This window comes from Streptomyces sp. NPDC003016 (genome assembly GCF_053591455.1).
Genome location: NZ_JBSFTV010000022.1, coordinates 52,612 through 109,622, shown reverse-complemented (window position 1 = coordinate 109,622; position 57,011 = coordinate 52,612). Strand labels below are relative to the sequence as shown.

The following is a 57,011-nucleotide window of genomic DNA, read 5'->3' as shown; positions in this document are numbered from 1 at the left end:
CTGGCTGCTCGACCTTCCGGCATCGCTGAGCAAGCTCGTCGTGTCGGCCCTCATCCCGTTCCAGGAAGACGACGAGATCGTGCCGCCCGTTCTGGTGACGAGCAAAGAGCAGACGGACCTCAAGGCCACGTTCGAGGAACTGGCAGAGCTGCGAAAGCAGCAGAACAAACGCTCGCGGGGCCGCCGGTCGCTGCCTACGGTCAAGCACATCGTCATGTGCGGCACTCCGACGGCGAGCTACGACGACCCCGAAGGCCACATCACGGTCGCCGCCATCGAGCGGATCTACGGCGAGCACTTCCAGCTGCACAAGGTCCGTTGGAACAAGCCTGTCCGGCAACAGCACCGCCGCCAATCACCGGTCTACGCCTTCGGCCCGAAGAACGCCGCGGCGATCGAGGACTACAACAAGGTGGCCACAGCTCTCGGCTTCGTGGACTTGAATCCCACATAGCGCCCACTGTTCCCCTGGGGAACACACAGGCCCGTACCGATCGCGGAAGACGGCAGCTCCCGCGCCCGGTACGGGCCTTTGCCGTGCGACCACAGATTACGCGGCCGGGCCGAACGCCGGGTCGTTGGTCATCAGGTACCAGGCATCCGTCTCGTCACCACCCTGGACGGCCAGGCGCAGCGGCAGAACGGATGGCTGCGCCTTCTGGAGATCCGTCTGCACGCCCTCCATCTGCATCGCCCGCGGGATGACGTAACGGTACGCCTTGCCGCCGTCGAGGACTTCGACGCAGGCGGCGACCTCGGAGCGGCCGCCGATCCTCGGCGGGCTGAACTTGTAGTGCTTGGGCGCCGTGGGGTCGGTGCCAGCCGGGGTGATTTCAGAGATGGTGCCGCCGCCGAACACGGCCTTGAAGTTCTGGCCGTTCCACTGCTGAAGGTCCACCTCCACGGTGGCGCTGTCGCTCGTCTGGAACGTCCGGCTGGGGAAGTCCGCCTGAGCGCTTTTCACTTGCTCGAACTGCGGTTCTTCACTGAACTTCAACGAATCCTCGCTGGTGAGGCCCACCGAGTACCAGCCGGTGGGCATCGTAACCGTGGCGTCGGCCGGCGCTTCGGTACCGACCCGAGCAAGCCAGACTCGGGTTCGTGCCGGGATGACAATCTGTGTTGCGTTGGTGATCTCGCCAGCCATGGCGGTCTCTCCTCGTGAACAGGGGTTAGGGCCGGGTCACGATGGAGAGAGCGCGGTGTTAACGTCCCGGGCTCAGAACTGCGCGGGCACGGAATACACGACGGGGCGGGCGCGAGCCTCGGCGAGCAGCCGGCTGATCCGTTCGCGCTTCAGGTGCTCCTCGATCGCGTGCCGCGTATCCAGACACGCGAGAGGCGGGTGGCGGATCATCCGCACGGGCATGCCGAAGCTGAACCGCGCGATGGGAATCGCCGTCACGGCCGCACTCCACTCCTCGGAGATCGAGTCGTTCGGCTCCTCGTCGAACACCACGGAATCAGTGGTGCCGACAGCGGTCCACACGCCCACGCCGTTGAGATCTGCGTCAACGAGGGCGATGGCCACAGCGCCGGGTTCGGTGAGGTTCACGGGGCCTCCGTATTGGGGTGAAGGGTGATGAGCAGGCCCATGAGCCAGCGAGGTTGCCCGGTGACGAGCGGCGAGTCGATGAGCACCCCGGAGGGGCGTACGTGGTTGATGACGGGCTGGCCCGGCTTGAAGGGGGCGTCGGGGAGTTCGGTTGCGGCGAGCGCGCACACCAGCAGAGTTCGGCGCATGGCTGCGGGTCCCGGCCAGCCGCCTGGGTCTCCGTACAGCTCCAGTGAGACTTCCGGCTCGGTGGCCCACCGCAGGTTTCGCAGATCACCGCCGGGCCCGGGGGCGACGCGCAGGTGAGGCCACGGGGCTTCTCTGGTGCCGGAGACCCGTCCGGGCCCGCCGAGGGCTTCCTGAACCTTGGGGTGCTCGGCAAGCCAGGCGAGGACGACAGAGACCGGATCGGTGTCGGCGACGGCGTACGTGTCGCTCATAGGTCAGTCGCGCCCGCGAGCGAGGTATCCGCTGTTGCGGAGCTGGCGGGCGTAGTCGGGGGAGACGTGCGCGCTGTCACCGGGCCGCAGGTCCCGCCCGTCAATGCGGAGGTGGTGGGCGAAGGTCACCTTTTCGGGTTCCTGGCCGGTACGGAGCGGGAGGCCGATGACGGTCACGGGGGCCTCGGCGGTCGCGGTGTCCGGCTCGGTGGCGGGGGTGCTGGTCTTCCTGGTGTTCGTCATGACGCGGAAGAGTGCAGCAAGCGCGGCCTTGTGTCGCCCGCTCGATCCGCGGACTGTTCCCCTGGGGAACAGCTATCGGCGTGCGGCGACCACCGCGGCGGCACGCGCCATGTAGAAGGCGCCCTTCGCCTCCAGGTTCCCCGGGTACACGGTGCCGATTTCGGCAGCGACAACCCAGCGGCCCTGGGCGACGACCTTCACGGTGACGGTGCTGCCCGTCACCACAGGCGGTAGCGTGCTGATGTTGCGCGAGATGCCGTCGGGGATGCTCCGAGCGTGACACCGGCAGTTCTTGATGTTGGCGACCGCCCGGGACGTCTCGTCACGCGGCGCCTTCATGTACGTGATGGGCCCGACACCGCGGTGCTTACGATCCCAGCTCATCGAGTTGACCTCGAAGCGAAGGTTGTCGGGGACCTCCTGGCCCTGAGCGCCGACGTGCGTGGGGCGCACCTTGTTGTCGCCGACAGTCACCCACTGCTTGGTGGGCGGGGCGAACACCTTCGCTTGGCGCTCGACCTGGCGGGCGATCTCGTGGACCTTCGGAGCGATCATCGCTGCCAGCTTTTCTTCCAGGCCCGGCTCGACATGGAACTTGGCCATCAGGGCACTTCCGGAGGATTCAGCGTTGCCGTCACAGCGATGTAGTCAACGGCCCCGTGGCCCGGCACCTTCTTCAACGAGGCCGTGGCCACGGCCCAGATGCGGGCGCCGTCGCTGAGGACGTCGCCGGGTTCGAGAGGCCAGGCGGCCGGATCGACCCGAAGAGTCCACGAACCGTCGGTCTGCTCGTTCGCCGCGCCGGGCCACGTGCCGCGCGGCGACGGGCGGGCGTCCGGGGGCGGCGGGACGGGCACGCCATGCGCGTCCCGGGCCCAGGGGTGCGCCAGGACGTAGGCGGTGAGTTCCCGGTCAGGGAGAAGGACGGCCAAGGCTATCCCTGCCCAGCGGCGACGAGGGCCTTGGTGATGCCGGCGTTGACGGCACTCACGTAGGAGGTGAACGTGGCGGTGATGTTCTTCCGGTTGGCCCGGGTCATGTCGCCGTTGAGGAAGAACAGAGAGCGCTGCGCGGTGGTGAGTTCAAGCTGTACGCCCATGCCGCGGGTGTTGCGGTTGCAGATGTTCGTGGGGTCGTTGCCGTTCAGTTCCTCGCTGGCGAGCTGCACGGTGAAGCCGGCGTCCGCGAGGGACTGCCCGATCTGGTCCCGCAGGTTGTAGTCCAGGCCGCCGAGATAGGTGAGGGGCGTGGCGCCAGCTGCACCGTGCCAAGAGATGACGTGGGAAGCGGACCGGGTCATGAGGAGGGCCTGCGGCTCGTCGTAGCGGGTGGAGGTGATGTGCAGGTCGCTGTTGGTCCCGGCTGCTTTGAAGGCGTCCAGGGTGTAGAAGTCGTGCATGTCGCCGGCGGCTGCGGCGGCAAGTTCCGTGGTGCCGGTTTCGATGCCGCCGCCGTGTATGGCCAGGTGCAGCAGCGTGGAGAACTGCGAGATGCGCCAGGAGCGCTGATAGTCGATGCCTTCGATCTGCCCGCCCGCCAGCTCTGCGTACGAGTTGTAGAGGTCTCCCATGGGTGTCCTGTCTGCTCAGTTCGGGTGGCTTACCAGCGGCGGTAACGGCGCCCGTGTCCGTACGGCCAGGGCACGGTAGGTGTGACGCCGATGGGACGGTAGAGCCGTTTGCGGTACCCCGAGAGCGAGTCCAGGGCGGGGAGCGCGCCGGCCTGCCCTTGGGCGGGGGGTGTGTCGTAGCTGACCGACTGGCCCTCGGCGGACAGGGAGGTGACACGGCGCTGTCCGCCGTCGGCCTCCGGGTCGTTGCGAATGCTCTCCGCGGCGTGTGCGACGACGTACCGGGTGATGGGTTCCTCGGCCGCACCGTCCAGCCCGACGAGAAGCCGTACATCATACGTGCCATCCAGGTTGTCGCTGTAGCTGACGACGGTGGCCACGTCGTCGAAATCCTGGACCGGCCAGGCCCGCGGATCGGTGAAGGCGTAGCCGTACAGAGGGGTGACCGAGTTCAGGGACTGGGGGCGCGGAACCAGGGGGCGGCCCAGGTATCCCACGATGTCCTTCTGGGCTTCGGCGATAGCGTCCCGGTACTTCTCACGCTGCGCGGCAGTGATCGGCAGGGACACACCGACCTTGGAGGCGATCTCCTCGGCGGACGCGAGGAGCCCGGTGCCCAGGGGGAGGTCTACGCGGACGGTGCGGTCCGTGGCAGGTTGCTGGTCCTTGGCCGGGGTGAAGGTGACGGTGCACCAGTACCGCCCATCCGGCAGGTTGTCAGGAATCGTGAACCGGTACACGGTCGCGCGTAGGCGCGCGGCCGGCCCGGCAGTCGCCACGACAGTGCCGTTGCGGCCGGGGGCCTCGTACAGGTCGATCCTGCTGACCTGCCCGCCGTCCACGTCGGGGTCGCACAGCGCCCCGGCCCAGACGGGTCGGTAGTCGTACACCGCCACCTGATTTCTCCTTTACTCGCCGGCGTGCGCCGTGTTGGTCTGCGCGTGGAGCTGAGCGACGATGCGTTCGGCCTGGGCGCGCTTCAGTTCAGCGCCGACCGGGACGAGCAGACGGGTGGTCGGGGTGCGGTAGGTGCCAAGTCCGACGTGCTCGACCAGGCGGACGGTGCAGCGCATGGTGCTGCCGTACGGCATGACGGGGATGAAGATGGTGTCGGGATCTGTCGGTGGCCGGCCCGTCGCGTCGTCCACGATGCGGTCGCCAAGCTGCGCGGGGAGGAGCTGCTGGGCGGTGGTCAGGGGCTCGTGGACGGGCTCGGGTGCGGGCTCGGCCGGGGGTTCCAGCGGGGCCACATCGGGGATCTTGGTATCGGTGTCGTCCGCGACGGCCTTGTCCTCTGGGGCCTCGGTGATCTCGGTGTCGTCCGGGGCGGGCTTGCGGGTGCGGGGCGTGGGCACGGGTCCTCCTGCTGGTGGGCGGGTGTTGAGCGAGAACCCTGGACCTTGCGGGAGGCTTACGTCGCGCCGTGGCGTTCCTGGGCGAGCGGCCACGGCGCGACGGGCCTCGCGGCCGTCAGGAGTAGGTGTAGCCGCCGGTCTTCGTGACCGCGCCCGCCTCGTCACCCACGACTACGTTCACCGCTCCTGCTGCTCCTGCGGGAGCGGTGACCTGGATTCGGCCGGAGGACAGCACCTTGAGAGCCGTGCCGGCCGTGTTGCCGAACTTCACGTCGGCGACCCCGTCGAGGTTGGTGCCGGTGATGGTGACGACGGTCCCGCCGGCGGCCGGGCCTCCGGCAGGGTTGATGGTGGCGATCGTTGCAGCGGGGAACAGCTTGTCGATCTGCGACTGCCGCAAGATGGTCCCCGCCTTGAAGAGCAGGGTGCGGATCGACCCCTCGGGAACGCTGTCGCGGGTGTCGTTCGGGCGGGTCCCGAGGTCGTGCACCCGCGTCGAGTACACGTCTGCGGTGACCCGCTTCTCCGGATCGCTGGCCGCGGTGGCGGGGAAGGCCGCCTTCGTGATTCGGGCGCCGGCTGCGTTGTACAGGCCCATGGTGGTGTCCCTTCTCGGTTTCGTACGGAAGGGCGCAGGATGCAGGAGGGGGCGAGCTTGAGTCGCGCACTGTCGGGTCACAGGATGCGCAGGTCGTCCCAGCCGTCTGCGGTGACGGAGAAGACGAGCAGGCCGGGCTGGGAGACCTCGCCGGACCGTACGGCGTACCAGTCGCTGCCGTTGTCGAGGGTGGGGGCCTGCACCCACAATCTGCCGTTGCCGAGCTGCTGTGCGCGGAAATGATGGAAATGTCCCGAGACCAGAATGCGGGCGTCGGCGATGGGCTGGCGGCCGAAGCTCTGGCCCTTCCACCAGTCGGCGGCCTTTTCCGGGCGGGCGTACTGGTGACCGTGATTGAGGCCGACGATCGTCCCGGCCATGTCCAGGGACAGGGTGTCGCGCCAGGGCTCGGGCATGGCAAAGGAGACGTGGCCGTACGCGTCGGGGTTACGCCCGTAGGCATCCGCTATCTGGGACATGACCTCGATGCCCCAGTCGTCTTCGGGCGGGCCGACGGCGTCCTTGCCTCTGCGGACTCTGGCGTGGTTGGAGCCGACGGTCGCGGCGACGACGCGGGGGAAGGCGGTAGCGAGCCGGTCCAAGCCCTCGAAGGTCAGCCGGCGGTGCAGCCTCACCATCTGAGTAAGCGTCAAATCATTGGTATATGCCTGACTTGTTACATTTTCGAATCCTTCGATGCAGTCGCCAGCGTCCAGCCAGTACGCGGAGTCCGGGGAGCGGCCGATCTTGCCGAGATCACGAAGATGATCCTGAAGCCGGTCGAAGCGGTCAGCGACCCGGGCGACGAGCTCCTTCGTACCGCCGTCGCGGCCGACCTTCCCGGCCTGCGGGTCGGCGTACACCACGGCGAGCGCCCGCGCGGTCGTCTCGGCAGCTGCGCGGGGCTTGCGGCGCCGGCGCATGGCGTCACGGATGAGGGCGCTCAGGTCTTCGGCGGACGCCCAGCCGGGCACAGACGGCTCGATCAGGTAACGGCAGCGCCACACCGGCCGGGTGACGGCGTCCTCGCCCTGGGCGTCGCGGTGCCAGGCCGCCGGATCGTGGCGGGCCTCCACCAGCCGTACGCGGTAACCCTGCGGGACGACCAGGCCCAGCTCCTCGACGCGGGAGCGCCACCCGGTCTCGTTCTGCGCCGGGGCGTCGGCGGCGGGAGCGGTGACGAGCATGGAACCACCGGGTTCGTACCGGACTCCGGGCTCCCAGCCCTTGGGGGCGCTCACGGGCGGCCGGGTGGTCTCGGGCACGGTGGTCTGCTGAGGGGAAGCCGGGGCGAGCAGCCGGTCGAGTTGGTCGTCCAGGCTCATCGTGCGCACCTGCATCCGTTGGACGAACCGCGGCGCCGGTGCCGGGCGACGGCCGGCGACTGAACGGTGTGGCCGCTCGCGGTGAGGGTGTCTGCGATCTGCGTCGACGTGATGGTGGGAGTGTCCAACACCTCCCGGACCTTCCGTGCGGTGGCGTCGTCCAGCGCTTCGAGGATGTTGCCGACGGTGCACCGGGGGCCGCGTACGGCCGGGGGCGCGTCGGCCAGCTTGTCGAGGGCCGCGAGCAGCCCGTTGGTGTCTGCCACGGCAGTCCTCACTCTCCTGATAGGGGACGGGGCCCGGACCGTTCAGTCCGGGCCCCGTAGTGGTGTGCTCCGCCGGTTAGTTCGGAGTGGTCCAGGAGCCGAGGACGAAGCTCTCAGGTCGGGAAATTTCGAACCCGAGTCTTTCGTCGGCGCGGAACGTGAGGACACCGCGCTCGAAGTTGTCGCTGTTCTCGCTGGAGACGGTGACGGAAACGTTCTCCCGGTCGTAGATCTGGGCACCCATCCCGAAGGCGCCCAGAAGGTACTGCCCATCGGGCATGGCCGTGGTCTCCACGACGTTGACCCTCCACACCTTCTTCTGCGCGCCGACGGCGACCTGGAGCGCGACGCGGAACGCGCCGGTGTCGTCGGTTTCGACCTCGACGTGCTCCCACATGGTCGGGGAGAGCACGACACCGGTCGGCTCGTACTCGGCCAGGAGCGACTTCGTCATGGCGCGGCGCATCTGGATTGAGAACTTGTCCTTCGGGTCCCCGGTGTACTGCTGGACGCCCGGCGTGTTGAACAGGCCGGTGAGGGATGTGCCGTCGGTACCGACGGAGTGCAGGAGGTCGAAGTCCTCGGCGAACTTGATGCCCTCGATGAGCCGCGAGTTGATGAACTGCTTCAGCCGCGGCTCATCCGAAAGGATGTTCTTGTGTCCGTCCAACATGTGGGAAATTTCTGCGATCGGGAAGGCCACGGGCTCCAGCTTCAGCTTTGAGCGGGGGGCCCGGCCGAACACGTCGGTGTCGAGGCCGGTCGGTGCGCTGACGCCGTCGGCGGCCCGGCGCTCGGCGACCTGTGCGGCGTTGTTGACCCACCCGGTCTCACGGATGCCGAGCAGCACCGCGTTCTTCGTCTTGGCGGCCGGGAACAGGTCGCGGATGTGCCACTTGCGGCGCTGGGCCTCGGTGATGCCGAGATCCTGAACACCGCCGAGGGCCTGGTGGGTGTGGGTTCCGGCGGAGAGGCTGAAGATGGACTTGCCCTCCATCTCGGCACGGATGAAGGGGCGGTCCTTGAAGTCGGCGCGGGCCGCGGCCTTGTACGCGTCGGACTCCACGAACATGTCGCCGAGGCTCTTGGCCTCGTAGCTGTTGCCCGGGTTGCCGCCGTAGAACTGGCCGGCTGCGGAGGAGCCGTCGGGGGCGTCGAGGTAGTCGTTGAGGGATGCGGCGCCGGTCGCGGCGTCGATCAGCCCCTTGATCTCCTGGGCGTTCTTGACGGCTGTGACGTACGCGTTGCGCTGTTCGGTGCTGACAACGAACGCGCCGTTTTCCTCCTTGAAGGTGCCGGCGATGCGCTCGGCCTCTGCGGTCTCCGTGGCGAGCTGCTTCTTGAGGCCGGGGAGGAGGCTCTTGTCGGTGGTGGCGGTTGCCATGGCTGATTGCACTCTCCTGTGCTGGATGGGCGATTGCGTGCGTCGCTCGCCCGGCCAGCACCGGGACGCCTCAACGCGAGGCGCATGAAAGAGGAGTGCGGCAGTTAACGTCTCGGGCTCCCGGGCGCGAAAGTTCGCGATGCCGGGAGCCCGGTGTTTGCGCAGCTCAGAGGGCTAGCGATGCGAGTGCTGCCTTCACCTCGTCAGCGTTCAGGTGGACTGTCTCCTCGTCCTGGTTGTCGTCGCTGGGTTCCTCCTCGCCGGTGTTCCCCGGGGGAACAGTGCTGTCCGTGTCCGTGGAGGGGGTGCCGCTGGTGCCGTCGTCCGTTTCGTCGTCCCAGCCGTCCGTGATCTCGTATTCGCTGTCCCACAGGTCCAGGGAAGAGCCGGCCGGGGCAGAACGGGTGGTGTCGTTCATGGGGAGTCCCTTCTTCGCGAGCGTGGTGAGCAGCTTGGTGATGGTGGGCTTGAGGTGGCTCAGGTGGGCGGGCTCGGCATCGGATATCTCGATGAGGGCTGTGGCGTCTTCCAGGGCCATGGCGGTGGGCTGGACGAAGCGCGCCTCGATCGCTTCGTCTCCCGCGACGGCGTGGGTGCTGCCAGCCACCGGAACTGCCACGGTGGTGAGTTCGACGGGGGCAGGGGTGCCGAGGTCGATGTCCCGGCCGGCCGCGGTGTACGGGATCTCGTAGGTGGTGTTCTCGTTGCGCAGGTGGAGCGAGGCGATGAACCGGTCCGGGTACGTCGCCTCGATCGCGACGAAGCATTCGTCGTCGCTTTCGGACGCCAGGAGAGTGCGGGCCGCGTCCCTCAACTTGTCCCGAAGCTGCTCGTAGGAGAAGGGCAGGGGTGGATGCATGGCTCCTCCAGGGAGCGTCAGGGGCGGAGCGGACTTGGCTTCGAGTACGACCTGGGCGGCGGACTTGTGCTCCACGGCGCGGTGGCGGCTGTGGTTGGCCCCGTCGGCGGACTTGGCCTCCAGGACGATCTGTGCGGCCGACTTCACCTCGACCGGGGCGGGCTCGGGCTCGGCGGCAGGCGCTTCATCCAGGTCACCGCCCAGTGGCACGAACAGGGTGTCCGGGCCGCGTACGACGGCCACTTGGTCGAAGGTGACTGGGGTGGCCGGGACCGCTGGGGTGTCCGGCAGGTCGTATCCGAGAGTGACGTGCGGGGTGAACCCATGGTTGGTGCGGACCTTTTCGGAGTACACCGAGGTGCTGAGCGTGTCCATGATGCGCTGGCGCAGCTCGGCGAGACCGGGCACGTCCAGGGGCACCCAGGTGGGCTCTCCGTCACCGGTATCGGGGAAGCGGCCGATGCCGCCGATGGTGCCCTTGAGGGTGTCGCGGCCGGTAACGGCCGGGGTGATGATGTCGCGCAGGTCGTCGGGGTGACCGCCGAGCTCGCCGGCATCGCCGAGATAGGCGAGCGTGACGTGCAGGTGGTCGGCCGGTGTGCCCCCGGGGTGCGCGATGCTGGCGGCCACGTCCGCGGGCAGACGCAGCGCAATCATCACGCCGCGCCCGGTCTGGGATTCAGCGGCCTTCAGTTCCACTGCGGACCACGTTGCCTTGCGCTCCAGGTCCCCTCCGGAAGCCGGGGAGGCGGCTTTGACTTCCAATGTGCGCGTCATCGGGTGGGCGCCGTGCAGGACCGGGCTGATCTCGTAGAGGTCCAGGTCGTGGATGATGCGTACGCCGTCGTGGCGCTTGGACGCCCCGCCCGTGACGACCTTGTAGCCGATGCTGAACTGCGCTTCGCCGTTCTCGTGCCACTGCTTGACCTGCTCGTAGGTGTCGCGGCCCCGGGTAGTGCGCAGGTTGTACTGGACCGTTGCGACCAGGCCGCCGGCCCCCGTCGGCCACACCGCGCCCCCGGGTATCGAGGCGAACCGGGGGTCTCCGGGCTTCCACTCCTCGATGTCGAGGACGATGCCGACAGGGTCCTTCCACTCATGGTGCCAGGCCGCTTTCACTCGCCGGGTGGCCAGAGTGCGGGCGAAGGCGCCGGGGACGATGAGGTCTTGCACCTCGTCCACGACGCCGGTGACGGCGTAGATGGCGCGCACCATGCCCTTGCCGTTGGCGGTGCGGCGGTACGTTGCGTTCGCGGGCGGTGTTCTCGGCACGGCGGGTTCCTCCTGGGCGGGCTGGGTGCGCACCGTGCCCTCACAGGGGGGTTAGCGTCCCGTGGTGCCCGTCTGGCGGCTCAGCTCCACGGCTTGCCGTCCTCCTCGTCCTCCTCGTCCTCCTCCTCGTCGGGGGCCTTCTCGGCGCCTTCGGGCTTTTCCGGCTCGGTGTCGTCTTCCAGCACCACCTCGTCCGCAGTGCCGAAGTCGAGCGGCAGACCCTCGCCCGGCGGTGTAACCGAAGGGTCAGAGCCCTCGTCCGGCGCCGTGGCCGAGGGGTCCGGGACCTCGTCGGCGGGCTGCTGCTCCGCGTCTATCTCGCCTCCGGTGCTTCCACCGGTCTGCGCCATGCCGGAGTCGTCCACGTCGATCGCCCAGGCATCCGGGTCCGAGTACCGCCACACCTGGCCGGTCTCGTCCCTCACCCAGCCCGTGAGCGTCCCGTCCTCGGCCTTGTCCAGCCAGGCTTGCTCCCCGGACTGACCAGAGAACGCGGCGTAGGCATGCGCGGGGTCGCTTTCGTCACCCTCGTCGTAGACGTCTCCGGCCCAGGGCCGGGCATCGTCCTCCTGCGGGGGCTGAGGTTCGGGCTCCTCGGGGACAGCGCCCCGGGCCGCGGCGGCGGGGTCTTCGGTCTGGGGGAGAGCCTTCACGGCATATGCGTAGTCCACGCGGCGCAGAGTGACGGGAGGTCCCGGCTTACGTCTTGCCCCGGCCCCCTGTCGGCCCGCGTAGCGAATCGCTAGGATTCTGCTATGGCTACCACTCAGTTGAATGCGCGAGTCCCCGAGGAGCTGGCCGCTGCGGTGCGCGCCTCCGCGACTCGCGCCGGCATGAACATCGGTGACTACGTCGCCTCAGTGCTGGAAGCGGATCAAGCCGCGGCATCGAGTCCGGAGCTCCGCGAGGCTCGCGCGCAGATGCACGCCGCCGCGGCGTACAAGAAGTGGGTGTCCAATGGCCGGTCCGAGGACGGCACGATGAGCATGGGCGAGGTCTTCGGCGCGTGACGGCCATCCCCGCGCGGTTCGCCGCGAACGTTGGCGAGACCATCAAGAACCTGCCGGTCCCCGCCAAGGAGGAGCTGCACAACGTGGTACTGCGCGCGTGCTCCGACCCCTGGTCGTGGCCGCAGGCCGACAAGTACGAAATGGACGAGACGGTGCGCGTCATCACGACGAGCGCCGCCATCGTCCACTACGTGATCCTGCCGGGCCCAGATCCTCACCTCTGGGTCTTCGCGATCACCGTGTGAAGCTCACCGCTGCAAACTCGCAGTACGCCGTGCGAAAAGGACGAACCCGGCGGCCGTGAGGAGGTAGGCAACGGCTCCGGCCGCGAAGCGCGTCGCGCTGAGGCCGTCACCGGGAAGCACCACGGCCGCGAAGACGAGCAGGGCACCGCAGGCCAGCACGACTGTGTCCCGTACGAAGTGCTGTCTTCCCTGCACGGATCACCCCTCCCTCGCCGCCTGGCGCTCGAATCAGCTTAGGACACCTCCACGACCCGCGTGTGGGCCCTCAACACTGCGAGCACCGCGGTGATGTCCGTGGGCTCCAGTGTGCGCTGGGGCCCGAGCGGGCCGAGCAGGACCGGTTGCCCGGCGTACTGCTCGACCAGGGCCCGCACGCGGCGGGAGCCGGTCACCGGCCGGTCTTCCCGGCCGGTGACCTCCACCTGATAGGCCGCCCCGTCGTCCAGCGTTCCCGTCACCAACATGCTTGTCTCCTTCTTCTACCGGGTGGCGAGCAGTCCGAGAAGGAATGCCCGTAGGTCGTCGTCCTCGTACCAGTCGCCGGAGAACAGCGTCGCCAGGCCGAGCGGCACCATGTCGTCCGCAGAACCCTGGTGCAGCCGGTTGCGGAACAGGCGGCCAAGCAGCACGTCCAGAGAAGTGCGGCGCCGCGCCCCGACCCGTCCCGCATGGGTCCGAGTGAAGTGGAACGCTTCCTGGGCGGCCAGCAGGTCCGGGTAGTTCCGCTGGAGATGCGCCAGCAGAGCGTGCGCGGCCGTACGCCGGCCCCCGTCGCCGAGGTCCGCGACCGTGGCGGTCCTGCTGGCACCGTCGTACATACCCCTGTCACCGCTGCGCGCAGCAAGGAAACGGGATTCCGTCGGGGCCAGCCAGTCGCGGGGCACGAACTGGGAGATGTCCGCGAGCGCGCGAGATGCGCCCGGGTCGCTGTCCGGGGTCAGGACCAAAGTGGCCGTCGTGCCGGGGCCCATCTCCCTGACCTGCGCCAGGGATTCGCGGACGGCGTCCGGCAGGGCCGCCGAGTATGCCCGCTGAAGGCGCTGCGCTTCCTGCCGCGCAGCCTGCGCTTCGACGCGTGCCGCAGCGATCTCCAGGTCCGCGTCCGGCGCACCCCCGGCCGCCGCCGCTTCCAGGTCCCGAAGACGCCGCCCGGCGTTGTCGGCGTAGTCAGCGGCGTGCCGGACGGTGCCGTGCGGGTCATCCCCCAGTTCCGGCGCCGCCGCGGTGAGCCGCGCGGCCACGTCGGTGTCCAAGTCCTGGCCGGCGGCCCGGACGACAGCCAGATGCCGCAGGGCCTGCGGGCCGGGCCCGCCGTCGACCGCGCGGTCCATGGTCCACCGCACCCCGTCCTGGACAGACGGAAGCTGGCCGGCGGCCAGCGTTGATCGGCTGGAAGGCCGGTACCAGCGAGCACGGCGGGAAACCTGCCCGAAGCGGCCCGGAGCTGGTAGGAGCCGCGCCCAGTGCGCAACGCGGTCACCGAGCGGCAGGCCGTCGCTTCGCTGCGGCAGGTCCGCCGCAGCGGCCAGGCGGCGCAGGCGGCGAGTCTCCGGCCACGCCTTGATGCGCTGCATCAGGCCACGGCGGAAACGTGTGATGCGCTCGCGCAGGTTCCGTACGCCTTCACGGCCGCGCCGCCACGCCTTCGCCAGGGCCTTGAGGAACGCAGCGACCAGGGCGACGACCTTCCGCGCGATGGCGACCAGTGCGGCCACGATGTGCGCGAAGACCCCGGGGCGGCGTCCGGCGGGCACATTCGCAGCGATGCGCTGGGCTGCGGCATCGCGGCTGGCGGCCATACGTGCGGCGAGCTGCGCAACGATCGCGGCCCGACGCTCCTCGGTCAGCTCACCACCGGATGCGGCAGCCTGGAGGGCTTCACCCAATGCCTCGCCGACGTGCTGGGCCACAGCGTCACCGGCGCGGAAGTCGCCGTCGGTGCTGTCGCCGGTGCGGGGCCGGTTACGCAGGGCCTCGGGTATGAGGCGCAGGAGGTCGGCCGCCCGGCGGGCGGTGTCCTGCTGCGACTCCCCATCCAGCGGCTCGAGGTCATCCAGCGTGCGCACCGCGGCGCGGATGGCGTCGTTGCGCGCGCGGGCTGCCTCCGCACGGAGCGAGCGCACCAGTTCATCGCGCTCGGCGCCGTCGATCCCCACGTCGGTGATCGCGGTAAGCGCCCCGTCGCGGGCCCGGCGCATGGCCGCGCGCAGAGCTTTGGGAGTGAGCTGTTCGGCGATCTGCTGGCGGAGTTGGTGAATGCTGCCCGGGGTCGTGGTGCCCTGGATGGCGTTGTCGATGACGGCGCGCACCACGGAGTCCCCGTAGTCCGCCCGGATCTGATTCTGGTCCGCCGCCGGGTTCGGGTCGCGCGGCTCACCGTCGCCGTCGGCCGCCGGCGCTTGCGGGTCGGGAAGCTGGTAGAGCGGATCGGAGCCAGCGAGGGACCGCTTGAAGCGCATCCCGTCCTGATCCTCGATCGTGAGGAGCAGCACGCCACCAGGAGCCTCCTGGATGGCCACGACGCGGTAGGCCGTCATGGTGTCCGGGTCGAACTCGTTCGCCAGTGTGATGGTGTCACCGACGCCCACGGAGGCCACGGTGCCCGGCTCCGGCCGTCCCGCATTGTCCGGCTCGTTGCCCGCTGCCGCGTCCAGGTGATCGGCGGCCCGCTGGGCGGCCCGGCCCTCTGCCGTGGACGGGTCGGCGCCCTCGCGCAGCTCGTCGGCGAGCGCGGACGCCTGACCGGGAGTGACCGGCAGGTCGTTGGCGACGCGTGCCGCAGCTTGCTGCGCCTCGGGTTCATCGGTCGGCGCCTCCCCACGGTCCTCGATGGCGTCGCGTTCCTCGGGCGAGAGCTGCGGGTCAACGGTGGGGCCGGTCACCGGGTCCACGGCCGGCGCCGGTTCGTAGCTGGTGATCTCGCCGTCGCTGCTCGGGGCGTCTTCCGGACCCAGCTCCGGCGCCTGGCCGTCCGTGTCGAGGGCCCGTGTGTAGACGGAGCTGCCAGAGCCGTTGAGGATGTGCTCCTCGCCAGTGGCTACATCCACCGCCGTGATACGCGTGTGCCCGGCGTTGAGTTCTTCCTTGCCAGTCACACGGGCGGCGCTCAGCCCAGTCGTGCCGTTGTCTACCAGGACCACGTCGCCTTCGCGGAGATCGCTCGCCGGAACCCGTTCCAACCGCTGCACCTTGGCATCGCTGGGCGTGTAGTCAGCCGTGCCACCGAGGACACGAAGGTCTGCGATCGGAATGCCGGCCATTCCCTGGGGGGTGGCGACGGTGGCGGTGTCGCCGTCCACGTCCTCAACGGTGCCGAGCCTGTTGCCGTCGCGGTCGCCCACGACATCCCCGGGCCGCACGAGGCGCCCGTCGGCGGTCCAGCCGGTGGGCCGGGCCGCGCCGCCGTCGGTGACGTTGAGGGAGGAGGGTGCGTGGGCGTCGTCCGTACGGTCGTCACCGAACTGCACCCGGGCGTTGCTGGCGTTCGACCCGGTGACGACACCTTCGCGGCCGTTGTCATCGGTGACGACAGAGCCGGGGAAGAGGCCGTTGCCGGACCGGTCTGTGGGCACCCGCCCGGCGATGCCATCGGTGAGGACATCCGATTCCGCGCCAGTCAGCGGGCCACCATCGACCTGGTCGGAGTCGTCGCGGGTGGCGCGCGCCGCGGTGGCGTCGGTGGGCACCCATACGGACTCACGCTTGCCGCGGCCGTCGGGGGCGTCCGAGATCAAGACGCGGTACATGCCCTGAACGCGGCGGGCCTTGACGGTCGGAACCTCCTTGGGGCCGTCTGCGACGTACCCCGCCAGAGTGCGCGGCTTACCACCCCTGGTGATGCCGTCAAGCCGAACGAGGTCACCGAGTTCGAGGTCGCTGACCTTGACCCACTCAGCAGGCCGGCCCCCAACATGCTCGGGCGCGGTAGGCGCACCTTCGGCAGGGCGGCCGCCACCAGGCTGGTCCTGGCGCTCGCGGCGGGAGCTGGGCTCTGGCTGCCTGCCAGGGAGTTCCCCGGCCGATGCTGCGGCCTGCCCGGATGCGCTGGTGGTGTTGCTGTCGCCGCCCGCTGTCTGTGACGTGACGGGGGCAGACGTGCCCTGAGCCGATCGGCTGTCGTCCCCCCGGGGCGCGCCGTCGGCGGCCTGTTCCGCGCTATGCCCGTCGGAGCCCAGCCCGGATTCACGGGCGCCAGAAGCACCAGGGGTATTGCCGTCCTGCGCTGCGCTGCTGTTCTGGTCCGAGCCGTCGCGAGACTCCTCTCCGCCGGGGAGTTCGTAGCGATGCTCGTCGACCGGAATGTTCACGTCTTCGGCTCGCACGAGCAGGAGACCTTCCCTGTCCGCAGGGATGATAAAGGTCTCGGTGTCGACGGGGTGCCGTGAGCTTTCCCACGGATCGGGGCTGAGGGTGATACGCCAAGCCTTGTGACGCTTGCCGTCGTAGGTGAGCGTGGCCTTTTTCGGCTCGTCAACCACATACCCGGTCTTGGTACCCGTAGCACCGCCGTACGTGGTGACACGCCCGCTGAGCTTGACGATGTCGCCCTTGCGGATATCGGCCACGGCTACGGAAGTTGCTCGTTCCTCACCGCCGCTCTCCATCAGCTCGTTGAAAAACTGCTGAGCAGCGCGGTTGAGGCGGGCCTCGTGGTGAGCAGCCCGCGGGTCCTCGGGCCGCAGAAGGTCGAGGTACTTCTCAATCGAGCGTGCGACGTACTTCGGGCCGCCCATCTTCCGCTTGTTGCCAGTGGGCTCGGGCGGTGTGTAACGCGTGGCCATCCACAGCAGCTCATCGTGCGCCTGCACGAGATCATCGGCGGTGTTCCCGCTCGGCGTGATCCCGTTGCCGAGCGCCACGAGGAGGCTGCGCAGCGCGTCGTAGCGTGCCACCTCTTCGTCGTTGAACTCCGGCCCCCCCAAGGTCTCGGGCAGATCAATCTGGACTGCCAGATCCAGCTTGTTCGCCAGGCCCGGGTCTACATGGCTCGGATCAGCATTCCGTGCCCGCTCCCGCAGAACCAGGTGAGCCAATGCTGCTTCCCGGCTGGCGAAATTCGGCGATTCGGCGCTGAAGGGAGACCAGCTATGCCAGCTCTCTACCGCGTCGTCCTGGTAATGGGCATGGAGGTGCGGCCCGTGCAGTTCACCGATCCGCCGGCCATTGCGCCACACCTGCCCCTCACTGTCTGAGCGCACCACGGGAGTCAGCACGACAGCTTCCGCAGCCAACGCCTGCCTTTGTTCGGGGGTGAAGAACAGCCGCTCGCCTTCCGCATTGAGTACGTGGCCCGGCCCTTCCTCCAACCCCCTCCACGCCTCCTTGGGAGGGATCTTCCAGCCATCACCGCTTGGTGCACCGCTCGCTGCCGACTCCCCGCTACCGCTCTCCGCCGGGTCGGTGGAAGTCTCATCAGTCCGTGCGCTCTCCGACTGGCCAGGCCCTGCACCAGCAGCGTTGCCCCTTTCAGCTGTTCCGTCCGCGGCACCCGCAAAGGACTGCGCAGCGCCCTCACCGCCGGCTACGGGCTCGGCGTCAGGAGCGCTGGACTGCTGCCCGCTACCACCCGGCTCGTCCTCACCCTGGGGTGCCTCTTTACCGCGCAGATCAGCGAACACGTTCCGAGTCCGGCTGACTGCTCCGGCCAGGGACGTACCGTCCGGGCTCTGCCACCGGCCCAGCTGCTCCTCGCCGAGGGTAGGGCTGGCCCAGTCGATCAATTCACCGTCGGCATCCCGCAGCTGCTCGTACGCGCCCGCAAGGCGGCGTGCGCCTTCCCGGCCGCCGATTGCTTCGCCGTCCGCCTCCCAGCCTTCCAGGTGCAGGCCACTTGCCGCGATCCCGAAACGCCAGGTTCTGCCAGTGTTGGTCCAGGTGACCAGGCCGCCGCCGGGCGACAACGTGAGGCTGTCGTTACTGGCGAGCTGACGCAGGTACTCGGCGTGCTGCTCGGGGTCAGTCCCGCTCGGGACTGGAGCCTCGCCGGAACGGTAGCGGGCCAGCAGCGCCTTCAGCCGACGTGGTTCGTCCAGGTCCGCCGACGTGCTGCGGTCGTCGTCGTTATCCCTGTCCCGGTCGCGGTTGTCAGGGATGTGCGGGATGAACGGGCGGCCGCCCGCAGCGCCGGGCTTGTCCGCCCCGTTCTCCGGGCGGTTGCGGTCGCGGTCGCGGCGGCGCTGGCGACGCTGCCCGTCTCCCCGCTCCTCCTCTTCCTTCTGGCCTGCGGCGCCCTCTGGCGCGCTGTTGTCGTCGCCTGGCGTGTCCGAAACACCGCTGTCCGGGGACTGCTGACCGCCCCTGCCTGCACCCCGGCTACGGCTTTCACCGCCGGAGTTCTCCCCGCGGCGGCTGCCCGCTGTGTTCTCGTCCTCGCTGTCTCCACTGGCGGTGGACTCGCCACCTTCCTCGGCGCGGCGCTCGTCATACGCGGCTACGAGGGCCGCAACCGCATGGTCACGGTCGTGCCACTCACCAGTACCCCCCAGGTGGTTATCGTCCTCGGTGTTCCACTGCGCACCGAACTGAAGGACACGGCCGGCCTCTTCGCCGCCGACCTTCACACGCCATCCCTCCTTGTCGCCAACGGTGGACGACATGTCGAGCGCCTCCAACTCGGCGCGGTCCACGAAGGCCCGAATCCGCTCCTCGCCGCCCAGCTTCTCTGCATCCCTGACGCGGACGTTCTTACGCTCCTCGCGGTGCCTCTTCAGCTTCTCCAGGTTCCGGCGCGCCCAGTGAGGCGTTTGGTCATCGGCCGGAAGCTTCGGGGCCTCGTCGCGAAGCCACAGCTCCAACTCCTTGATCCAGTCGTCCAGCTGCTCGTCGGTCTTTTCCTGCCACGGCCACTGGGGGAAGCTGATGCGCGGGCTGGGCACGCTGTCGAACGTTTCTGATTCCGTGCCGGAAGCAGAAACGCGCTCCGCCTCTCCCTGCGGCGCTCCCGGGCCACCGAAACGCTGGGCGTCCTCAGATTCCGGTGCGCTCAGGCGCTCGACCTTCTCGTCCAGGAGGATCGTTACCGCGTTTCGGGGTGACGGCTTCTCGCCCTGTCGGCCGATGTAGAGCCTCCACGCCTTGATCCGCTCTTTGTTGCGGGTAGCGGTGACCTGCTCCGGATCGGCAAGGACGTATCCCTCACGGATTACGGAGTTGCCAGCGGTGTTCTGCGTCTCAGCTCGAACGTAGTCGTCGACCGACACCTGGTCCGGGTCGAGGACTTCGGTCTCGTCGTCCGCGGTGTCCGCTGCGGACGACGCGCCTGGCGCCTGCTCGACGCGATCAGACGTCTGGACCTCCGCCAGGGCCAGCTTCGCCTTCGCCAGCAGACTGGAATAGGTGTCATCAGGGTCGTTACCCGCGTTGGCCAGCCACTCCTCGTACATCCGGATGACTTCAGAGATTTCCTGAGCACTGTCGGCGGAGCTCATTTCCCTCGGCGGTGGAGCGAACCGGGGAGCTGACTCATCCATAGCGCCGAGGCGCTGCCTCTTCAGGAGCCTCTGGGCGTACCAGTTGTCCGACGCGACGTACGGAGCGACGTGACCGCTCCCGGGCGTTCCGGACTGGTATGCCGCAACGAGATCCGCGACGGCTAGGCCAGGAGCGTCCACGGTGCGGAATTCGCCCTCCACCCAGTTGGGCCTGTCCCGGCGGTGGGAGACAAAGCCGCTGTCATCGAGGTAACCGCGCCAGTCGCGTATGCCCGAAGCATGGAGCGCAATCGGGTCTTGCAGGATGAGACCGATGCGCTTGCCACCGACGTAGACCGCGCGGCCCACCTCAGTACCGTGCACATGCAGCTCACCGTGTTCCACGTCAGGTGCGCCTGCTCGGCTCGCGTCCAGGGACTCGCGGGTGTCGCCGGCGCCCTTCCATCCGAAGTCGTTCGATTCGGTTCGACCGACCATGGCCGGGTTGTTCGCCCGTGTGACGGCTTGTCCATCCGGGACGAAGACAGGGTGGTGTTGAGGGTGGACGCCATCGTGCCGACCGAGGAACAGTTTGTACCCGGCGCGTTCCTCACCGTCCACAGTTACGGTGGCTGGCTCCGGCTTAGCACGGAGGTACCCCTCACGGACTACGGAGTTGCCAGCGCTGTTCTGTGTCTCAGCTCGAACGTAGTCGTCGACCGAGAGGTCTTGAGGCGCGACGGTTTCCGCCTCATCGCTGTTGTCGGCAGAACGGCTCTCTGCGGGCTCCTTGGCGGCGTTCTGTGACGGCGTGGCGTCGGCGTGCCGCTCCACATGCTCATCCCTGGCGATGGTGACCAGGTTGCGGAGATTCGCCTCGTCGCCCTCCTCACCGACGTACAGGCGCCACGACAGCGTCTTCACGCCGTTGCGGATCGCGGTGACCTTCTGCGGCTCGGCAAGAAGCCGCCCCGAGACGGTGGTGGCCTGCCCCCGGTTGTCACGCCCGCGCACCGTGATCCGGTCACCGACGGTAAGGCCGTCGGGTGCAACCAGGTCGCCCTCCGCTCCGGCTTCTTCGGCCTGCCGTTCCTCAGCCTGCCTGGCTGCTCGTCTGGCTTCCCTCTCTCGCCGTTCAGCCTCCTTCTCGACCGCTCGCTGCTCCTCTGTGGCAATGAACCTTTGAACGGGATCACTGTCCCTCTCGCCCTGCACGACGAGGAAGTCGGCCGGCTGGAAGCCGAAGGCGCCGCCATCGCGGCCGAGGTCGGAGCCGTCTACCCACACCTCGTGGTCATTTACGCGGGCACTGGCGTCTTGCTTGATGACCATGTACCGGTTGGGGCCGAAGGCCTCACGGACGATGTCGCCTTCCTTGAGGTCGCGGTACGACGTCAGCCGCTCGCCTTCCTCAAGCGGCTTGTGCCGCAGCGCAGTGTGCTGCGCCTCGACAGCAAAGGCCCGCAGGTTGGCAGCCAGTTCGTCCGGGAGCGGGCGGACCGTGCTGGTGCCCATATGCCATGCACTGCGGCTTGCGATGTAGAGATTCAGCGCGCCCCGGTCCGTGTCGCCGCCGGCGAAGGCAGCTTCCGCCTCACGCCAGTCCTTACGCAGGGACCCGTCAACGCCTGCCTCCTCCAAGGCACGGAACCTCTCGGCCACCACCCCAGACATCTCCGGCACAGTGCCTTCGCCGGTGCCGCTCGGCTGCTCCTCTTGCCCCGTGACGGCGGTCGGGCCTCCGCCCTCGGAACCAGCCTGCTCCCGCCCGGTCTGAGTGCGCCACGGCGCATTCTCCGTGGCAGCGCGTGCTTGGCTCTCGATACTGCGGTGCTGCTCGTCCTGCGCCTCCCACTTGGCGCGGGTCGCCCGGTGGCGGGGGAGGTAGGCGTCGATCGCATCCAGGAAGTTACGCAGCGGCTCTTCCATCGTGCCGCGCTCGCTGTCCTCAAGGGTGCTCAGCAGGCCCACGGCGCGCTCGCGTGCGTCGATGAGACCGAGTTCGGCCCCCTCGTAGTCGTCGTCTTCGTGCGCGTTGAGCGCCGCAAACAGGGCGCGGCGGAGCAGCGGTACAGCGCCAGGCATGCCCTCGCGGTCCCAGGTGGCGTCGGCGGCCCGAGTGACTGCGCCTTCCGCAGCATCGACGTACGTCAGGCCGCGACGCCAGGCCACGCTATTGGCATACGGCGCGGCGGCCGACGTACCGGCGGAATTCTCCGGCGCAGCCTGAGTGGTCTCTTCCACCGCTTCGGTTAGCGGCTGATACGGCTTGTCGTACGGGTTCTTCTTTGCTCTGCGCTGCTGCTCGCGCTCCAGCCCCGCGTGGCGCAGCACATCCTCCTCGCTCGCTTCGTCGGAGGCGATCAGCCCGGCCAGGCGTTCGGCTTCCGTGCCCAGCTCGTCGTTGTTCATGGCGAGCGCGTCCACCACCGGCGGGGCGACCCGGTCCCGCTCCTTCTGTCGCGCTGCTGCTGCATCCCTCTTGGCGGCGCGCCCCTTCTCACGTGCTGCTTCCCGGGCTTCGGCGTCCGGCCAAACAAACCGTGTCCGGCCCTCCTCGTCCGTCGTCACGGCCGGCGGAGCAGGTGTCTTCGGGCTCAGGTTCACGTCGCGGGCCGACACCTGCGCGAGGATGTCTTCCTCATCACCGATCAGCTCGCGAAGCTCCCGGTCGAGAGCCTTGATCGCGTCTTCCCGTTCCTTCGGATCACCGCCGGACCTCGCCTTGAGGCGCATGATCTCGTCCAGGATGGCGAGCTGCTGGGTGGACTTGTCCAACTGGTCGGCCATGTCGAAGGCTTTGCCGACACGGCTCTGTGCCTGCTCGGCTGCACGCTTCTTGTCGGCGAGCATGTCCTGCGCGCGGCGGATCTGCGTCTCGATGCCAGCTATCGCGTCTTCCAGTCGCATCAAGGGGAGCGGCGCCGGCTTGCCGTCGGTATCGACGAGCTCGTGGTCTTGGTAAAGGCGGTGGCTGCCGGGAAGGGCGGGGATGTTGAGGGTGACACCGCGGACGTATGCGCTGCGGTTGAAGTCCCACCTCTGCTCGTAGACAGCAGTGATGTCCAGGTTGCCGAGCTGGCCGATGACCTCCGGGGTCCTGTCTTCGGACCAACGCCCCTGCCGGCCTTCGGCAAGGACTGCGCGCAGGGCCGTGTTCAGAGCGACGCGGGCCTTCGTACGTCCTTCCGTGCCCGTGAACTCGACCTTGCCGATGCGGGCATTGAAGTCCGCGCCACGGGTCTTCTTCCGCCCCTCAAGGGCGTCTTCCAGCTCACCGACGAGGGTGGCGGTGGTCTCCTCGGCGATCTCGGCGTCGCGGATCGACTTCTTGAAGCCCTCCTGGGAGCGCTGGTGAGCGTTGGAGCGGGACCGCAGCCGCTTGACGATGGGACGCACGCTCGCCTGGGCGATCAGGTGCGGGTCGCCGGCGATCAGTGCGGCGGACTCGTCCGCGTCGAACTTGATCTCGCCGATGTCCTCGACGACGCGCTCGGTCAGTGATCCGCGCATGAGCTGACGGATGAAGCGGGCCTTGCGGGCGATGGCTTCCCAGAACTTGGCGTCTGTGGACTGCTCGGTGGCGTACTGGAAGATCGCCACCTCGCTGTTGGCGTTGCCCTGTCGGATGACACGGCCGTTGCGCTGTTCTACGTCAGCGGGGCGCCAGGGTGCGTCGACGTGGTGCAGGGCGGTGGCCCGCAGTTGCACGTTGGTGCCGGTGCCCATCTTCTGCGTGGAGCCGAGGAGCACGGCGATCCTGCCGGTGCGTGCCTCGTGGAACAGGCGGGCCTTGGCTGTGTCGTCCTTCGCCTCGTGGATGAAGCGGATTTTTTCCGAGGGAACACCGCGCGCGATCAGCAGGCTCTTCAGCTCGTCGTACGTCGAGAAGTTGGTAACGGCCTCTTCCGCGCCGTCATCGGCCGGAGCTTCCGCCTCGCCCTCGACCTTCTTACGCTTCTTTGTCTTGCCCGGGTCCTTGGGCGTTCCCAGGTCGAGGAAGACGATCTGAAGGCCGCCGGGCGTCTCGTGGGGTGTCGGGTCGCTCTTGGACGACGGGTAGACGGTGTCTTTGGTCTGCTCGTAGATGCGGGTGATGTTGTCCGCGACCGTGGGGAGCTTGTTGCCGGCGCCGAGATCCGGGTCAAGCAGCCGCGGGTCGAGAGCTGCGGCCCGCCCGTCCGACATCAGCTTGAGGTAGTTGTCCTCCCGCGGGTCGACGTTTCCCCCTGCAAGAGCTGCGGCGCGCCGCTTGATCTGCTCTTCGTATTCGACCTGCGCTTCGGACTGCGGCATGGTGATCGTCACGGCCTTGCCGCCGGCCACGTCGGGGACAGGCAGGTCGAGGTCTTCGGAGTTCTTCACGTCGGCGAAGGCGCGCCACAGCCGCATCAGCTCGGGCACGTTCTGGAACGCGGCCAGGCGGGTCTTCTCCGAGTACGAGCCGTCTGCGGAGCGCTCGATCGCGCTCACCATCTGCCCGAATGCGGACGCGAAGTCGTCGAAGTCCTCGATGCCGAGCTGTTGGAGCAGGTCGGGGCGCAGGTAGCGCATCATCGTGTGGACTTCGGTGATGGAGTTCGCTACCGGGGTAGCCGTCGCGAACGTCACGACTCGGCCGGAGCCGGTGTGCTCGCGCAGGTACTCCAGCTTCATTTCCAGGTCGGAGGCCCGGTTCGATCCTTCGATCGCTGCTGAGTCGATGGAGGACGGTGTGTACAGGTTCTTGTACATGTGGGCTTCGTCTACGACCAGGTAGTCGATGCCCATGTCCTCGAAGTGCAGGCCAGCAGCGTCTTTGAGGCCGTTCAGCTTCTTCGTCAGCTTTTCGCGGCGGTTGGAGAGCTGGGTCTCCATCCGCTTGACCAGGCGGGTGTCGTTGTCCTCCCCGTCGATCTCCTTCTGCCTGCGGATCTTCTCTTCGAGGGCTTCGAGCTGCCGCAGGATGTAACGTTCCTGCACTTCGGGGCGCATCTGGATCGACTCGAACGCGGTCTGCGTCATGATGATGGCGTCGTAGTCACCGGACGCTGCGCGAGCGATGAACTCGCGTCGCCCATTGCCAGCCAGGTCGTCGCTGCCAGCGGTCAGGATGCGGTTGTTCGCGACGGACTCGGGGTAGAGCTCGGCGAACTCTGTGCGGAACTGGTCCAGCATGTGGCCGGGGACCACCATCGCGGCCTTGTTGACCAGGCCGAGGCGCCGCAGCTCCATCACGCCCATGGTCATTTCGGCTGTCTTGCCAGCACCGACCTCGTGGGCGAGTAGCACGGCCGGCTCATTGACCATCCGGGAGACGGCCGCGTGCTGGTGGGCGTGGGGCTTGAACCACTCCACCAGGCCCGGCATGGTGCGTCGCTGCCCGTCGTAGGAGCGGGGCGCCATGCTGTTGAACGTGTCGTTGTAGCGGCGCTTGTGGATCTCGGCCCGGTCGGGGTCAGTCCACAGCCAGTCTGTGAAGGCCTCCTTGAGCTGCTCGGCCCTGGCGTTGGCGTCATCAGTGCCCTTCTGGTCGAAGACCGTCCCTTCCCGGGTCTGGATCGTGACGCGGATCTTCTTGTTGGTGAGGATCGCTTCGGCCAGCTTCAGCGCGTCGTAGCCGGGCACGCTCCACGTGTCGCGCGTGCGGTAGGCGATCTGGTTCTTGATGCCGGCGGGGGCGTCTACGGCCCACAGTGCTCCGCCCTGCCAGGACACGGTGATGTCCTTAGAGCCGAGCGTTTCGCGCAGGAATTGCTGTACGGCCTCCTGGCCGATCCAGGACGCGCCCATGGGAGCCGCGATCTCACCGGTGGACAGGTCCGGCGGGATGACCCGCTCCAGGTGCTCGACGTTCACCTCGAAGCGCGGGTCGTCCACCGCGGCCCGCCGAGCCTCCTCCAGCTTCTCCCGCACGTTGCCGGACAGGTAGTCGGCCGTGGGCACCAGTGCCCCGCTGGGGTCCTCGAACGCCAGCGGGTACGAGACACCGGTATCGGGGTCGATGGAGCGGGCGGCCAGAAGCCGCGCGGTCGCGTGCTCCGTGTCCGTGTCCATGACCCGGGCCAGGCCGTCAGGGGTCAGTTCGCCCTGCTGTTCCAGCACGACCGCGAGCGCGTCCTGGGGAGCCTCCGCACGCTCGGCGATCTCCCGGTAGGTGCCCTGCCGCTTCCCGAAGATCGCCGCCCGGGTGGTCGTTTTCGTGATGTCGTCGTAGTCGTCCAAGCCCGCGATGTTTCGCATGGTCGGGTCTTTGGAGAACAGCCCGCCGCGCGGCGCCTTCTTCCGGTACGCCTTCTTGACGCGTTCTCCGGTCGTGGGGTCAGTGACGGTGGTGTGCGCCCACTCGAACCGGTTGATGGCCCCGTACTTCTCCGCGTACGCCTCGTACTGCTCGTTCAGCGCGGTACGCATCCGATCGATCAGCGACTCGTCGGCGTCCTTGCGGGACTCCTCGGCAAGCAGCGACTGGAAGGTGTCACGCAGCGAGAGGAGGCGGCGGGCCTCGTCCGCCTGCTTCTGCGACACCGGGAACGGGTGCACCATGCCGTCGCGGACCTGGGTGAAGGTGCCATCGGGCTCGGCCTGCACGTGCCCGTCCACGCGAGGGGAGCCGGGCGGCAGCAGCTTGACGCGCTTTCGGTCCTTCGGCGGGGCCTGGTAGGCAAGGCCGGCGTCGTTCGCCTCGGCAACCGTGCGCTTCAGGGCGTTGTGCAGGTTCGCGATGGGGTCGCCGTCGCCGTCCACCCGCAGCTCATTCGCGCGGTTCATGCCGTGGCCGACCGACAACTCACCAAGGATCTGCTCGGGCCGGTCATGGAAGTACGAGTTGTAGTGGACCGGGACAGCCTGCTCGTCCTCCGCCGGGTCCAGTTGGCCGGGCAGCCCAAACCGGGGCAGGGAGTGAACCCACATCGGGGGGTCACCCGGACCCCGCTCGGACAGATCCTTGATCTCCTTCTTCCGGGTGCGACCCGAGGTGAACGCCTTGTCGCGCTCGCGCCGGCGGAAGATCAGCAGGTCGGTGACGACGCCAGTGCCGGCGGTGCGCTGGTGCGCTCCCGACGGCAGACGTATCGCGCCGACCAGCTCGCCCTTGGACGCCATCTCCATACGGGCGGACTCGGCATGCTGCCCGTGACCGTCCATCGTCAAGGAGGAGGTGACCACCGCGACCAGGCCGCCGGGCCGGGTCAGCTCCAGCGACTTCAGGATGAAGTGGTTGTGGACGCTGTGGTTGCCCTTGTTGTGGATCAGGTCGGGCACCTTGTACCGGCCGAACGGCACGTTGCCGATGGTCAGGTCGAAGGTGCCGTTGGGGGCCCGGGTGTCGCCGAAGCTCTCGTGGCGGACATCGGCGTGCGGGTAGAGGGCCTTGGAGATGCGGGCCGTGATCGGGTCGAGCTCGACGCCCATCATGCGCGCCGCCTCGGGCGCGTAGCCGATGAAGTTACCGGAGCCGGAACCCGGCTCCAGCACGTCGCCGCCGTCGAACCCGAGGTTGCCGACGGCATCCCAAATCTGCTGGACGATCCGCGGGTCGGTGTAGTGCGCGTTCTTGGTGTTGGCGCGTGCCTCGCGCCACTCGTCCTCGCTCAGCAGCTCTTGCAGCTTCTTCTGGAGAGGCGCGAACTGCTCGTCGGGCTTCGGCTTGAAGACCTGCGGGGTGGCACCCCAGCCCGACCAGCGGGCCAGCTCTTTCTGCTCCTCCGCAGTCGCGGGGCGCTGCTCGGCCTCCAGCCGGTGCAGGATCTCGATCGCGGCGATATTCGCCTTCACCCTGTTGAGCGGGGTGGAGGGGGTGAGCGGTTCGCCGTTGGCCGGAGGCTCGAAGGCGGGGGCGGCCGCTTCCTGTTCGGGGCTGCCGAACGCTACCCGTCCAGCGGCGGCAGGTACACGCGAGGCATGTCCTTCTCCTCCGTCCCCGGCTCCTTCTCCATCCCGTACACCAGGTCCTGAAGAATCGACGCCCTGGCGTTGAACCGGGCGGTCTTCAGCTCCCCGGCGCGCTCCCGAACGTCCGTTCCCTCCTTCATCGGCGGTGCCAGCTCGTCCGCCAGTTCGCTGATTCCCTCCTCGATCTCCTGTGCCCGCTGCTGCACGAACTCCTCCAGCGCGGTGTTGCCCATCCGCTCCACCTCGCCCGGCCGGTACGTCCGCCAGAACGTTCGCACCAGATCCTCGTACGCCACTGTCTGTGTCCTTCTTCCTCTGATCGGCCAGCGCTGCCCGCGCTACGCCCACATTTTCACGGGCGGTGCGCAGCAGGCTCTGGATGTAGATGTTGTCCCGGCCTTGGAGGCCGCGGGTAGCGCGTTGGACGTCGTCCAGTACGGCCTGGAACTCGGAGATTGCATCCAACGACGACAGTTCGCCCTGCTCGTGCTGTTTCACGACGGTGCCAGCCCGCTGTGCGAGCTCCACGACAGCGTCCCCACTGTGCAGGGTCCGCAGGCTGTTGAATGCCGGTATGAGTTGCTGAGATGCAAGATCCAGTGCCGCCGCGACCGCCATATCCGCGTCCTGGCCAGTCGGCTCCTCGGCCAGGTCGGGGACAGGCTCGGGTGCAGGGGCGTGCTCTTCGTCGCGTTCCCGCACCAGGTCGGCCAGAGCCGCTTCCCGGGTCAGGAACGTCTTCTCGGAGCTGTAACGCGTGCCACGTCCCAGCCGGTTCCACTTCCAATGGCCGGTCGAACCCTGAAGGGTCGCCATGCCCTCCTTGTCGCCGTCGATGGCAACCGGCTGGTCACCCTTGTCGTTGACCGCACCGAGCTTGACGCGGGCGAGCCGGCCGGAGTGCTCCTCGGCGTCGCGCCGCTGAGCCTCGGCGAGGATGGCATCAACCTCAGCCTTGGCACGCGCGGCCTTGCGGGCGTCATCCTCGTACTCACCGTCAGCCCAGGCCCTGACAGCCTCCTCGTAAACGGTGTCAAGGTCTTCGCGTGCCACCTGCGAGTAGTCCCGCGCCTTCGGCCCGGTGGGCCCACCCGGCTGCACCGTCTGCGATTTACCGCGCTGCTCCGGCTCGGCGTTGGCTGCCGCAGGTTCGACAGCGTTGGGGCTGGTCTCGCGCTGCTCGTTGTTCTGAGCAGGCTTCGATCGGCCGAAGCGGGCGGCAGCGCTGTCGGTAACGCCGCGCTGCCGGTCGAACTCCCCAGCGATCTGCCAGATCGCCTTCCCCGCCGACTGGCCGTCCTTGTCCCGGAACTCGTTCAGCTCCTTGTTCAGCCGCGGGCCGCCCCAGTCCACGGTGCGCCCGTCCTGGTGGCGGAGGTTGCTGCCGAGGTAGAGCGTGAAACGGTCGGCGGTGTCGCGGTCCTCGAAGTCGCCGTAGGAGTGAATGCCCCGGGTGCCGAGGCCGATGAGGGGACGCGCGGTGCCGGCAGCCCGCACCTCAAACTGGGCCGGACGGCCGTCGCGCTTGCGTTCCAGGAGGACCAGGCCGCGGTGGTCAGCCAGGTGCAGAGTGATATTCGGGTCGTTGGCGAACTTCCGCAGCTGGTCGCGCTGGGCCTCCGGCGTGGAGTCGTCACCGCCGCGCTTCCAGAACTCGCGCAGCTCCTCGCTGCTGCGGGGGCGGCCCCGTTCATCCCCGAGCGGCTTGCCCGGGGCCGGCGCGGAGGTCTGCTGCCCTTCTCCCGGGCCGATGTGTCCGACAGCGACGTTCGGGGCGGGAACACCGGTGCGCTCGCTGATCTGCTGGGCGGCTGCGGTCTCCGGTGTCGCCAGAGCGGGGGTGTTGCGGGCGGCGGCCCCGACGCGCTTCTTCGTGGCCTTCGCGGTGAACGCCTGCTGTGCCTCGACGCCGGCGCGGCGCACCATCTCCTGGCCTTCGGGGCTCGCGAGGCGGGAGTGGTAGCCGGGGGACTTCCAGTCGAACGGCTTGCCGCCGATCTGCCCGGCCTCCAGGCGGTTGGCGAACTCGACGGCTTCGCCCTTGCGGTCCGACGCGGTGAGACGAACACCGCTGTCGGCAAGGATCACCGCGTAGCCGGTCTTGCGCTGTCCGTCCTTCTCTGTGGTCATCTTCGCGATGACGAAGTTGCCGTTGCGGGAGAGCTGAGGCTTCTCCAGCTTCTCGAACAGCTCGGCGGTGGCCTGGGCGTGCCGGGTCTGCTTGTCCTTGTCCGCAGTGAACGGGGTGATCTTGCCGCTGGCCCAGTGGCTGCGGACATCGTCCAGCGTCTTGAAGGGGCGGCTGGGGTCTCTGCGCCGCCCCGGCTTGGCCGCTGCCCGCTTGACGGGGCGCGGCTGCCAGGCGTTGTTGGGGGCATGACCCTTGCGGGGGTTGGGGATGGGCTTGTCGCCGTGGGCGGTGAAGCGGCTGTGGGCCAGTTCGAGGGCGGACGCCAAGGTGGCGGCGGCCTCCGCAATATCCTCCTTCTTCGCATCTTCGGCGAGTGAGGAAAGATGTTCGGCGAGGTCTGAGAGGTCATACAGCTCCGCGATCTTGCGCTGTTCTGCCTGGTCGTCGTGGGCGTACTGGGCGCTCAAGCTCACAGACAGGGCATCGGAGAGCTGCTCGTAAGCGTCGCGGGCGTCCCTGTCGTCCCACTGGTCGTCCCACACGTCGTTGAGCGGATCGAGGTAATCGGTGATCAGCTCGTCGGCAGCTTCCTGGGCGTGCTCGTGGTTGACGAACTTATGCTTGTCCGTCTTGGGCCCAGGGGTGCGCAGAGCAGCACCCTTCCCGTGACGGTGCCGGGCCAAGGCTGAGCCCGGCATGTCAAGGGCGTCGTATTGGATACCCGGCGCAGGGTTCTGTGTGGCCTGCTCTCCGTCCTGGAAGACCCTGCCGCGGGGAACGAGGAGGTCGTCATCCTCGGGCTCGGGCCCCTCGCCGAGGTCCTGGTCCTCCTCGTCCTCGCCAATGTCTTCGCCCTCGTCGTCCCTGTCGTGCGGGTCGTCGGGGGTGTCGCCGTGGTCGCCTACGTCATCGGTGTCCAGGCCGGTACCGCGCCGCTGGTCGCCCACGCGACGCGAGTCCTCGTCGCGCACCTTGCGCTTGCTCTTCGTGGGGGCGGTGCCGTCGGGGCGCGCGACCATGGTGAGGCGCGAGGCGTGGATCGTGGACCGCTTGTGAGTGGTGGTGTCCTCCACGAGGACGTTGCGCCCGCCCAGGGCACGCACCACGCGGGCGATGCCACCACCCCACAGGCGGGCGATACCGCCGGTCTCAATGAAGCGTCCCTTGGAATCACGCGGATGCAGATCAGAGTTCCAGGGGCGGCGGCTCCGCTTCTCTTCGAGAGAGGCGGAGATACGGTCGGCGGCGTTATTGATCTGCATGAGGCGGACCATGCACACCGCGAGGGGTTAACGTCTTGGGCTCAGTTCTGCGGCACGGTAGGCCGACGCGCCGCCGGGCGACGAGCCGACCTACCGGTGCACCTTCACATCGTCTCGGTGAGGATGTGCAGCAGGAACCATATGGTGCCGCCGCCCAGAGCTGCCGTGAACAGAGCCCGTCCGGCTTTCGAGGTCCGGGTGTGGAAGAGCCGACGAGTGTTCTCGCTCAGAGTGTCGTCGTCCTTCTCGTTCACCAAGGCGATCGTCTCGTAGATGACGAAGAATGCCGCCCACGCCATCCAGAGGATTTTGCTGGTGTGGGTGCGAAGGAATCTGGCGGCGTGTCTCACGGGGTCTCCTCGGGGTGGGTGCGGTACCGCAGGCGGCAGCGGCAGTTGATGGTCAGATGGAGGGGAGCGAGCTGGTCGCCGGGGAACCGCATCGGGTAGCCGGCCACGTCGTAGGGCTGGGTGACGGGCAGGGTGGTTCCGTCCATGGCGGCGTGGGCGGGTCGTACACGGTCGTCCTGGCGGGTGACCCAGGCCCGGATGACGTGCGGGCCGATCGCCGCGGCGGTGGCCTCGGCGGCGCCGTTGACTGTGGCGACGGCCGCGGTCTCCGCGATGCCCTCGGTGACGGCGGGGGCCCTGTCGGCGAAGGAGGTCCGGACGAGCGCGAGCAGGTCGTCCAGGTCGTCGGTGACGCTCTGGCCCTGGTCGAGGAGCGTTATGACGCCGTCCAGGAAGCCACGGGCGGACTCCTCGGCGGCGGCCACCGCGTCGAGCACCGCGGTGGTGATGCGGGGGGTCGCCTGCGCCGGAGGTTCGGGAGCGCCGAAGGCGGCTGCGGTGCGCTTGGAGACAGCGGAGGCAGCCCCGGTGAGGACCCGGGCGAGCGTATTCGCGATCTCTTCCAGCCACCGGTCGATACCCACGATGCGGTGGATGTCCAGGGGCGCATCACCGCCGCGGGTGTCGGTGGGGCCGTCGTCCTGCCAGAACCGTGTGCCCTTGCGGGTCTTGGGAGACCGCAACCGCGCTGTGATGACGCCTTCCTGCCGGGCGAACAACGCGTTGAGCGCGGCCGCGCCGGCGGCCTGGGCCTGGTCGAATTCGTTATCCGTCACTTCGAAGCCGGGGCCGGGGCCGCCGATCAGCGCTTTGACCTGGATACCGCGAGCTTCCTCGACGGCCGCCGCCGCGTCACCGGGCATGCGCGGACCGTCCTGGCGGGCGCCGACAACGGCTGCGGCCGCCGCGCCTGGACCACCGTCAACGGAGTCGGTGCGGGCGCCGGCAACGGCTGCGGCCGCCGCGCCGGGCACGGCCGCCTGATCGCCTTCGGCACGGGCCTGCTCAACAGCCGCCGCAGCGGGGCCGTCGGGAGCGCCAAGGTTGGGATCGATCGGCGCATTCGGGTCGAGCGGGGCCTGGCCGGGCGGAAGCTGCCCGCCGGGGGCGCCGGGGCCTGCGATACCGAGCGCGGCAGCGTCCTGGGGTCGGGCGGGCACGGGGGCCTTCTGCGGGCTGATCCACAGAGCACGGGTGTGCGGGTTGTTGAAGGCGGGGAGGCCGGCGCGACGCCGGTACTCGTCGACGGAGATCAGGCCCGCTTCCCACTCCTCGCGCGCTTCCGCGCGGCGCTTACGGCGCGGCAGCTCCAGGGCCTCGACGGTGGACGTGTCGAAACGGATCGCCCGGTCCACACCGTCGAGGTCGGAGGCGAACGCGTTGGCGATCATCTCCAAGTGCCCCAGCTCTGTGTGAATCCAGAAGCCGTACTCCTCCTGTTCGGCGTTGTCGAACGTCCGGCCGGAGGCGTTACCGGTGACCGATTCAGGAACGCCGAACGCGGCCAGGATCTCGACCTTGGCGTTTTGCGCGGCGTGTTCGTACGCCATCTCACGGGGGCGGGCGGCCAAGTCCACGTAGTTCATGCCGCCGGGGCCCGAACCGACCACGGAGACGTGCCCGGCGAACTCCGAGCCGGGCAGGAAGCGGGACTCCAGACGATCCATCTCCCGATCGCTCAAGGAAGTGGTGTCCACGGCCACAATGCCGCCGGGCCGCGCGTCGTTCTTGATGAACGCGACGTTGTACAGCCGGGACAGGTGGTCGAGTTCCACGCTGATACCCGCGGCTTCCAGCGGGGTGACACCGGAGAACGGATCGGTGGGGTGGGGATCTCGAATCCAGCGGACCCGCTCGGGCTCAAGCTCGCGGACTTCCCCGTGAAGGGTGGTGAACTCGTAGCGAAGGATGTACTCGCCGCGCGGGTCCGGGACGGGGATGACACGGTCCGGCGGCAGGAGATCGAGCCGTGTGATCGTGCCGCGGTTGGATCGGGTGACCTCAACGAACGCACCGCGCTTGGACAGCAGGATCTGGGCGCTGAGGCGCTTGCGGAACTGGGCGCCGGTCTCCACCGGGTTCGCGCGGCCGTTGAGGACCCGGAGCAGGGGGTGGTCCTCGATGACTTCCTCGAACTCGCCGTCCTCGGTCAGACCGACGCCGATCTCCAGGGGCAGGCGGGAGGCGTGCTTGCCTATGGTGTCGATCGCCTTGTAGACCCAGACGACACGCTCATACCCCTCGGTGACGACGCGTTGTAGGTCCCAGCCATCTGCACGGCCCTCAGTGCTCCAGATGTTCGAGGTACCCGCGTAGGTGGTGGAGGCGTAACCGCCTGTCCAGGAGACCGTTTTGGTCTCAGTTTCCTGGCGTGCTGGGGTGATCAGTGAGCGGAGGGCGGGGAGCCAACGGCGTTTGGCCATCTCACGCCCCCTCGCTGCTCAGCAGCACACCGAGGGTGAGCATCAGTGCGAAGAGCAGTGACCAGGGGGTGAGGTGGCAGGCGATGCCCACAAGGATCGTCAGGCCGAGTGTGAGGGCGAAGTAGCCGGCCAGGAACCGGGCAATGCGTGGGAGGGGCGAAGAGATCCGCAGGATTGTGGCGCCGCCCGCGGTGAGCGTGAGGCCGGCCAGGAAGAGGGCGGCCAGTGGGTTGGCCGCGTACAGGGCCCCGAGCAGGCCGGCCGCCCCAGCACCGACCAGGAAGAGGCCGATCAGGTCGCGTGCGATGCGACGCCGGTGCGCCTGGTGGCTGGGGGGCGGAGACTGCGTTGGAGGATTCACGCGGCGGACCGTAGGAAGCCCATTCGGCTTGCGTCTCGGCCTTCCGAATGGGGTCAGTCGTCGAGGATGACCACAGTGCCGATACAGAGCCAGGCGAGCACCATGACGATGACGCCGACAGCGGCGCCGAGGGTGCTGTCGCCCGTGTAGAGGTAGGTGCCGCAGCCGGAGAGTCCGCCGAGGAAAAGACCGAGAAGGAAAAGGGGCACAGGGCGCTCCTACCGGGGCCGGGAGACGCCGGCGACGTACGCGCCGATGCCTCGCCGTGGGACCACGCCGCCAGTGATGACCTTGGCGTTCGTAGGGAGCTCGGGAACCTTGCGCTTCGCCCGCTGCGTCTGGTCACCGCCGATGAGGTGCCGATTGTCGATCTGCGCCTCACAGTCAGTGTCGGCGACATCCTCGTACGGGCGGCGGCAATGGCGGCAGTACACCTCCAGAGCGTCAACGCGAGTGCCTGACACGGTGGTGAACGACCCGCGGAAGTCAGCGAGCTTGGCGGTGCGCTCCTCGACCTTGATCTCCGCAGCCACGATCCACACGTGCGCGAGAGACTGTTCCGTCTCCTCGACGACGGACGGCGGGGGCGCGTCCAGCGGTTCGGCGAATAGATCGGCGAACAGTTCGAATTCCAGTTGATCGCGGACTACTGGGGTCGGCACAGTGAGGGTCCTCCCGGCGGCGATACAGCAGATCGTGGCCGAGCGTCAACGCCTAGCCGCCTTATGGACGGAATCAAGCGGCCAGGCGTTACACCTGAGCAGCGGGAAGTGCACGATGCCCCTCACATCTGGCTCCGGTAGGGCAGGGCCGGCAGTCCAACCGGCCGCGAATCAACGGCACTGACCTCCACGGCCGTGTTCTGCTACACCCCTACGGTTGAGGCAATGAGCTGCCGCAGTTCGCCGCCGGCTTGTCCGTCGGCGAACGGCTCTGCCTCCTCGTGAAGCTCCACCAGCCGGTCGGCGACGCGATGGGACTCGATCACCCCGAAGAGTTCCAGGGCCCGGCCTGTCTCCAGCAGGGCGCCGTCGATCTCGTCGGCCGCAACGTAGGTGCGGGCGAGCCCGAGGTGATCGAATGCCTTGCTGCGCACCCGGTGCTCCGGCCGGTTGGCGAGTGCCTGATTGATCAGCACAACGGACTTCTCGGCGCGGTGCGAGCGGTGGGAGCCGGTGCTGTTCTTCGCGGCGATCTGGTGGGCCACTCCCAGGGTGGCGCATAGCTCGGCGGCGTCGAAGAAGGCCATGTGCGAGGGTTCTGCTTCGGCCGTGATGCGGGTGAAGGCGTCCTCGGCATGATCGGCTGCGCGCTCGCTGTCGTCGAGGTTTCCCAAGATGGCGTGGAAGCGGGCTTCGAGTGAGGCGAGCATGGAGATGGTGGCGGGCGACATGCGGCGCCTGGCGCCGAACTGTGCGAGCGCGACCAGGTCGAGGGCGTCCTCGTAGTGGCCCAGATGCGACATCTGCCGGGCCATGCATTGCAGGATGTGCGCTCCCAGTGCCTTGTCGCCGCCCTCGGAAGCGGCGTGCAGGGCGGTGATGAACAGGCGTTGGGCGCTGGTGTGGCGGCCCGCGTCGAAGGTCATCCAGCCGGCGACGGATCCGAGGTCGGCGACGGCGGAGAACAGGGCCCGTCCGGTGTCGGCCGTGTACGAACAGGAGTTGAGCATGTCCACGGCGTCGTCGAGCTGTCCGATGACGGCTTTGCGGGAGAGTGCTCCGCCGTGGCGGTTGTCCAGGTCGCGGAAGGTCGCTGTGACTGCCCGGATGCCCTCGACCTGTGCCGTTCCGATGCGCCCTGACCGCGCCTGTAGGGCCTTGGACTCTTCGGTCGTGGAGGTGGCTGATGCCCAGCGCTGGAGTGGGCTCAGCAGGTCGTCGCCGGTGTGGACGCTTCGCGCTTCGGCGCTGGTGCGGGTGGTCGGCAGCATGAATTCGCTCCGGGTGATGTTTGTCAGGGCACCGATGGTGCTGGAGGCCTCCCACGGCAGATCGGGGTGTCGCGCCCCTTCGGGGCCCTGCGGACCGGGAAGGCCGAGGTCTGCGCAGGTGAGGTGGAGGCCGACCCGGGCGCTGATGACTTCTGTGATCATCTGCGGAACGGGAGGGCGGGGTGTCTCGCCCTTGAGCCACCGGCGGACGCGGCTCTCGTCCGTACCGATGCCCCGCTCGCCGAGTTCGCCGGCCCGGGTGGTGATGGCGCGCGCTAGCTCGATGTTCGACATGCCCGCGCGGGTGAGCCAGTGCGCGAGTAACTCGTTGGGCCGCCGGTCGATCGGGGGCCTTCCCATGGACGCCTCCGGGTGCAGAATCCAACCAGCCTATGAGGCGTCAGGGCAGTGGGGAACAGGGCTGAGTTCTTCGCCGTAATTCGCCGAGAGTGGCACCGTTTCCCGCCGGGTGATGCGCCGTTGTGTGCCGTCCTTCGCCGAGTTCCGTCAGCAGTCGGCATCTGGTGGTCTGTTCATGCCACCGCACAACGTCGTGGCAGCTCCGTCACCAGGAGGTGTACCCGTCATGGACGAGGAGGCCGACCTCTACGTCGCTCCAGCAGTAAGCGACCTCGGAGAGGTCACCACGGTCACGCTGGGCACGGCCGGCTTCGACCGGGCCGACGACACCCAGTATTTCGACTGAGCTCAGCCCACCCTGTGGCCGCTGAATGCCAGCGGCCTTGCCACAAGGAATGAGGAGTCATGGACAACGTCACCACCATCCCGCTCGTCGAGCGTGAGTACATCGAGCCCTCGGTGACCGAGCTGGGCACCGTCACCGAGGCCACCCTGGGCCACGCGGGTGCGAACAATGCGGACGACACCCAGTATTACAGCAACTGGTAACCACCCCCCAGCGCCCGGGGCATCCGCGTCACTGCGGATGCCCCGGGCGCTCCCGTACCACCAGCAGGCCATTGGGAGGTTGAGATGAGGTTCGTCGCCGGGGCGTTTCCCGCACGGGGCGGAAGGTGTGGGTCACAGCCGCAGAACGGAGTCCCGGTCCCTTGGGAGGGGGCGGCACCGGTGTGGACGGTCGGGCACGATCCGTCGCAGGTCTCCTACAGTCCGGCGCTCGGCGGCACAGCTGAGGTCGTGGCCGTCGGCAGCTGTCTGGCGACGCCGGCTGAGCTGCGGGAGGCCCGTGACGCGGCCGAGCGCGGAACGTGGGAGCACGCCGCGCGCCTGCCCGGCTCCTACCTCGCGGTGGTCCGCGCAGGGGGCACGGTGTGGGTGATCGGGGACCGGGCCGGTGTCCAGGTCGTGTACTGGCTGCACGACGGCGAGCAGGTGCTGTGGTCGACGTCCGCTCTGGCCTTGGCCGCCCGCACCGGGGCACGGCCCGATACGGCGGCGCTGCTGGCCTCCCTGACCCTGCACGGCGTCGACCATCTCGGCGGCCGCTCGTACTTCGAGGGGGTGCACCGGGTGGAGCCGGGCCGCGCTCTGGTCCTGGCGCAGGGCCGGGCACCGCGCACCGAGGCGGTCGCCCCTCGTTGGTCAGGCTTGAGCCTGCGGGAAGGGGCCACGGAGCTGGCCGGCCACCTGCATACGGCGGTGCAGCGCCGCACCGAGCTCACCGCGAGCGTGTCCGCGGACCTGTCCGGAGGTGTCGACAGCAGCGCCATCACCAGCCTCGCCGCAGCTCACGGCCCTGTCACGGCCGTCACCTACACCGACGGCCTGCTGGCCGACCAGGACGATATCCACTACGCCCGCCGGATCGCCGCCGACCACCCCACGCTCACCCACGTCGAGGTCAACGGTGCCACGGCCGGGGTCGGGCACTTCGACGGGCTGCACGATCTTCGGCGGCTTCCGCTGACGGACTCGCCGTCGCTGAGCTTTGGACTGCTGGCGATCAAGCACGCGCAGCTCGCCCCGGCCGTGGCGTACGGGTCGCGGCTGCACCTGACCGGCCGGGGCGGCGACAACGTCCTGGACTCAACGCCGATGAGCCTGGTCGACCTAGCACTCAGCGGCGGCCGCCGTACGGCCGCCCAGCGCCTGTATGCCTTCGCCCGAAACCGCACCACCCCGCTTCACGCGGTGCTCTCGCAAGCAGCTCGTACCTCTCGCACCACCTACCCGCAGGCGCTCGGCACTCTGGCTGCCACCATCGCCGATCCCGCCGCCAAGGGGCACCGGGCCTGGCTCCAGGCGGCAGACCTCCTGAAATGGTGCGGCCCGCTGGCATCGGGAGCCTGGCTGAGCGCGGACGGCCGCCGGGCCGTTGCCGAGGTCGTGGGCCGGGCTGCCGGTGCCGCCCGGCCGGATGCCCTGCCGGGGGCGGAAGGCGAACGGATCGCGCTGCACCGGATGGGGGAGGAACACGCCACCTACGACCAGATCGCCCGCCAGCAGTGGGGACTGCCCATCCACGCCCCGTATCTGGACGGCCCCGTGGTCGACGCGTGCCTGGCTGTCCCGGGGTGGGAACGGTGGGTACCCGGCGACTTCAAGCCGCTGGCCCGCGCCGCACTCACCGACGCGGTGCCCGCCTACCTGCTGCAAAGGCGTACGAAGACGCCGATGACCGCGAGTCTGCACCTGGGCCTGCGGGCCAACGCCACCACCCTGCGCAGCATCATCGGCAGGTCACGGCTGGCTGCCGCCGGACTGATCGATCCGAAGCCGGCCCTGGCCGCGCTCGATGGTGCGATCCGCGGTGAGCGCGCACCACTCGGAGCCCTGCATCAACTGCTCGTCACCGAGTTGTGGCTCTCCACGCTTCCCAACCGTCACTCGTTTTGGTGGGAACCCGTACCGGAACAGGAGAAGGCAGCATGAGCTCTGATGCCAAGAGGGCCCGGGTGTATTACGTCGTCACCGACCAAGGCGTCGCCGTTCTCGACGCTCGGCCCTACCGCGGTCGCTGGAAGTTCCTGGACCGTCTCACCGTTGAACTGTGGTCGACAGTCCTGTCCGGTACGCCGGTGGACCAGGCGATCGAGACCCTCTCAAGGCGAGTGGCGGCCCAGAACGTCGTCAGCATCCACCGAGTGCGCCGGGACCTGACCGCCGTAGCGGCCGACCTGAACCGGGCCCGCCTCTTTGCCCCGGCGCGCCAAGTCGCCGCCCGGCCCGCCCCCAACATCCGCTTCGCCACCCCGGTCTCCGGCCGGCCGGTGGCGCGAGCGGCGGCCGGGGCGGGCCTGGCCCTGGCCCTCGTTCTGCTGCGCTGCGCCCCGCTGCGGTGGACGATCGCCCTCGCGGCCGCCGCGGCCCGGCTGCCGGGCCGGGCGGCAACGACCGCCGAAGCAGAGCAACTGCACGCCGCGGTGCGCCGCGCGACCTGGATGTGGCCGGGCCGCACAGCGTGCCTGGAAGAGTCGTTGGGCACGTTCCTCGCCGCCGCGCTCACCGGGCGCCGGTGCCGGTGGGTGCTGGGAGCGTGCTCCCTGCCACAGAGCGCGCACGCCTGGGTCGAGGCGGCCGACTGCGTGGTCGGACAGACGGAGCAGGACCGGGTGTGGCCGTACGCCCGAGTTCTGGAGGTGGAACGCCCGAACTGAAATTCGCCACCTCTCGCCACCGCAACCACCCGTATGGGTGAGCCGTTGCTCCGGACGTGACCGACACACTGCACCCTCGTTCCACATCCGGAGCCGCCCCCCGCCCCCGCCACGCCCGGCTGCGGGCCCGGCTCGCCCACCCCCGGCCAAACCCTTCGGCCGATGTGCTGCCGAAGTACACGATGAGCGCCGAGCGGCACGACAACGCCCTCGCGGACTCGGCGCTCACCATGGTCCGCCGCCTGCCCCACCTCGCCGCCGATGCCGTACGCCTGGCCTGGGCCACCGACCGGCGCGCCGTCCTCTGGCTGGCCGCCCTACAGCTCGTCTCCGGTGGTCTGACCGCCGTCGGCCTCTACGCCACCCGCGGCGCGTTCATCCAGCTCTTCGCCCCGGGAGCACCTACTGAACGCCTCTACCAGGCGCTGCCCTCGCTGATCCTCCTCACGGCGGCCGCCGTCGCCCGGTCCCTGACCACCGCGAAGTCCTTGACCGTCACCGCCCGCATCGGCCCGAAGGTCGACGCCCGCGCCGAGCTGCAATACCTCGACGCGGCCACTCGGGTTCCGCTCGCCGCGTATGACGATCCGGTCTGGTGCGACCACAGCGAAGCCGCCAACCGGGCTTCCAAGGACGCCCACCACATGATCGATGCACTCGCCACCGTGGCCGCCGCCCTGATCGGCATCCTCGCGGCCGCAGGCATCCTCGTCGCCCTCCACCCCGCCCTGGTGCCCTTGCTGGTCCTGGCGGTCGTCCCGCGTGGTGCCGCCGCCGTCTACGCCGCGAAGGCCGCGCACCGCGCCGAGCAGCACACTCTCGCCGACCGGCGCCTGCGGCACACCCTGATGTACTACACCTCCGGCCGGCCCACCGCCCTGGATGTGCGGGCCAACACGATGCGTCCCTGGCTGCTGGGCCAGTTCGCCGACGTTGCCCGCCGCCTGAACGCCCACGCCGAGCATGTCGGCCGCAGCACCGCCCGCTACCAGCTCGCCGGTGACGCCCTGTCCGGCGGCGGCATGCTCCTCGTCTACACCGCGCTTCTGCTCCTGGTGACCGGCGGGCATGTCGCCCTGGCCTCCGCCGGGACCGCACTGGTCGCCGTACTGCACAGCCGTAACCTGCTCAACGGGCTCGTCACCGGCATGCACACCACGTACAAGGTCGGCCTCTACCTCGGCGACTGGGCCACCTTCCTGGCCGACGCCCGCACCCGCACCGCTCAGCCCTCGGACACCACAGCGCCCGTTCCGCAGAATCCGGACGTGATCCGCGCCGAGAACATCACCTTCGCCTACCCGGGAAGCACCGAACCGGTCCTCAAGGACATCTCCGTGACCGTACGACGCGGCCAAGTCCTCGCCATCGTCGGCCACAACGGTGCCGGCAAGTCGACCCTCGCCAAGCTCCTCGCAGGGCTCTACACCCCCACCGAAGGCCGGGTCACCTGGGACGGTACGGATCTCGCATCGGCCGATCCCGAAGAGGTATGGGCGCGCCTGGCCATGCTGCCGCAGGACATCAGCCGCTGGCAGACATCCGCCCGTAGCAACATCACGCTCGGCCAGGAAGGAGACGATGACCGCGTTCACGCTGCCGCTGCGGCGGCCGGAGCGGACACCGTCATCGAGCAACTCCCGGAAGGACTCGAAACCTACCTGTCGCCGTCACAGTGGGGCGGCCGCGATCTCTCCCCGGGACAGTGGCAGAAGCTGGCCGGCGCCCGAGCCTTCTACCGCCGAGATGCCCCGCTGCTGATCTGCGACGAGCCGACGTCCGCGCTAGACCCCCGAGCGGAGGAAGCGATGTACGACCGTATCCGGGCCCTCAGCAGGGGCCGCTCGGTCATCCTCATCACGCACCGTCTCGGCTCCACCCGCAGCGCGGACCACATTGTCGTCCTGGACGGGGGCCGCGTACGCGAAGAGGGGACCCACACGTCGCTCCTGGCGACGGAGGGATCGGAGTACGCGGCGATGTGGCGTAAGCAGGCGGCCACGTACGGCCCCGCCGACGCGAGCAGCATGATGTAGAGGGCACCGTTTGATGGCTTGGTTGAGTGGATTCGGGCCGTTCAGGGTCGTACTCAGGCAATGCCAGGTGGTCGTTGCGCTAGTCCCGGAATTAGTGCCTGAGGGGCCCGTACCGGTGGGCGGAGCTGTGAGCGGTACGGGCCCGTTCCCGCGCGGCGGACTCGGGGCCTCGCCGGGCGGGGACATGGGGGAATCAGATGCTGGCAGAGTCCTCGGCTGCCTCGTGGGCCTCGTAGCACGCCTCGGTGATCAGCTTGTTGAAGCGCCGGTCGGTGCGGTCCCGGGCGGAGCCCTCACGGTGGTCCCGTGCGAGCTTCCAGAACGCCCGGCCCTGCGGGTTGGCCATGAAGTCGTGGACCGTCTCTCGCAGTGCCTGGCCGGTAAAGACGCCCACGCGGTGCTGCAAGCCCCAAAGCGACATCCACTGATTCCTGTGCACAATCAGACGCCGCTCCTCGTCACTGAGCGGCTCCAGCCTCGACCAGACCCTCATGAGGCTCGGATCGGCCACTTGCTCGGTGAGCAACTTCTGGTGAATCTCTGCGGTGGCCAGATGCGCGCGCTCACGGTGCTGCCTGATGCTGACGACGAGCTGGGCCGCGCTCACGGCAGCCGGCGCCAGGAGCGCGGCGGTGAGCAGGTGCTTCCTCATGTGAACCCTTCAGTGGCGGAATCGGTGATGAAAGGGCCCGTACCGCTGGGGGGAGCCGTGAGCGGTACGGGCCCGTTCCCGCGCAGCGGACTCAAGGTCTCGCCGGGCGGGGCCGGCCGCGCGGTGTCGGCCGCGCGGCCGGAGTCAGTGGGGCCAGTCGGGAATCGCCCCGGGGGGCTCCCATTCCCCTGCGTTGTTCCAGGGCCAGGGGATGAGCCGGACACAGAGGTAGACGGCGTGCGGGACGCTGCGGGCTCCAACCACCTTGAGGAGCTGCTTCAGCAGTTCCGTCCACGCGTGCTCGTCGATCCCGAGGAGGGCCGAGAGATGCGCGGGGCTCTGTCCTGCGGCAAGTCCGCTGATCACCCACGACAGGAGGGGGCCCAGAGCGAATTGCGTGCGGGGCGGGAGCCAGGCCGGTATCTCGACGTGGACAACGGACCGGTACACCAGCTCCCCCCACCGCATCGTGTGCGCGCACAGCTTGGTGCTGACACTCTGCTGGTAGGGCAGAAGGTCTCGGCGGTGGTACCCCAACCGCCTGCACATAGCGCCGGTGTCTCCGCACGCGACGCTGAGGACCACGCTCTTCTCCATGCTGGTGAGCGGCGCTATGTCGGGCGTAGGGCTGGGCAGAGACGGCAGCAGGGGCGCGAGCACGGGATCGCTCCGAGGAGGGGAGGGCGTACGGTACGGGCGGCGTCCTGGAGGGGCAGGGCCGCCTCCAGGGCCAGCAGGCGGGCCATCGGCTGATCAGGCGGCGGCCGCCGGAAGAAGTTGAGCAGTGCCTTCACGGCCATCCCCGCTCTGGCGCCGGCGTCGCGTTGCGCCTGGCGGCTCTCACCGTCAGGTGGTGCTGTACGCGCTTCTCGGCGGCCTCGGTCACCGCGTTGAGGGATTGGACCAGGCGCGCGAGTTTCTGCGCACGCAGGGCGTTTCCCTTCGACTGATGCGTAGCCTGGAGGCGCCGGGACGCCTCGTCCAAGGTGACGACGGCGCGCCGGCGAATGTCGTCACCTGGAGGCAGGGCGTGGACGTGGGCGGCGAGGCTGTTGCCGAGTGCCTTCACGTACCTGGACAGCTGCTCGATGCTGTCCTCAACGATGGCGGCCGCCGGCTGTTGCCGGTCGCGGCTGCTCAGGTTCCAGGCGAGAACGGCCGCGACCAGCGCCGCAATCTTGTCCTTGTCCACCCAGTGATGCTGAGTGCGGGCGCAGGAGTGTGTGATGGTCTGCGATGGCTCACCGTTCATTGGCGGAGTTCCTTCTTCTGGGCATAACCGGGTAATTTCTCCAATATGCGAGGTATGGGCGGCCATCAGGCAATCGGTTCAAGCCGGTTGAGGAGGTCCTGGGCGGCGAGCGCCATGAGACGCAGGTGCTGCCACGAGCTCAGGGCCTCGCTGGGCACGTCGCGGGCAGCCAGTCGTCTCGCTGACGCGAGCTGGTCGGCGACGGCCGCCAGATCGCGTTCCAATTCCTCAACAGCGGATGCAAGGCGCGTCAGGTGCTCCTGCATTCGGGCAATGAGTTCCGAATCCGTGGCCTGGCTGGGCGGCACAGGCCGGCGTGCACTGGACGAGGGGCCGCAGATCAAGCGGCGCATTCGCGCGGTCCGTGACGACCATCGGCCCGGTGCGGATTTCTCGTACGGATCGAGGACAGTGTCAAGATCGTCCAGAATCTCGGTCATGACGTATTGCGGAAACGGCCAGGCGCGAAGCCCGGAGACAATCCGCTCAATGGTCGATAAATTGTGCCGAATCTCCGCCTTGGGGATCGGAATATCGGCCGGCCTGGACATCACGAGCTCCGCTCGGTGCCGATGGAGAGGATGCACCAGGTACGCGTCCCGTCGGCGGTGACACCCCAGGCGTCGGCGAGCGCGGCCACGATGGGAAGGCCGCGGCCGTGCTCGTCGAGAAGGCCGTACGTACGCGCGGCCGGGGGCGCCGGCGTGCCATCGGTGACTTCCAGACGAACGTAGGCGTTGGTCTGGAGGAGCCGGAGGCTCACCGATGGGCCCTGACCGTGCTGGAAGGCGTTCGTCACCAGCTCCGAGATCAGCAGCGCAGCGTCGTCCATGAGGCTGTGAAGGCACCAGCGACGCAGGTGGGACAGCCCGACGCGTCGCGCCGTACCCGGCATGGTCCTGTCCGCTTCGGTCATCCGCTCGCCGGGGCCGGCGGTGCGGGCGAGGCTGATCTCTATCCCGTCGATGAGGGGAACGTGAGCAAGCACATCGGCGCTGGTGTACTGCGCCTGCATGGCGTCCGGACTTGTTGCAGCAATCAGCATTGCCCAGTCCTCCGGATCGGTTCGTGATCATCCGTGGTCGGCAGGCCGCTGCTGTGACGCCAGGCAGCGCAGCGGCCCGCCTTGGGGGAGCGGCCAAGAGAGGCAGAGACTCCCCAGTCGAGGCACTCTCTTGCCCGCCGAAATCAGTTAACTGGTACGCAAGAGGCAGGCACAGCCTCCGCAAGGGGGCAAAGCGTTCAACGCGTTCAACGGCCCAACTCGGCCATGAAGAACTAATGTTGGGACATGACCCGGTCGGAAAACACGAAGCTCGCGCACGTGATCGAGCTGTCATCCTTGAGTTACAGCGCGGTCGCGCGCGGGGTCCAGGCGCTGGCAGCGGCGTCAGGTGACTCTTCGATCCGCACGAGCAAGTCGAACGTGGCGTACTGGGTCCAAGGGACGCCGCCCAAGCCCAATACCGCTCGCTACCTGCGCGAGTTCCTCTCGCGGGAGCTCGGGCGTACGTTAACTCTTTGCGATCTGGGACTTTCCGCCCCCGATGACAGTTCCGAGTTGGCCGACTTGGGGCTTACCGTCGAAGACGATCCAGTGGAGACGCTGGGGCGGATTGGGAGAGCTGACATCGAGCGACGAACTTTCTTGACCACAGCCGCATACTCCGTAGCTGGCGCCGCCCTGCCCCTCGGGGTAGCCGACGAGATCCAGTCTCGTACCGTGCGCGCCGCCACTGGTGGAATCGCTGGTGCCGCTGAGGTGAGGGCCGTCCGGGACATGGTGAAGATGTTCACGGAAATGGACGAGCGCCATGGCGGACAACATGGCCGCAGCACGGTCGTCCAGTACCTGACCGACGACGTTCACCTCTTGTGCAACTCGCGCTTCCGAACGGAAGCTCTTCAACAAGAGATGTTCTCGGCCGCCGCCTCGCTGGCCTACCTAGCTGGCTGGAAGGCATACGACGCTGGCGAGCACGGCTTGGCACAGCGCTACTACCTTCAGGCATTCAGTCTGGCGCGCAGTTCGGGCAGCCTTGCGAATCAGGCATACGTCCTGCGGATTCTCGCGCACCACGGAATGGACAACGGCCGACCGGAGCACGTTCTCGGACTTGCAGATACGGCGCTCAGCATGAGCCGTGGCACCGACCCGGCAACGGAGTCGCTGTTCGTCATCTGCCGTGCTCGTGCGCTCGCGGAGTCAGGCAAGAACGCTGTCGCTCTACGTGAGGCTGATCGCGCCCGAGACCTGGCAAGGCAAGGGCAGATCGGCGAGATGACGGGGTGGGCAGCCCTGTGGGGAGCACCCGCAGCAACGGTTGACTCCCACACGGCGAAGATCCACGCGCGGATCGGCGATCACGTCGCCGCCGAGCAACATCACGCGCATGCAAGGAAGCGGTACAGCTCGACAACGCACCAGCGTATTGCCGCGCTGTCGGCTGCGGCAGAAGGCCACGCCCAGCTGCAACAGGGGCAGATCGAAGCGGCGTGCGCGACGTGGGACAGAGCGCTGGACACGATGACCGGCATCCGTTCCTCCCGGACGCGTAAGGCCGTGCAGTCGATGCGTTCAGACCTTGGGCGATTCCGGACACGTGGAGCGCGCCCAGCCCTGGAACTCGATGAGCGAGCTCGTACCTGGTTGCGCGAGGCCGTCTGACGAATGCGCCAGTCTAGGTGTGCCATCTCATGAGGTTGGTACCACGGCCTGGGTTCGCGGTCGCAGCACCCGATCAACCGAGTAAACAATCAGGAAGGGGACGAGAGTTGACGCATGTCGACGAGAGTGCGGTCCACCGGGCCCCGGACGGCACCCACTACGAGATCCTTACCGTGACCGCCCATGACCTGTACCACCTCCGACGCGTCCAGCAGAACTCGGACACGCGGCAGTGGGAAATCGACGGGATTCAGATCATCGGTGTTCAGGAAGACGTCCTCCTGCGCGAATACACCGCTGTCCAGCGGGAGCCGCTCCCCGAGCCTCGCATCACCCGCCTCGGCGGCCTGGTTCGTGATCTTCTCGCTTCATATGAGGAGGCGACCGGCTGCCCGTCAGCGCTGGCCGACGAGATCCGGACCGCCCTCGCCGACGTCGAGGCAATTCCGGCAGAAGTGCATCGTCGTCAGAGTGAGCCCGGCAGAGCGGCATACGCGCGCGGTCACTATGCCGCGCGCCGGCGACGGTGACATTCGTGGCCATGGCGGCACCAACCTCCTGAGACAACACATCTAGGTGTGGACACCGGCCAACGCCGCAGTCACGTCTATCGAACGCGTTCCCTGGTCTCTCCCGTTGCCCAGCGCAGTCCGGTGTCCTTGTCGCCACTCCAGATGTACTGCTGGTCCGGGGTGCGGGTCATGCCGAAGTCGTAGAGGCTCGGCGCGCCGGCGTCCTGCCACTTCTGCCACGCCTGGTCGATCTCTTCGGCCAGGCGCCGGGGGCCGCCCTGGTACGCCACGGCCGGGCCGTCCTCCTGGGCGACGAGCGTGGCCCAGGAGGAGTGTCCGTCGTGCAGCCAGGCCGTCACGCCGGCGTTCTCCTCGGTCGTGATCTGGACGTCCGGCAGGACGACGCGCAGCGCGAAGAGGAGGTTCCAGTCCGAGTGCAGCGGGCGCAGGTCCCGGTTGAAGGGGCCGTCTGTGTCCGGCAGGTCGTCGCCGCGGACCTCGTGCCAGGGCCGGCCGGCGTGGGTGCCGCGGCTGGGCATGAACATGGCGAGGCCCTGCATCCAGCCGCTGGCCGACTGCCCGTCGGCGGCCACGGTGAGCGCGACGTGCCCCAGCCTGCCCCACGGGGTGACGATGCGCCCGCCCGGCCGTACTTGCTCTACCCACGCCCATGGCACCTGATCGACGGCGTACGTGGCCATAAGACGGTCGTACGGGCGGCGTTCCGGGAAGCCGTACGTACCGTCGCCGACCTCTACGGGCACCTCAGCACCCGCCGCCTTGAGGTGCTCACGCGAGACCGCCGCGAGCTGGGGGTCAGCCTCCACGCTGGTCACGTTCCCGGCGCCGGCCCGAGCGCCGAGCAACGCCGCGTTCCAGCCCAGCCCCGTACCCAGTTCGAGCACCCGATGGCCCGAGTCGACCATCAGCGAGTCGAGCATGTCCACCACCACTGACTGACACGACAGGCTGGAAGACGGCAGCCCGTCGGTCACCTGTGTGATGGTGGACCCGTCGGGCCCCGGGTAGACGAGTTCCGCCCAGCGCCCGGGAGCTGCGCCGCGGTCTACGGGGACGTACGCGGAGCCGTCCCAGGTCCACACCCGGTCTGGGGCGAAGCGGTGCCGTGGCAGGTTCTCAACGGCAGCGCGGACCCATGGGGAGTCCGTGGGCCAGGTGCCCTCGGCGTCCATGGTGCGCGCGAGCCGATGCCGGAGTTCAGCGAGCTCGTCCATCGGCTACTTCCGGCGGGTTCCGCTGGGCGGCGGCGGGTCGGGCGCCTTCCCGTCGGAGTTGCCCGGCGGGGGCTTGCCCTGGCCCGGGTCGGGGTCCGGTTTACGGTGACCACCCATAGCGACTGCCTCTCTCTCAGCAGGTCTTGCTCAACCCAGGGTGGTAGCCGCCACGCCGCGCAGGAAGGCGAACGGCAGGCAATGGCCGAATCCCGTCGCCGCGGGCCTGGCAGAGCTTCCCACGGACAGCTCAACGACCGCGGCCGCGCCCCGGCACGGGAAGCGGCTACGTGGTCTTCTCCCCGCACAACGGCACCTTCGGGAACGGGTCCTTCGTCGCGGCCTCCGCGAGCCGAATGCCAGTGAAGGAGCTCGTCGGGTCAACTCGCCGTAGCCGACTTGTGCTCACTCACGGGCACCTCCGAGAGAGGGACGTACGGGTTGTCCGTCTCCGGCCGGTCGTACACGTGACTCGGGAGGCCGCCGGCCGCGGCGGTTGCGTTTCCGCAGCGGGACGCCGGCGGCGACCATGTGGATGTTCGGCCCGACCCGCAGCGAATGCGCCGAGCCGTTCGCCGACTCCCCCGTCTATGCGGTCGTGGCGAAGAGGCTGCACCGCTGAACGAACCTGTCCCCGCGGTGGGCGCGCGGGGGTGGACTGGTCACGCGGTCTCGGAAGACTCTGCGGTGCGAGCCTCCGCAACCGCTGCGCGGGCCGGGCCGCCGTACTGCGGGACCTGGTCGAGCGGGTCGCGTGTCCCGGCGCCGTGGCGGCGGTCGTAGACCGTGTCGGCGGTGTGGGAGCCGTCCGCCCACCGCCCGGCCTTGTTGCGCTCGGCCAGCGGCACGCCCTTCTCGGCCATGTCGGTGTTCGCACCGGCCCGCCACGAGTGGGAGGTGACCTTCTTGCCGTCGATGTAGGGCACCCCTGCCCGCTCGGCGAGGAGCTGGAGCCGTTCGTTGAGCGAGCCCGGCCGCATCCGGGTGCCGCGCTTCCGGTCTGCCGGGTAGGACCGGAGGCCGCCCTTGACCGTCAGGGCTCGGAACAGCGGGTCGTCAGGACCGTCCGCTCCGAGCTGGCGCAGGACATCGAGCCACGCGCGGGCCCGGCGCACGAGCTGAAGGTCTCCGCGGTCGTTGATGAAGCGGCCCGCTCCCTTCCCGGCCTGGTCGGTCTTAGACGTCGCTGTGGTGACGTGCAGGCCGGTGTCGTAGACCTTCACGCGCTTGATGAGCTGGTCCGCGAGTTCCATCTCCCGGTGCAGGTTGCTGTAGGCCAGGGCGGCGAGAAAAGCGTCTCGCTTGCCGATGTTGGTGGACTCATCGATGGCGGCGATGATCCGTACGTTGTACTCGATCGTGACGGCCGCGGCACGGTCGACCTCCCCGCCGGCCTTCACCCAGTCCTTCTTCCAGGCGCGCAGGCGGCCCTTGAAGCGGCTGCGGTCGGGCCGCCAGTCGAGCGGCTGCCAGCTCCAGATCCGGGACATGTACTGACCGACGCTGTCCGGTTTGAACTCCCCTGCCTTCCCCCGGCGGATTAGGTGCAGCCCGTAGGAGGTGTACGTCGCGGTCGTGCACGGGTAGGGCAGGCGCGGCGGCTTCTGGGTGGCGCACCACTCCTTGAAGGCGCGGATCGTGGAGTCGCGGTTGGTGATGGTGTTATCCGCGAGGTCGGGTTCGTCGAGGTCGGCCATGTCCTCGGGGGAGAGCCGAAAGTCTTCGTCCTTCCAAGCCGGCCGCTGGTTCGCAAGGGGCGGCAGTTCGCCGGGCCCGAGCATGGTGTGCTGGGTGATCAGGTATCGCGGGCCCGGCCCGGCCGCCACCGGGTCCGGCGCGCCGCCGTGGACCAGCTCCGCCTGGACGACCTCAGCCTCCGTGCTCACGTCTCCTCCGGCGGCTCGTATTCGGGGTGGTCGGGGTGGTCGATGAAGGGATCGGCGAACTGGCGCACGATCAGGAGGAGGGGGCCGGCCAGCGGGGCACCGTCCTCGGCCGCCTGGATCTTGAGCAGGTTGACCAGCATCAGCTTGCCCAGGAGATCCTCACGCGTGCGCCGCGGCTGGTTGCGGACGATGTGCATGGCGGTGGCCTGGTCCACGAAGTGCCCGGAGCCGGTCAGGATCGGCGCGAACACTCGGCCGCCCATCCCCTGTACGCCGAACCGGCGCGCGCCGGGCTCGGTCAGCTCCCACCAGCCGTGGGGGGCGAGGGCGTCGGCGGCCTCCAACTCCTCTGTGATGCGGGCCTCCAGGAAGGCCGCCCACTGGGCGGCCGTCGCCTCGTCTTCGGCGGTTGGTCGCTCGGGTCGCTGCTCGGGCCCGGTCATCAGAACCTCGCGTATCGGTTGCTGACACAGTCGGTGCACATGTCTGCAAGATCGAAGTTGCAGGCCCGACGGCACTCTTCGCACAGGCCCGCCAGGACGTGCTCCCCGAACAGGCACACCAAGGCTCCTCCTTGCGGGGAGGCGGCGGTCTCGACCTGGACTACGGTGACACCGCCGCTGGAGCACTCGGCACATTCGTGCGCGGGGTCGTCCCCTCCCTGGGTGCGGGCCTCGTAGAACGAGCCGACACTGTAGAGGTCGATCATGTCGGCAAGGCCGCCGTGGTCCTTTCCGCACATGAGGCATCGGTAGGTGTCCTGGTCGCCCGCCGCGATCAGCATGAAGTGGCCGCAGGACAGGCAGCGAAGGGTGAGGTCCGCTGAGGACTTCAGCGCCGGGGCGTGCTCTTCGAGTCGCTGTTGTACGAAGCTGTCGAACTTGCCGATCAGGGGCCTGATCTCTTCCATCAGGTCGGCCGCGGCCTGGGCGTCGTCGCTGTCGTCGTTGGGCAGCAGTTCGGCGTCGATGAAGGCGAGCAGCTTCTTGAGGACCGGGACCGCGCGGGCCTCGACCGCCGCCGCGGTGTCGCTGGCTCCGTAGTGGGTGAGGCGGTTGCGCAGGGCACCCAACGCTTCGAGGTCCGCGTCCTCGGGGTCGATCGGGTTCTCGATCTTCACGGTGTCGCGTAGGCGCTCCAGGGCGCCTACCACACCGACGCTGTGGAAGGCGCCGAGCCGGTGCCTGGCTCTGTCGAACGCCTGGGGCTTGGTCCAGACGAGCCTGGGATCGTGCAGTTCGAGGCGGGCCTTGAGCAGGGTCTCGGTGCCGAGCTGGAGGTGCAGCACGGCGTACTTCAGGTCGCGCCCTTGCGGCGTGCCGGCAAGCGCGGTGAGTGAACTGAGCAGATAGTCGAGCCCGTTCAGGATGATCGGGAAGTGCATGTCCCCCCGGCCGGCCCCCTGCTGCGCCTGATCAGCCACGGTCATCCTTGCTCGGGTACTCGGGGTGGTCTTCCCACCGCTTTGCCTCGTTGCGCATCCACTCCAGCTTGCGCACGGCGCCGACGATGTCCCGCTTCTCCATGCACGCCTCGGCATACCCCATCGCGTAGCCCAGGGACTCGTGGAAGAACGGCGTCACGACGGGAGTCTCCGCCGCCCGCGCCTTCAAGAAGGAGTGCAGCGTGGCGAGTTGGGCGCTCATCTCCGCGTACGCCTCGATGCCGTGGTCCTCGGCCCGGGAGATAGGGGAGCCGGTGGAGGGGGCCGTTGTCGGTTCCGGCCGGTGGCCCTTCGGGCTGTATCCGGTACTCATTGAACTGCCTCTCGGGTGGGTCAGGTGGTGGGGCATGCGGCCTGAGACGTGTATCAGAAGCGGGCGTAGCGGATGTCGATGCAGTTGGAGCACATGAGGATCGACTCGCCGTCGGGAGCTATGTCGAGGACACTCCCGCAGCCGCCTTCACAGTCGATCAGCTGCTTGAAGACGGTGCCGCACGAGAAGCACAAGGGCGTCACCCCTGCTTGCTCGCTGCGGTCACCGCCTGCGGAACCAGAGTGTGTTGTCGGGTCGCAACGAAGATTTCAGTGGGCAACGCTCTGACCTGGGCACTGAAATCTCTGGCGCGGTGGTCTGGGTCACACTCGCCGTACGGAAGGCTTCAGTGCCCGACGCTTCGGACTCGTGGACTCTGGCTGTCGGAGCCGATCGTGCTGGCTACCGCGGTGGCGGCTAGTCGGGCAAGGTTGTCGACACTGTTGATCGCCCCATCGTTGACGCTGTGCAGCGGTGACGCCGGATCGCCCGTGGGGCTGATGCGCGCCCAGGCGTCAAGGATGGCTTGGACAAGGTCGGCACGCACTCCGATGCCGTCCGCACCGTACTGGTAGCCGTCGCGCAGGGCGTCGTTGTCGGCGTGGTGGAGTAGCTCGGCGCCTTCACGTTCGGGCTGTTCGTTCGCAGTCATGTGTTCTCCTCCGGAGCTGGTGGCTCAGACCGACTGAAGACTTCGGTGCCGTGCTGAAGAACCTACTGAAGTCTTTCGTGCGCTACTGAAGTCTTCCGTGCCGTCCGACACTCATCGCGTCCCCTCCCAGCAGGTATCGGTTATTCCAGGGAGAATACCCGATAAGGCATGCCTAACCCGATCTTCTTCCGGCCCCGTGCGTCGCCCGGAGTGAGTGCGGCAGAACTGAAGACGAACTGGGGCTGGATTCGATATCGTCCCCACTACAGCCTCAGTCCTGCTCCAGTTCTCTGAAAGGGCCTTCGTGAGCGACGGCTACACCCTGCACATCACCAACGCGCCCCCCGACTGGCACGAGAAGCTGCATGAGCTTGTCGCGCAGCTCCCGGCCGAGACCATCACTTCCGACCCCGTCCCCACCGTCGAAGCCGCAGTCAACCTCATCGAGCGCACCACCCTCGACGCGATCCATCTCCTCCGGCTGGCCGTCCAGGGCGATGGTCGCGCACTCGGCGCGGACTTCCGCGCTCAGCGTGGCGAGGGCCGCCTCAACGGCGCCACCACCAGCCTCACGCGCGCGGTCAAAGCCCTTATCAAACAGGGGATTTGGCCTGAGTCTGTTCCGGAGGTCATCACTTCCACGAAGGCGGGCCCGGAGGGGTGGCGGAAAACCCACGCCTACTACATGCCCCCCGCCCTGGTGTCGGTCTTCCGTGCCGCCTTCCTGCGGATCGACCCGCGCCCGCCCGGCGATCCCCAGGCAACCGCCGGCCACCTCACCACCACCCCGAACGCCTGGGACGACCTGCCGGAAGCCATCGAGCGCAACGGCGGCTACCTGCCCATGGACGTGCTCACGCTGCGGAACCTCGACGGGGCCGGGTCGGCGAAGGTCCACGTCGTCGCCCGCATTGAGTACGAACTGGCCAGCCGCAAGATCGGACACCTTCCGTCGGGCATCCCTCGCGACCAGCACGCCAAGGTACTCCTCTACAACCAGGACCGCGACAACATCGGCCTGGTGCTCCACCTCGTCCACCAGCTCGCCCAGGGACGCAGCGACACAGCCACGAATGCCACCCAGTTGGTGAGCCTGCTCAACCTGCGCCTGGCCGCCACAGACACCACCGGAGCCACTCAGTGACCCGCCAGACCGTTGAGCCGTTCGACCACATCAGCCTCAACCCGACGCACGTCACGCTGGGCGAGCTGGTACGCCGCATCGACAGTGGCATGCTCGACCTGGACCCGCCCTACCAGCGCGGTGATGTCTGGACCGTGGACCAGCGCATGGCTCTCGTGCAGTCGTGGCTCCGAGGATTGCCCGCCGGCGTCGTCATCCTCTCCGACCGCTGCAACCCCAACTGGGAGCAGGCACACGGCGGGAAGGGCCCGTACGACACCGGCGAAGCACTGTGGGCGTGCGTGGACGGCAAGCAGCGCTTCACGACCGCAGCCCTGTGGCGGCACGACGGGTTCGCCGTCCCCGCGTCGTGGCTGAAGCCGGGCAACGTTGCGACAACAGAGGAGACCGATGACGGCCCTTACGTCCGTTTCAGCGGTCTCAGCGAGCCTGGGAAGCGGTTCGTGGAGCGGTACTGCTCGCTCCTGATCGCCGAGGCGAAGGAGTGCGCAACCGTCGAGCAGGAGGCCGAGCTATACCTCCTCGTGAACGGTGCCGGCACCCCGCAGACGACCGAGACCATGAAGACCGCCGCACGCGTCGCCGAGGGAGGCTGACATGGAAAACACCACAGATGTCGAGAGCACCACCCCGTGGCGGTGCGAAGTCGCCCACCACGCTCACACCACCGACCAGCGCGGCCCGACATGCCGCCCGGACAGCCTTCGCCACCCCGAGCCCGAGCGAGACGACCAGTGAACGACGACACCCTGAGCCATTACGAGTACGACACGGAGCCGTTCACAGCGACCGAGCTGGCGGCCATTATGGACTACCGGAACGCCATCGACGGCATCCCCGACGCCATCACTGAGACGGACGGGGCAGCACTCGGCGCCGTGTCGCAGGCGTTCGGCGTCGAGGCGTTCCGCAGCCTGCTGTCGGACCACGCAGACGCCCTCAACACCTGGTATCTCGCGCTGGATTCGGCGCTCGGTTCGCTCCTCACCTGCACCAGCGAGGTGACCACGTACAGCACCGCAGCCGCGCGCTTCCTGAAGGCCGCAGCCGACGAGTACCACCAGGCGCGACAACACTTCGAGTACACCGTTACCGTCTTCATCCTCGGCCGGGACACCAGTCCCCTCACCGGCGACTACCCGCCGGCCACCTGCACTCTGAACCTGGGTATGCAGGGTCTGGACGGCCCGGTGTAACAACAAACCCGCAGGTCACCAACCTAAAGCGCCCGGCCGCACGAGCGAACGGCGGGCCCAACGCTCCGAAGGAACCAGAGATGCAGCACTACACCGACGACCCGTTGATGGACGGTCCGCGCCGTATTCACGGCCTCATCCTCGAACCCGTCGGCACCACGAAGACCTTCTTCGGCGCCGACGCCCACCTGTACGGGGCGGCCTGCCGGGCGGGGGACTGGATGGACGCCCGTCCGTACGACGACCAGGCGCACGCCGAGGGCTTCGACCAGCACATGGCCGATGTGCAGCAGAAGGTCCACGAGACCGAAGCCGCTACGTCTGGGCAGGATGACCGCCCCGACCAGGAGGCGTGACGTGGCGTTCCGCATCAGCGCGAAGGAGGCCGCGCGCTACCCCGGCCTCCGCGCACGGCTCGATGCCCAACGGACCCCGAAGAAGCAGCCGGCCAAGGCCCGCGCGAAGGCGCCGAGCAGCAGCTCCGCCGTGTACATCGAGTGGGACAAGGCGCAGGAGGTGGGCAGCTCCCGGCACTGGGAGATCGAGCTGCCCGACATGGCGCTGATCAACGCCAACGACCGTGACCACTGGGGCAAGCGCCAGCGGTTGACCGCCGCGATACGGGAGGCCACCGCGGTACTCGCCCGCACGCAGAAGATCCCGCAGTTGACCCGGGCCCGGGTCGTGTACGTCGTGCACCCGAAGGCGCGCACCCGCGTCTTCGACCCGTCGAACTGGTCGCTTACGGCGAAGGCCGCCGTGGACGGCCTGAGCGACGCGAAGGTCTTCAAGGACGACAACGCCGGCATCGTGACCGGCGTTGACCCAAGGGCAGGAAAGCGCCAGGACGGCGCGCACATCAGGATGTCGCTGGTCATCGTGGACCAGGGGGAGGAGAACGCAGGTGTCTGAACTGGAAGAGGAGAAGACGGCTCGGCAGCGCGCTGCCGAGCTGTTCGAGGAGGCGGGGCTGCGGCGCGAGCTGGTGCCGACGTACGCGGACGCGCTGCTCGCACTGCGCGACACGGAGAACGCGGCGAAGCTCCGCGCGGCCGGTCACGAGCGGGCCGCTGCCGTCATTCAGCCGAACCCTGACCTCATCGACGCCGCGTGGGGCGAGGACCGGTGACAGTGCGGACGCCGATGGAACGGCGCCCTGCGCCGGTGGACAACCAGGTGAAGAGCGGCGTGCCGCACGGCTCTCCGGCGCTCTGGGAGGGCGAGTTGGCCGCGCTCTACCGTGATGCGACCTTTCTCCAGCGGCCGGACACCCGTACGGACAAGCAGGCACATGTAGCCGTGTTCACGACCGGGCTGACCAGCCGAAATGGAGGATCGCTCGGTGGGTTCGGGGCGGCCTGCGACCCGGGCAGGATCATGCTGAATGAGGACTTGATCTACGTGGCACACGAGGTCGGGAGGCTGTTGCGCTGCCGACGTCGTGCGTGCCAGTCGCTCTTCGCTGCGGCCGAGCGTCAGGACGGGGACCTCGATCACATCCGGTCGTACTACGGGCTGGAGCACCGGATCGGCGTCCGCGTCGAGCTGGGGCTCCGTGTCCGGCATGAGGGCCGCCCCGGGACGATCATCGACACCCGCGGGCAGTACCTCGTCGTCCGCCTGGACGACGAGACCGTACCGGTGACCGTGCACGCCACGTCCGGCATGACGTACCAGGGCAAGGACGGGTGGGTGCGGGCGGTCCCGCTGCCGGACCCGTACGCCGCGGTGTAACGAACCCGCGGGTCACTCCGTCTATCCCGTGCACGGCCCCCTGCGTCGGCGCCCGCCGACACGTTGCTCATGCAGGGGGCTGTGCTCTGGGGAGACATCGTGAGCACAGCCACCACCACCGATCGCGCCAAGCTGCTGCGCGAGGCGTCCTTGACGGTCTGCGGCCGGCGCGAGGGCAAGACGAAGTCCTGCAACTCGTGCCTGCGGAAGGCCGACGCTGCCGTGCAGCTCATCAAGGGCCCGACGCTGAACACGCGGCTCCTGCCGCGGGTCGCAGACATCGTGTGTGGTTCGGACGGCCAGCCCTGCGGCGACTGCTGGGAGAAGGCCACCACCCTGATCCTGGAGCTGCGCGGATGAGCTTCGACTTTCCTCCACCGATGATGGTTCAGGGCGAGGTCATCAGTGGTGGGATGAAGTACGGCTGCGTGCAGCAGATCTTCGGCGTCTCGTGGCCGATGGTCCCGCCGACGGGCTGGCGCTACGTCGCGGGGAAGGTCAAGGCCCTGCTGTACGGCGAGGGCGCCATCTGCGAGTGCTGCGCCGAGGCCGCCGTCAGCACGGGCTCGTGTGCACGCCCCACACCGTGCGCCCCGGTCCGCATGACCATCGTGACGGGCCGGGAGTCGTACCCCCTGACGGACGACCTGCTGAGCACGTACTCGTCGTTCAACCGGTTCCGACTCGTCGCCACACCAGCCGAACCCGCGCCGTTCGCCTTCGCCCACCTGGAAGTCGCAGCCCCGCAGTGGGTGCGCACAGAGCCGGCCAGGCGGCACGAGCTGATGGGCGAGGTGGTGGCCCGGCTCAAGGAGATGGACCCCGGCCTCGCCGGTGGCGATGTCC

Annotated in this window: 55 protein-coding genes (2 of these 55 only partly in view); 19 read left to right on the top strand and 36 right to left on the bottom strand. The window is 68.5% G+C overall.

Going from position 1 to position 57,011, the window contains the following annotated elements; genetic code table 11:
* A protein-coding gene (locus ACWDZ4_RS20600; RefSeq protein WP_451509847.1) for a ParA family protein crosses the window boundary here: on the top strand, positions 1-454 show its final stretch. 476 nt of this gene lie to the left of the window's left edge; only the last 454 of its 930 coding nucleotides appear in the window; its start codon lies off the left edge, out of view; it ends in the stop codon at positions 452-454.
* Positions 455-550: 96 nt separating this feature from the next.
* Here ACWDZ4_RS20600 and ACWDZ4_RS20595 read toward each other — a convergent pair whose 3' ends face one another.
* The 15 genes from ACWDZ4_RS20595 to ACWDZ4_RS20525 form a co-directional block, all read right to left on the bottom strand.
* Positions 551-1,147, bottom strand: a complete 597-nt coding sequence (locus ACWDZ4_RS20595; RefSeq protein ID WP_451509846.1) for a phage tail tube protein — start codon at positions 1,145-1,147, stop codon at positions 551-553.
* A gap of 72 nt (positions 1,148-1,219) precedes the next feature.
* Entirely contained in the window at positions 1,220-1,555 is a 336-nt protein-coding gene (locus ACWDZ4_RS20590; RefSeq protein ID WP_451509845.1) for a hypothetical protein, read from the bottom strand.
* Positions 1,552-1,995 (bottom strand): hypothetical protein, encoded by a 444-nt coding sequence (locus ACWDZ4_RS20585; RefSeq protein WP_451509844.1) that lies wholly within the window; start codon positions 1,993-1,995, stop codon positions 1,552-1,554. Before ACWDZ4_RS20585 ends, ACWDZ4_RS20590 begins: the two co-directional genes overlap by 4 nt.
* A gap of 3 nt (positions 1,996-1,998) precedes the next feature.
* Entirely contained in the window at positions 1,999-2,238 is a 240-nt protein-coding gene (locus tag ACWDZ4_RS20580) for a hypothetical protein (RefSeq protein WP_451509843.1), read from the bottom strand.
* A gap of 72 nt (positions 2,239-2,310) precedes the next feature.
* Positions 2,311-2,841 carry a hypothetical protein gene (locus ACWDZ4_RS20575; RefSeq protein ID WP_451509842.1) on the bottom strand — a complete coding sequence of 177 codons (531 nt, stop codon included), beginning with the start codon at positions 2,839-2,841 and terminating at the stop codon, positions 2,311-2,313.
* The gene (locus ACWDZ4_RS20570; protein ID WP_451509841.1) at positions 2,841-3,170 is read right to left on the bottom strand and encodes a hypothetical protein; all 330 of its coding nucleotides are present in this window, start codon (positions 3,168-3,170) and stop codon (positions 2,841-2,843) included. Before ACWDZ4_RS20570 ends, ACWDZ4_RS20575 begins: the two co-directional genes overlap by 1 nt.
* Before the next feature lie 2 nt (positions 3,171-3,172).
* The gene (locus ACWDZ4_RS20565; protein WP_451509840.1) at positions 3,173-3,808 is read right to left on the bottom strand and encodes a poly-gamma-glutamate hydrolase family protein; all 636 of its coding nucleotides are present in this window, start codon (positions 3,806-3,808) and stop codon (positions 3,173-3,175) included.
* 29 nt (positions 3,809-3,837) lie between these two features.
* Positions 3,838-4,704, bottom strand: a complete 867-nt coding sequence (locus tag ACWDZ4_RS20560; protein WP_451509839.1) for a hypothetical protein — start codon at positions 4,702-4,704, stop codon at positions 3,838-3,840.
* A 12-nt stretch (positions 4,705-4,716) separates the two neighbouring features.
* Positions 4,717-5,163, bottom strand: coding sequence for a hypothetical protein (locus tag ACWDZ4_RS20555; RefSeq protein WP_451509838.1), 447 nt, complete (start codon positions 5,161-5,163; stop codon positions 4,717-4,719).
* Positions 5,164-5,278: 115 nt separating this feature from the next.
* Positions 5,279-5,761: an IPT/TIG domain-containing protein gene (locus ACWDZ4_RS20550; RefSeq protein WP_451509837.1), complete on the bottom strand. Its 483-nt coding sequence runs from the start codon at positions 5,759-5,761 to the stop codon at positions 5,279-5,281.
* 77 nt (positions 5,762-5,838) lie between these two features.
* Positions 5,839-7,086, bottom strand: a complete 1,248-nt coding sequence (locus ACWDZ4_RS20545) for a hypothetical protein (RefSeq protein ID WP_451509836.1) — start codon at positions 7,084-7,086, stop codon at positions 5,839-5,841.
* Positions 7,083-7,352 (bottom strand): hypothetical protein, encoded by a 270-nt coding sequence (locus ACWDZ4_RS20540; protein ID WP_451509835.1) that lies wholly within the window; start codon positions 7,350-7,352, stop codon positions 7,083-7,085. The genes ACWDZ4_RS20545 and ACWDZ4_RS20540 overlap by 4 nt, the downstream gene beginning before the upstream one ends.
* Positions 7,353-7,428: 76 nt before the next feature.
* Complete coding sequence (locus tag ACWDZ4_RS20535; protein WP_451509834.1) at positions 7,429-8,736, bottom strand: phage major capsid protein; 1,308 nt, start codon at positions 8,734-8,736, stop codon at positions 7,429-7,431.
* 166 nt (positions 8,737-8,902) lie between these two features.
* Positions 8,903-10,867: an HK97 family phage prohead protease gene (locus ACWDZ4_RS20530; RefSeq protein ID WP_451509833.1), complete on the bottom strand. Its 1,965-nt coding sequence runs from the start codon at positions 10,865-10,867 to the stop codon at positions 8,903-8,905.
* An 80-nt stretch (positions 10,868-10,947) separates the two neighbouring features.
* Positions 10,948-11,538 carry a hypothetical protein gene (locus ACWDZ4_RS20525; RefSeq protein ID WP_451509832.1) on the bottom strand — a complete coding sequence of 197 codons (591 nt, stop codon included), beginning with the start codon at positions 11,536-11,538 and terminating at the stop codon, positions 10,948-10,950.
* Between the two features lie 84 nt (positions 11,539-11,622).
* Here ACWDZ4_RS20525 and ACWDZ4_RS20520 point away from each other — a divergent pair, with 84 nt between their 5' ends.
* Complete coding sequence (locus tag ACWDZ4_RS20520; RefSeq protein WP_451509831.1) at positions 11,623-11,877, top strand: hypothetical protein; 255 nt, start codon at positions 11,623-11,625, stop codon at positions 11,875-11,877.
* Complete coding sequence (locus ACWDZ4_RS20515; protein WP_451509830.1) at positions 11,874-12,122, top strand: hypothetical protein; 249 nt, start codon at positions 11,874-11,876, stop codon at positions 12,120-12,122. Before ACWDZ4_RS20520 ends, ACWDZ4_RS20515 begins: the two co-directional genes overlap by 4 nt.
* Before the next feature lie 3 nt (positions 12,123-12,125).
* Here the strand turns inward: ACWDZ4_RS20515 and ACWDZ4_RS20510 are convergent, their stop codons facing one another.
* The 9 genes from ACWDZ4_RS20510 to ACWDZ4_RS20470 form a co-directional block, all read right to left on the bottom strand.
* A complete protein-coding gene (locus ACWDZ4_RS20510) occupies positions 12,126-12,317 on the bottom strand; it encodes a hypothetical protein (RefSeq protein ID WP_451509829.1) in 192 nt (63 codons plus the stop codon).
* Positions 12,318-12,355: 38 nt separating this feature from the next.
* The gene (locus ACWDZ4_RS20505; RefSeq protein WP_451509828.1) at positions 12,356-12,586 is read right to left on the bottom strand and encodes a hypothetical protein; all 231 of its coding nucleotides are present in this window, start codon (positions 12,584-12,586) and stop codon (positions 12,356-12,358) included.
* A gap of 15 nt (positions 12,587-12,601) precedes the next feature.
* The gene (locus ACWDZ4_RS20500) at positions 12,602-30,799 is read right to left on the bottom strand and encodes a helicase-related protein (RefSeq protein WP_451509827.1); all 18,198 of its coding nucleotides are present in this window, start codon (positions 30,797-30,799) and stop codon (positions 12,602-12,604) included.
* Between the two features lie 104 nt (positions 30,800-30,903).
* Complete coding sequence (locus ACWDZ4_RS20495; protein WP_451509826.1) at positions 30,904-31,098, bottom strand: hypothetical protein; 195 nt, start codon at positions 31,096-31,098, stop codon at positions 30,904-30,906.
* Between the two features lie 47 nt (positions 31,099-31,145).
* Positions 31,146-33,572 carry a phage portal protein gene (locus ACWDZ4_RS20490; protein WP_451509825.1) on the bottom strand — a complete coding sequence of 809 codons (2,427 nt, stop codon included), beginning with the start codon at positions 33,570-33,572 and terminating at the stop codon, positions 31,146-31,148.
* A gap of 1 nt (position 33,573) precedes the next feature.
* Positions 33,574-33,933 carry a hypothetical protein gene (locus ACWDZ4_RS20485; protein ID WP_451509824.1) on the bottom strand — a complete coding sequence of 120 codons (360 nt, stop codon included), beginning with the start codon at positions 33,931-33,933 and terminating at the stop codon, positions 33,574-33,576.
* Positions 33,934-33,986: 53 nt separating this feature from the next.
* Positions 33,987-34,142, bottom strand: coding sequence for a hypothetical protein (locus ACWDZ4_RS20480; protein ID WP_451509823.1), 156 nt, complete (start codon positions 34,140-34,142; stop codon positions 33,987-33,989).
* 9 nt (positions 34,143-34,151) lie between these two features.
* Positions 34,152-34,595, bottom strand: a complete 444-nt coding sequence (locus ACWDZ4_RS20475) for a hypothetical protein (protein WP_451509822.1) — start codon at positions 34,593-34,595, stop codon at positions 34,152-34,154.
* A 203-nt stretch (positions 34,596-34,798) separates the two neighbouring features.
* Positions 34,799-36,226 (bottom strand): transcriptional regulator, encoded by a 1,428-nt coding sequence (locus tag ACWDZ4_RS20470; protein ID WP_451509821.1) that lies wholly within the window; start codon positions 36,224-36,226, stop codon positions 34,799-34,801.
* 405 nt (positions 36,227-36,631) lie between these two features.
* Between ACWDZ4_RS20470 and ACWDZ4_RS20465 the strand changes: the two genes are divergently transcribed.
* The 4 genes from ACWDZ4_RS20465 (at position 36,632) to ACWDZ4_RS20450 (ending at position 41,480) form a co-directional block, all read left to right on the top strand.
* Positions 36,632-36,775 carry a hypothetical protein gene (locus ACWDZ4_RS20465; RefSeq protein WP_451509820.1) on the top strand — a complete coding sequence of 48 codons (144 nt, stop codon included), beginning with the start codon at positions 36,632-36,634 and terminating at the stop codon, positions 36,773-36,775.
* An 84-nt stretch (positions 36,776-36,859) separates the two neighbouring features.
* Positions 36,860-38,719: an albusnodin/ikarugamycin family macrolactam cyclase gene (locus tag ACWDZ4_RS20460; RefSeq protein ID WP_451509819.1), complete on the top strand. Its 1,860-nt coding sequence runs from the start codon at positions 36,860-36,862 to the stop codon at positions 38,717-38,719.
* Complete coding sequence (locus ACWDZ4_RS20455) at positions 38,716-39,444, top strand: lasso peptide biosynthesis B2 protein (RefSeq protein WP_451509818.1); 729 nt, start codon at positions 38,716-38,718, stop codon at positions 39,442-39,444. Before ACWDZ4_RS20460 ends, ACWDZ4_RS20455 begins: the two co-directional genes overlap by 4 nt.
* A gap of 56 nt (positions 39,445-39,500) precedes the next feature.
* Positions 39,501-41,480 (top strand): ABC transporter ATP-binding protein, encoded by a 1,980-nt coding sequence (locus ACWDZ4_RS20450; RefSeq protein ID WP_451509817.1) that lies wholly within the window; start codon positions 39,501-39,503, stop codon positions 41,478-41,480.
* Positions 41,481-41,673: 193 nt separating this feature from the next.
* Here ACWDZ4_RS20450 and ACWDZ4_RS20445 read toward each other — a convergent pair whose 3' ends face one another.
* From ACWDZ4_RS20445 to ACWDZ4_RS20425, 5 genes are all read right to left on the bottom strand, one after another.
* A complete protein-coding gene (locus ACWDZ4_RS20445; RefSeq protein ID WP_451509816.1) occupies positions 41,674-42,132 on the bottom strand; it encodes a DUF6082 family protein in 459 nt (152 codons plus the stop codon).
* Positions 42,133-42,276: 144 nt separating this feature from the next.
* Entirely contained in the window at positions 42,277-42,498 is a 222-nt protein-coding gene (locus ACWDZ4_RS20440; protein ID WP_451509815.1) for a hypothetical protein, read from the bottom strand.
* A 424-nt stretch (positions 42,499-42,922) separates the two neighbouring features.
* Complete coding sequence (locus ACWDZ4_RS20435) at positions 42,923-43,324, bottom strand: DUF6415 family natural product biosynthesis protein (protein ID WP_451509814.1); 402 nt, start codon at positions 43,322-43,324, stop codon at positions 42,923-42,925.
* A gap of 125 nt (positions 43,325-43,449) precedes the next feature.
* Positions 43,450-43,935 carry a DUF6415 family natural product biosynthesis protein gene (locus tag ACWDZ4_RS20430; protein ID WP_451509813.1) on the bottom strand — a complete coding sequence of 162 codons (486 nt, stop codon included), beginning with the start codon at positions 43,933-43,935 and terminating at the stop codon, positions 43,450-43,452.
* Positions 43,935-44,429 (bottom strand): ATP-binding protein, encoded by a 495-nt coding sequence (locus ACWDZ4_RS20425; RefSeq protein WP_451509812.1) that lies wholly within the window; start codon positions 44,427-44,429, stop codon positions 43,935-43,937. Before ACWDZ4_RS20425 ends, ACWDZ4_RS20430 begins: the two co-directional genes overlap by 1 nt.
* 246 nt (positions 44,430-44,675) lie before the next feature.
* Here ACWDZ4_RS20425 and ACWDZ4_RS20420 point away from each other — a divergent pair, with 246 nt between their 5' ends.
* The gene (locus ACWDZ4_RS20420) at positions 44,676-46,052 is read left to right on the top strand and encodes a hypothetical protein (RefSeq protein WP_451509811.1); all 1,377 of its coding nucleotides are present in this window, start codon (positions 44,676-44,678) and stop codon (positions 46,050-46,052) included.
* A 107-nt stretch (positions 46,053-46,159) separates the two neighbouring features.
* Complete coding sequence (locus tag ACWDZ4_RS20415) at positions 46,160-46,582, top strand: hypothetical protein (RefSeq protein ID WP_451509810.1); 423 nt, start codon at positions 46,160-46,162, stop codon at positions 46,580-46,582.
* Between the two features lie 77 nt (positions 46,583-46,659).
* On the opposite strand, the gene ACWDZ4_RS20410 is transcribed toward ACWDZ4_RS20415, so the two are convergent.
* The 7 genes from ACWDZ4_RS20410 to ACWDZ4_RS20380 form a co-directional block, all read right to left on the bottom strand.
* The gene (locus tag ACWDZ4_RS20410; protein ID WP_451509809.1) at positions 46,660-47,799 is read right to left on the bottom strand and encodes a protein-L-isoaspartate O-methyltransferase; all 1,140 of its coding nucleotides are present in this window, start codon (positions 47,797-47,799) and stop codon (positions 46,660-46,662) included.
* A 659-nt stretch (positions 47,800-48,458) separates the two neighbouring features.
* Positions 48,459-49,682, bottom strand: coding sequence for a tyrosine-type recombinase/integrase (locus ACWDZ4_RS20405; protein ID WP_451509808.1), 1,224 nt, complete (start codon positions 49,680-49,682; stop codon positions 48,459-48,461).
* Entirely contained in the window at positions 49,679-50,125 is a 447-nt protein-coding gene (locus ACWDZ4_RS20400; protein ID WP_451509807.1) for a DUF6221 family protein, read from the bottom strand. Before ACWDZ4_RS20400 ends, ACWDZ4_RS20405 begins: the two co-directional genes overlap by 4 nt.
* A complete protein-coding gene (locus ACWDZ4_RS20395) occupies positions 50,125-51,111 on the bottom strand; it encodes a hypothetical protein (RefSeq protein ID WP_451509806.1) in 987 nt (328 codons plus the stop codon). Before ACWDZ4_RS20395 ends, ACWDZ4_RS20400 begins: the two co-directional genes overlap by 1 nt.
* Positions 51,098-51,439, bottom strand: coding sequence for a hypothetical protein (locus ACWDZ4_RS20390; RefSeq protein ID WP_451509805.1), 342 nt, complete (start codon positions 51,437-51,439; stop codon positions 51,098-51,100). Before ACWDZ4_RS20390 ends, ACWDZ4_RS20395 begins: the two co-directional genes overlap by 14 nt.
* A 53-nt stretch (positions 51,440-51,492) precedes the next feature.
* Positions 51,493-51,642, bottom strand: coding sequence for a hypothetical protein (locus ACWDZ4_RS20385; protein WP_451509804.1), 150 nt, complete (start codon positions 51,640-51,642; stop codon positions 51,493-51,495).
* Between the two features lie 143 nt (positions 51,643-51,785).
* A complete protein-coding gene (locus ACWDZ4_RS20380) occupies positions 51,786-52,091 on the bottom strand; it encodes a hypothetical protein (protein WP_451509803.1) in 306 nt (101 codons plus the stop codon).
* A 304-nt stretch (positions 52,092-52,395) separates the two neighbouring features.
* Here ACWDZ4_RS20380 and ACWDZ4_RS20375 point away from each other — a divergent pair, with 304 nt between their 5' ends.
* From ACWDZ4_RS20375 to ACWDZ4_RS20330, 10 genes are all read left to right on the top strand, one after another.
* Entirely contained in the window at positions 52,396-53,235 is an 840-nt protein-coding gene (locus tag ACWDZ4_RS20375; protein ID WP_451509802.1) for a hypothetical protein, read from the top strand.
* Positions 53,232-53,831, top strand: coding sequence for a DUF262 domain-containing protein (locus ACWDZ4_RS20370; protein ID WP_451509801.1), 600 nt, complete (start codon positions 53,232-53,234; stop codon positions 53,829-53,831). Before ACWDZ4_RS20375 ends, ACWDZ4_RS20370 begins: the two co-directional genes overlap by 4 nt.
* A 1-nt stretch (position 53,832) precedes the next feature.
* On the top strand, positions 53,833-53,973 hold the full coding sequence (locus ACWDZ4_RS20365; RefSeq protein WP_451509800.1) for a hypothetical protein: 141 nt from the start codon (positions 53,833-53,835) through the stop codon (positions 53,971-53,973).
* The gene (locus ACWDZ4_RS20360; protein WP_451509799.1) at positions 53,970-54,431 is read left to right on the top strand and encodes a hypothetical protein; all 462 of its coding nucleotides are present in this window, start codon (positions 53,970-53,972) and stop codon (positions 54,429-54,431) included. The genes ACWDZ4_RS20365 and ACWDZ4_RS20360 overlap by 4 nt, the downstream gene beginning before the upstream one ends.
* A gap of 80 nt (positions 54,432-54,511) precedes the next feature.
* On the top strand, positions 54,512-54,787 hold the full coding sequence (locus ACWDZ4_RS20355; protein WP_451509798.1) for a hypothetical protein: 276 nt from the start codon (positions 54,512-54,514) through the stop codon (positions 54,785-54,787).
* A gap of 1 nt (position 54,788) precedes the next feature.
* Positions 54,789-55,343 (top strand): hypothetical protein, encoded by a 555-nt coding sequence (locus tag ACWDZ4_RS20350; RefSeq protein ID WP_451509797.1) that lies wholly within the window; start codon positions 54,789-54,791, stop codon positions 55,341-55,343.
* Positions 55,336-55,560: a hypothetical protein gene (locus ACWDZ4_RS20345; protein WP_451509796.1), complete on the top strand. Its 225-nt coding sequence runs from the start codon at positions 55,336-55,338 to the stop codon at positions 55,558-55,560. Before ACWDZ4_RS20350 ends, ACWDZ4_RS20345 begins: the two co-directional genes overlap by 8 nt.
* 14 nt (positions 55,561-55,574) lie before the next feature.
* Complete coding sequence (locus ACWDZ4_RS20340) at positions 55,575-56,165, top strand: hypothetical protein (protein ID WP_451509795.1); 591 nt, start codon at positions 55,575-55,577, stop codon at positions 56,163-56,165.
* A 99-nt stretch (positions 56,166-56,264) separates the two neighbouring features.
* Positions 56,265-56,525, top strand: a complete 261-nt coding sequence (locus ACWDZ4_RS20335) for a hypothetical protein (protein WP_451509794.1) — start codon at positions 56,265-56,267, stop codon at positions 56,523-56,525.
* Positions 56,522-57,011, top strand: the 5' portion of a protein-coding gene (locus ACWDZ4_RS20330; protein ID WP_451509793.1) for a hypothetical protein. 80 nt of this gene lie beyond the right edge of the window; the window shows 490 of its 570 coding nt (coding positions 1-490); the start codon lies at positions 56,522-56,524; its stop codon lies off the right edge, out of view. Before ACWDZ4_RS20335 ends, ACWDZ4_RS20330 begins: the two co-directional genes overlap by 4 nt.

Excerpts from the sequence above, each read along its gene's own strand:
- ACWDZ4_RS20420 (WP_451509811.1), top strand. The coding sequence starts at position 44,676 with ATGACCCGGTCGGAAAACACGAAGCTCGCGCACGTGATCGAGCTGTCA.
- ACWDZ4_RS20490 (WP_451509825.1), bottom strand. The coding sequence starts at position 33,572 with ATGGCCAAACGCCGTTGGCTCCCCGCCCTCCGCTCACTGATCACCCCA.
- ACWDZ4_RS20520 (WP_451509831.1), top strand. The coding sequence starts at position 11,623 with ATGGCTACCACTCAGTTGAATGCGCGAGTCCCCGAGGAGCTGGCCGCT.
- ACWDZ4_RS20460 (WP_451509819.1), top strand. The coding sequence starts at position 36,860 with ATGAGGTTCGTCGCCGGGGCGTTTCCCGCACGGGGCGGAAGGTGTGGG.
- ACWDZ4_RS20470 (WP_451509821.1), bottom strand. The coding sequence starts at position 36,226 with ATGGGAAGGCCCCCGATCGACCGGCGGCCCAACGAGTTACTCGCGCAC.
- ACWDZ4_RS20390 (WP_451509805.1), bottom strand. The coding sequence starts at position 51,439 with ATGAGTACCGGATACAGCCCGAAGGGCCACCGGCCGGAACCGACAACG.
- ACWDZ4_RS20565 (WP_451509840.1), bottom strand. The coding sequence starts at position 3,808 with ATGGGAGACCTCTACAACTCGTACGCAGAGCTGGCGGGCGGGCAGATC.
- ACWDZ4_RS20545 (WP_451509836.1), bottom strand. The coding sequence starts at position 7,086 with ATGAGCCTGGACGACCAACTCGACCGGCTGCTCGCCCCGGCTTCCCCT.
- ACWDZ4_RS20445 (WP_451509816.1), bottom strand. The coding sequence starts at position 42,132 with ATGAGGAAGCACCTGCTCACCGCCGCGCTCCTGGCGCCGGCTGCCGTG.
- ACWDZ4_RS20535 (WP_451509834.1), bottom strand. The coding sequence starts at position 8,736 with ATGGCAACCGCCACCACCGACAAGAGCCTCCTCCCCGGCCTCAAGAAG.
- ACWDZ4_RS20495 (WP_451509826.1), bottom strand. The coding sequence starts at position 31,098 with ATGGCGTGGGCGGCATTCTTCGTCATCTACGAGACGATCGCCTTGGTG.
- ACWDZ4_RS20500 (WP_451509827.1), bottom strand. The coding sequence starts at position 30,799 with ATGCAGATCAATAACGCCGCCGACCGTATCTCCGCCTCTCTCGAAGAG.
- ACWDZ4_RS20400 (WP_451509807.1), bottom strand. The coding sequence starts at position 50,125 with ATGACCGGGCCCGAGCAGCGACCCGAGCGACCAACCGCCGAAGACGAG.
- ACWDZ4_RS20580 (WP_451509843.1), bottom strand. The coding sequence starts at position 2,238 with ATGACGAACACCAGGAAGACCAGCACCCCCGCCACCGAGCCGGACACC.
- ACWDZ4_RS20575 (WP_451509842.1), bottom strand. The coding sequence starts at position 2,841 with ATGGCCAAGTTCCATGTCGAGCCGGGCCTGGAAGAAAAGCTGGCAGCG.
- ACWDZ4_RS20550 (WP_451509837.1), bottom strand. The coding sequence starts at position 5,761 with ATGGGCCTGTACAACGCAGCCGGCGCCCGAATCACGAAGGCGGCCTTC.
- ACWDZ4_RS20395 (WP_451509806.1), bottom strand. The coding sequence starts at position 51,111 with ATGACCGTGGCTGATCAGGCGCAGCAGGGGGCCGGCCGGGGGGACATG.
- ACWDZ4_RS20380 (WP_451509803.1), bottom strand. The coding sequence starts at position 52,091 with ATGACTGCGAACGAACAGCCCGAACGTGAAGGCGCCGAGCTACTCCAC.
- ACWDZ4_RS20505 (WP_451509828.1), bottom strand. The coding sequence starts at position 12,586 with ATGTTGGTGACGGGAACGCTGGACGACGGGGCGGCCTATCAGGTGGAG.
- ACWDZ4_RS20340 (WP_451509795.1), top strand. The coding sequence starts at position 55,575 with ATGGAACGGCGCCCTGCGCCGGTGGACAACCAGGTGAAGAGCGGCGTG.
- ACWDZ4_RS20410 (WP_451509809.1), bottom strand. The coding sequence starts at position 47,799 with ATGGACGAGCTCGCTGAACTCCGGCATCGGCTCGCGCGCACCATGGAC.
- ACWDZ4_RS20595 (WP_451509846.1), bottom strand. The coding sequence starts at position 1,147 with ATGGCTGGCGAGATCACCAACGCAACACAGATTGTCATCCCGGCACGA.
- ACWDZ4_RS20465 (WP_451509820.1), top strand. The coding sequence starts at position 36,632 with ATGGACAACGTCACCACCATCCCGCTCGTCGAGCGTGAGTACATCGAG.
- ACWDZ4_RS20430 (WP_451509813.1), bottom strand. The coding sequence starts at position 43,935 with ATGTCCAGGCCGGCCGATATTCCGATCCCCAAGGCGGAGATTCGGCAC.
- ACWDZ4_RS20425 (WP_451509812.1), bottom strand. The coding sequence starts at position 44,429 with ATGCTGATTGCTGCAACAAGTCCGGACGCCATGCAGGCGCAGTACACC.
- ACWDZ4_RS20455 (WP_451509818.1), top strand. The coding sequence starts at position 38,716 with ATGAGCTCTGATGCCAAGAGGGCCCGGGTGTATTACGTCGTCACCGAC.
- ACWDZ4_RS20365 (WP_451509800.1), top strand. The coding sequence starts at position 53,833 with ATGGAAAACACCACAGATGTCGAGAGCACCACCCCGTGGCGGTGCGAA.
- ACWDZ4_RS20585 (WP_451509844.1), bottom strand. The coding sequence starts at position 1,995 with ATGAGCGACACGTACGCCGTCGCCGACACCGATCCGGTCTCTGTCGTC.
- ACWDZ4_RS20355 (WP_451509798.1), top strand. The coding sequence starts at position 54,512 with ATGCAGCACTACACCGACGACCCGTTGATGGACGGTCCGCGCCGTATT.